Below are 49284 nucleotides of genomic sequence, written 5' to 3' on the forward strand. Positions count from 1 at the left end.
GGCACCGAGAACTCGACCGCGACCGCGCGAGTCAGCGCCGCCAGCAGCGCGGCCTCGCCCGCTTCGGCGCGCTGGTCCTCGGGGCGGAACCAGTTCCAGCAGCCCTGCGCGTTATGGGCGCGGGATTGGTGGGGATAGACCACGATCAGCCCGTGGCGTTCCGCGTGGCTGTTCATGTCGGTGCCCGAGGCGAAGTCGTCCGGGTTCTGGGTGCAGCCATGCAGCATCAGCACCAGCCCCTTCGGCCCCTCGGGACGGCTGGAGGGAACGAAGAGGCGATAGTCGCGCGCGCCATGCGCCGAGGTGAAGCTGCGCGTCTCGTAGCGCGCGCCCTCGGGCACATGGGGCCGCGCGTTCATGCCGCGCAGCCCCTGCCCGAGAACGGCCAGATCGGGCAGACCCTGCGGGGCCATGCAGCCCGGATTGCCCAGCATCCGCTGCAGATCGGCCGGATCGAACCGGGGTCCGGCCTGACTGCCCGGCATCGCCTCTTGCGCCGCGAACGGGAACCCGGAGCGGCGGGGCGGATGCACCTCGACCACCTCTGCATCCGCGATCTCGGCTGAGGGACGGCGCAGGAACGCCGAAGGTGGCCCATCCAATGCCGCCGTATGGTCCGGCTGGACCGTATCGCCCGCCAGCACGGCCTGGATGAGCCGGGTGGCCTCACCGGGTTTGCCGGCACGCGTCTGTTCCAGCGCCCGGCTCATCGCCGCCGCCAAGTGGCTGTTCATGTCCGTCTCTCCGAGGCCGCAGCCCCTATGTGATGCGGTCCTTCAGGGCCGCCTTGATCGCCGCCGGTGCCTGCAACGCGCCGAGGACCGTCAGCGAGCCGATCGCCGCCCGCGCCAGATCCGGGCTGATGTCGGACGCGATCCGTGCCAGCCCCACCACCTTGATATGCAGCGTCTCGCCCTTGGCGACCGCCGCTTCCAGTTCGCTGCGGGTCACGTCGCGCAAGCCCATCTCCAGCGTGTGCCGCTCGATCGAGCGGCTGACGGCATCCGCCTCGGCCGTCAGCTGGTTGCGGATCGCGGTGCGGATGAAGTCGCTTCGGTTGCCATAGAAGCCTTCCTGCACCAGCAGGTCGATCCGCCCGAGATCGACGTGACCCAGGTTGATGGTGATCTTCTCGTTGTCGGGTTGCTTTGCGGGTTTCATGCGGGCTCACTGACCATCCATACAGATGGTATATGGATGTCGGTCGCGCTTGGCAAGACACATACAGCGCACCCAGCCCTTCGGCGCGGCCCTGTAATCAACCGATGGGTGACACAGGTCTGATGGTCGGTCAGTCGGGAGCGGCGGATCGAACGGTCATGTCAGGGTCACGACGATAGCGCGGCAGCTACCGGTGCCGTCTCGCTGGTAGCTGTGAGGAGCATCCGAGTTGAAGGCGATCGCATCGCCCTCACCCAGGGTCGTTTGCTCGCCATCAACGTCGACGCGCAGCGTGCCGCTGAGGACATAGACAAACTCCTGTGTGCCGTGCTGATGCGGCGCCGACGCGACGGCGTCGCGCGGGAAGTCTGCCAGAAAAGCCTCCATCCGCCGTTCAGCCAGGGGATAGTCGAGGCTCTCCAGGAAATAGGGGGGCGACGCATCGCCGGCCGGGATCGGCAGACGCACGCGCTCACCCTTGCGGGTCACCGCGACGCGCGGCCCTTCCCTGTTGAAGAAGTGCCCCAGCTCCACGCCAAACACGAGGGCGATCCTCACCAGGGTCGGGAGCGTCGGGAACAGCTGCCCGCGCTCGATCTTGGAGAGCATGGCCGGTGAGAGTCCGGTGTGCTCACTGAGCTGCGCCAGTCCGAGCTTCTTCTGCTTCCGCAGCGCCCTGATTCGAGGTCCGATCCGATAGCTCTCCAGTTCCATCGTCAGCGTATCCGAGAGCACGACCCACCTCCTTTTTCACTGCAGGACATTGTTGAAGCAAGTATTCAACTGTCAATAGAAACTTGTTTATCCACGCGATATTTTCTTGGCAGGAAAAATACCTTGAGCTACATGAAATCTCATCCGGTCAAGATGACGCCGGCACGCTTCATCAAGGAGATTCCACCATGAGACTGACGCACGCTTTCGCCGCCGCCCTGATCGGCCTCGCCGCTGCCCTTCCGGCGCAGGCTGCAGACAAGGATATCGTCGACACCGCGGTCGGCGCGGGTGACTTCACCACCCTTGCCGCCGCGCTCGAGGCGGCCGACCTCGTGACCACGCTGAAGGGCGAGGGCCCGTTCACGGTATTCGCCCCCACCGACGCCGCTTTTGCCGGACTGCCTGCCGGCACCGTCGACGAGCTGCTGAAGCCCGAGAACAAGCAGCAGCTGATCGACATCCTCACCTACCATGTGGTGCCGGGCACGGTTAACGCCGCTGACGTGATCGGCCTTGACGAGGCGCCCACCGTCAACGGCAAGATGATCGACGTTCAGGTCGATGGCAGCGCGGTTAAGGTGAACGAGGCCAATGTGACCGCGACCGACGTGGCGGCCAGCAACGGCGTGATCCATGTCATCGACCAGGTGCTGCTGCCGCCGGAGGGCTGAAGATCAAGGTAGCTGGCGCCGGCAACGGCGCCGGCTACTCCGAAAGGTTCGGATCTGGGAAGGCGAAGTGCGGCACGCCTGCCGTGCATCGTCCATATGCGTTCATCGTCCGAAGCCATGAGCTTTCGGGGAGTAACGCTTGCCATGCTCCGCCAGCCCACAGGAGACTGCATGAACAACCAGGTCCGACGGTTTGCCGTCCTGTTGCTGTCGATTGCCTTTGCCTTGTCGCCGGTGCTAGCGAGCGGCTTTGGCGGGTTCTACCCGGAGAGCTTTCCAGTGCAGGTGGAGAGATGGCCGTTGCAGCCGGTCGGCTGGGCATTCTCGATCTGGGGCATGATCTACCTGAGCCTGATCCTCGCCTCAACCTGGGCCTTAGCGCGACCCGCTGACATGCCCGGATGGCACCGCGCCGCCTGGCCGCTGGGGATCAGCCTGGCAGTCGGGATTCCGTGGATCGAGGTGGCAACATCCGCGCCCGTCGTCTCCACCGTGATGATCCTTGTAATGGCCGTAGGCGCGGTTCTGGCGATGCAGAGAGCCGGACTGGGCTGGCGCGAGGGAGTGCCCTTGGGTCTTTACGCAGGCTGGCTGACGGCCGCTTCGGGCGTGGCAGTCTCGATCGTGCTGACCGGCTACGGGGTGCTGGACGCGCAGTCGGCCGCAGTGCTGATGATCGTCGCGGTTCTCGCGGTCGCGCTGACTATATCGGCGAGAGGACCCGTCAACTGGGCATACCGGGCCGCCGTGAGCTGGGCGCTTTTCGGGATCATCGTGGTCAACGCCTCCGCCCGGGACTGGCTGATGATCTTGATTTGCACGGCCGGGATCGCAGCGCTCGGCGCGCTAAGCTGGCTGCGGCCGACCACCCCGGCCAGCTTGCCCTGAACGCCGAGCGGCCCGGCAGTGGGCCCCGGTCCAGCGCCGTAGAGACAAGCGACGGATGGCGTGCTCCAGAGGCCCCTGGGTAGCGCCCCGACCCGCGACTTGCCGTCAAGCATGACGGACATCAGGCCAATGCCGCGGTCGAGCTTGCCGCGGATGCAAGGTCCGATTTCCGCCCATCGAGCTCATCCGGTGCCGAGGATGCTGCGCCGGGGCTGAATGACCGGTTCCCCTCGTTGCTGCAGCTGCCATGCCGCACAGCCGTTAGACTGCTTTCCGCCCACTGCTGACCTTCGAAGAATCGTTCTGACACCAGCCGGTGCATCACCGTCGGGCCGAACCTACCGCACAACCTCCCTCAGGAGACCCTCGGGCAATGGACGTTGCAGCCGCTTCGCCTCGCCCCAGTCGGCGGTGAGCCAGGTCTCGGCCTCGTCCTGCGTGGTCAGGATGACCGGCATTGCCTTGGGGTGGATCGGCCGAACCACCCCGTTCGGCTCGGTCGTCAGAAACGCGAACAGCTCATGCCTCCCCTCGCGCGGGGTGCGGTTCGATCCGCGCGTCCCATGCCACGCTGTCCATATCCCGGCAAAGAAGAACAGCGGCTGGCTCTTGTCCAGCGCGAACCAGTGGAGCGGCTTGCGCCTGGTAACGGGATCAGGGAGCTGGCCATATTCCGAGAAGGCGGTGGCGGGCACGACGCAGCGGCTCTCGACCCCGAGCCATCGACGCCAGTGGGGGCTTGAGGTGTTGCGGATGTTGGTGACGCCGGTGTCGGGCGCACCCGGCGCCTTCAGGAACTGCGGCGGCGTGGGCATGCCCCAGGTCAGCCTTGCGAGCTCGGGCCCAGCCGCGGTGTTGCGGATGACTGGCGCGGGCCGATCCGGGTAGACGTCGAGGCTCGGCTCGAGATTGCCGATGCTGTCGCGGGTGATCCGGACAAGGTCCCGGATCGCCTGCTGGTTCGTGGTGAGATTATACAGATTACAGATGTGGACGGCCCCATGCACTTCAGGATGGTAGCCGCGTTCTGACCAGATCGCTTGCCACCAGGTATCTCGTCTGCCTGCGCGAGCGGCACTCAGTCTCCAGATGCAACATACGTCTCTCGAGACCGACTGCAACGGGGCCCTACCAGGGCGCGGGGCTCGCGGCGCCGAACCTGCGATTGACTCTCCTCGCGCGCAAGAACAAACAGGGAACTACATCCGCACCGAAGTCGAGCCCACCACCTTATGCCCTCCGAGGCCAACCGTTCCGCCATCGCTGCGCTGCGCGCACACATCGCCCGGATCGAGGGCGAGGGCGGCCCGGCGGGCGGGGCGCTGCCCTTCGGCATCCCGCAACTTGACCGCAGGCTGGCCGGTGGAGGCCTGGCGCTGGGCTGCCTGCATGAGGTTGCGGGTGGCGGCAACGGGGCGATCGACGGGGCGGCGGCAGCCTGTTTCGCGGCCGGGATCGCCGCGCGGCTCTCCGGCCCGGTGCTCTGGTGCGTGGTGCATCAGGACCTATTCGCGCCGGGGCTGGAGCAGGCGGGACTGCCGCCCGACCGGGTGATCCATGTCGAGGCGGGCGACGACAAGGCGGTGCTCGCCTGCATGGAAGAAGGGCTGCGCCATGGCGGCCTTGGTGCCGTCGTCGGCGAGGTGCCGAAGCTGCCGATGACCGCCTCGCGGCGGCTGCATCTAGCCGCGCGGGAAGGCGGCACGATAGGCCTCGCGCTCCGCCGGTGGCGGCGGCAGGCGGAGGCCAGCGACTTCGGTCAGCCGACTGCGGCGATGACCCGGTGGCGGGTCTCGGTCCTGCCGTCGTCCCCTTTGCCGGTGCCCGGCCTCGGGCGTGAGCGCTGGCTCGTCGAGCTGATCCGGGCGCGGGCGGGGGAGAGTCTCGATATCGAACTGGAGGCATGCGATGGCACGGGTCATCTCGGTCTACCTGCCGACCTGGCCGACGGACCGGCTGCGGCGGCAGGCGGACGACGCAGCGCCGCCGGCTGAGCTACCGCTGGTCCTGGCCGGCCGGGTCGGCAACCGGCGGGTGCTGACCGCCGTGGATGAGGCGGCGCAGGCGCTGGGGCTGCGCGCGGGCATGCCGGTCAGCACGGCGCAGGCGCTGGTGCCGGGGCTGGCCATCGAAGCTTCCGATCCGGCGGCCGATGCCGCGAGCCTGGAGCGGCTCGCCCTGTGGCTGCTGCAGCGGTTCAGCCCGGTCGTGGCGGTGGACCCGCCCGACGGCATCGTCATCGACTCGACCGGCGCCGATCATCTGCATGCTGGCGAGGCGGCGATGCTGGAGGCGCTGGTCGGTCGGCTGGCCATGTCCGGCGTTCAGGCGAGGGCGGCGATCGCGGATACCTGGGGCGCGGCGCACGGACTGGCCCGCTATACGGCAAACCCGACCTTCCTTGCCGCACCCGGCGCGACCGAGGCGGTGCTGGCGCCCTTGCCGCTGGAGGCCCTGCGGCTCTCGCCCGTCCTCTCCGCCGGCCTGCGCGATCTCGGTTTTGCCCGCATCGGTGACCTGATCGGCCAACCCCGCGCGCCGCTGACCCGCCGCTTCGGGCCGGAGCTCTGCCGACGGCTGGATCAGGCCCTGGGCGACCTCGCCGAACCCATCGACCCGGTGCGGCCCGCCGGGCTGGTCGAGGTCCGCCGCAGCTTCGCCGAGCCGATCGCCGCCGCCGAGACCATCGCCCGCTATATCGGCAAGCTGGTCGTGGCGCTTTGCGAGAGGCTGGAGGCATCCGGCCTCGGCGCCCACCGGCTGGACCTCATCTGCCACCGGATCGACAACGACAGGCAGATCGTCCGCATCGGACTGGCAAGGCCGGCCCGCGATCCGCGGCACCTCACGCGCCTGCTCTGCGAGAAGATCGAGACCATCGCCCCCGGCCTCGGCATCGAGATCATGACGCTGTCGGCCATCCTCACCGAACCGCTGGTGCCGAAGCAGGCGCCGAGCAGCCTGCTGGAGGAGCCTGCGCCCGATCTCGCAGGCCTCATCGACAGGCTCGCCAACCGCGTCGGCGCCCGCGCGATCTACCGCTTCGCCCCCGTGGCCAGCGATGTGCCCGAGCGCTCCGTCCGCCGCATCCCGGCACTCGCCGAGGAGACCGGCGCCGGCTGGCCTGGTCAATGGCCGCGTCCCGCGCGGCTGCTGCCCCGTCCCGAGCCGATCGAGACCATGGCGCTGCTGCCCGACCATCCCCCGTCCTGGTTCGCCTGGCGCGGCGTGCGCCGCCGGGTGCGCCGCGCCGACGGGCCGGAGCGGATCTTCGGTGAGTGGTGGAAGCGCGATGCCGAGATGATCGCCGTGCGCGACTACTTCCGGGTCGAGGACGATGCCGGCGAGCGCTACTGGATCTTCCGGGCCGGCGACGGCGAGGACGCGGCCACCGGTTCGCACCGCTGGTTCCTGCATGGGGTGTTCGGATGACCGGCACGCGTTACGCCGAGCTGCAGGTGACCTCGCAGTTCTCGTTCCTGCGCGGGGCGTCCTCGGCACAGGAGCTGTTTGCCACCGCCGCCCTGATGGGGATCGAGGCGGTTGCGGTCACCGACCGCAACTCGCTGGCGGGGATCGTGCGCGCCCACGAGGCGGCACGGGAGACCGGGGTGCGGCTGATCGTCGGCTGCCGGCTCGATCTTGGCTGCGGCATGGGGGTGCTGGTCTATCCGACGGATCGGGCCGCCTACGCCCGGCTCTGCCGTCTGCTGACGCTCGGCAAGGGCCGCGCCGGCAAGGGCAAGTGCCATCTCACCTGGGAGGACCTGGTCGCCTATGGCGAAGGGCTGATCGCGGTGCTGGTGCCGGATCTCGCGTGCGACAGCTGCGCCCTGCAACTGCGCCGTCTGCGGGACGGGTTCGGGGACCGTGCCTATCTCGCGCTGACGTTGCGCCGGCGCCCCAACGACCAGCTGCGGCTGCACGAGCTTTCGGCCCTCGCGGCGCGGCTGGGCGTCGCCACCGTGGTCACCAACGACGTGCTCTATCACGAGCCCGGCCGCCGCATCCTGCAGGACGTGATCACCGCCATTCGCCACAACAGCACCGTCGAGGAGCTCGGCTTCCGCCGCGAGCGCCATGCCGACCGCTACCTCAAGCCCCCCGCCGAGATGGCGCGGCTGTTCGCGCGCTACCCCGAGGCGCTCGCCCGCACGCTGGAGGTCGCAGACCGCTGCCGCTTCTCGCTGGATGAGCTGGCCTACCAGTATCCCGAGGAATGCGACGATCCGGCGCTGACCCCCCAGCAGACGCTGGAGCAGTTGACCTGGGCCGGCGCCCGCGAGCGCTATCCCGAGGGTGTCCCCGACGACGTCACCGCCACGCTGAACCACGAGCTGACGCTGATCGGCCGGCTCGCCTACGCGCCCTACTTCCTGACTGTCCACAGCATCGTCCGCTTCGCCCGCTCTCGCGGCATCCTCTGCCAGGGGCGCGGCTCGGCCGCCAACTCGGCGGTCTGCTACGTCCTCGGCATCACCTCGATCGATCCCGGCCGCAACGACCTGCTGTTCGAGCGCTTCGTCAGCGAGGAGCGCCACGAGCCGCCCGACATCGACGTCGACTTCGAACACGAGCGCCGCGAGGAAGTCATCCAGTGGGTCTACGACCATTACGGCCGCGACCGCGCCGCCCTCTGCGCGACGGTGATCCGCTACCGCGCGAAAGGCGCGCTGCGCGATGTCGGCAAGGCGATGGGCCTGCCCGAGGACCTGATCCAGGCCCTCGCCTCGCAGCTCTGGGCGTGGTCCGAGGAGGGCGTCACCGACGCCCAGATCGCCGAGCTGAACCTTGATCCCGGCGACCGCCGCATCCGCCTGACGATGGAACTGGCGGCCCAGCTGCGCGGCGCGCCCCGGCATCTCAGCCAGCACCCGGGCGGGTTCGTCCTGACCCATGACCGGCTCGACGATCTCGTGCCGATCGAGCCCGCCGCGATGGAAGATCGGCAGATCATCGAATGGGACAAGGACGACATCGACGCGCTGCGGTTCATGAAGGTCGATGTGCTGGCGCTCGGCATGCTCAGCTGCATGCGGCGCGGGCTGGACCTGCTGGCGGATCACAAGGGGATCAACCTCGATCTCGCCACGATCCCCGCCGAGGATCCCCGCACCTACGCGATGATCCGCAAGGCGGACACGCTCGGCACCTTCCAGATCGAGAGCCGGGCGCAGATGTCGATGCTGCCGCGTCTCAAGCCGCGCACCTATTACGACCTGGTCGTGCAGGTCGCCATCGTCCGTCCCGGTCCGATCCAGGGCGACATGGTCCATCCGTATCTGCGCCGGCGGGCCGGGCTCGAGCCGGTCGAGTATCCCACGGCGGAGCTGGAGACGGTGCTGGGCAAGACGCTCGGCGTGCCGCTGTTCCAGGAGCAGGCGATGCGGGTCGCGATCGAATGCGCGGGCTTCACCCCCGGTGAGGCCGACCTGCTGAGGAAGTCGATGGCGACCTTCAAGTTCACCGGCGGGGTCTCGGCCTTCAAGGACAAGCTGGTCAGCGGCATGGTGGCCCGCGGCTACGATCCCGACTTTGCCGAGCGCACCTTCCGGCAACTGGAGGGCTTCGGCAGCTACGGCTTCCCCGAGAGCCACGCGGCGAGCTTCGCGCTGATCGCCTATGCTTCCGCCTGGCTCAAATGCTGGCACCCTGACGTGTTCTGTGCGGCGCTGTTGAACAGCCAGCCGATGGGCTTCTACGCCCCCGCGCAGATTGTGCGCGACGCCCGCGACCACGGCATCGAGGTGCGCCCGGTCTGCGTCAATGCCAGCCGCTGGGACTGCACCCTGGAACCCACCGGGGACGACAGCCGCTTCGCCGTCCGCCTCGGCCTGCGCATGGTGAAGGGGCTGGCCAATACCCACGCCGCCGCCATCGTGACGGCCCGCGGAGATCACCCCTTCGCCTCGGCCGACGACCTCTGGCGCCGCGCAGGTGTGCCGGTCGCGGCCCTCACCCGGATCGCCGAGGCAGATGGCTTCCGCCCGAGCCTCCGCCTTGCCCGGCGCGAGGCGCTCTGGGCCATCAAGGGCCTGCGTGACGGGGAACTGCCGCTGTTCGCCGCCGCCTCGCAGCGCGAGGGTGCGTCAGTTCCCGAGGCCGACGAGCCCGCCATCGCGCTGCGTCCCATGGCGATCGGGCGCGAGGTGGTGGAGGATTACAGCCGCAGCGGCCTCAGCCTGCGCGAGCATCCGGTCGCCTTCCTGCGCGAGGACCTGCGCCGCCGGCGCATCGTCACCTGCAGGGAGGCCATGGACACGCGTGACGGTCGCTGGCTGGAAGCGGCGGGGCTTGTCCTCGTCCGCCAGCGCCCCGGTTCTGCCAAGGGCGTGATGTTCATCACCCTCGAGGACGAAACCGGCATCGCCAACCTGGTGGTCTGGCCGAAGGTGTTCGAGCAGCACCGCCGCATCGTCCTCTCCGCCGGCATGATCGCGGTGAAGGGCCGCATCCAGCGCGAGGGCGAAGTCGTCCACCTGGTCGCCCACCGGATCACCGACCTGTCGCGGGAGCTGGCCGGCGTGGGAGACCGGCAGGCGGCCTTCTCGCTCCCGCACGGGAGGGGTGACGAGATCCGTCATGGTGCTGCCCCCGCCGATCAGCGCACTCAGCCCTCCAAGGGGCTGCGCACCCGCGACATCTTCATCCCGGACCTGCATATCGACGCGATAAGGGTGAAGACGCGGGACTTCCGGTGACGCAACATCGGATCCGCTTTTTGCAGGTCAAATTCGCCGGTCCGGGTTTTCCGGGTTTCCGGGACTGCCTTCTAGCATATGTGTGAGCAGATAGTCTGTTCTGTCTTTAACTCCAGGATCGTAGAAAACAAACCCGGAAACCCGGAAAACCCCGGCAGATCGTTGCCGGCACTTGTCACGCCACAACATTCGCAATCGACGCGATCAGGTCAGCGCAGATGCCGATCCAGTCTGCCAGCTGGGGACCCTCGCTCCAGATCAGCCGCGCGGCAGGCGCGAGCAATTCCAGAGCGCCCGGAAGGGAACCCACGGCGGCAAGAATCTGAACGGCGGCGGTGGACAGTTTCATCCGCTGTATCTCCATGCGCGATGCCGCCCCATGCAGGGCAGCGCAAATTCGATTCAGATCGAGAGAGAGCACTCGACCAGATTCTAAATTCTTAAATCCCGCTGAAGATCTCGATGACGTCCTGGATACTGCCTACATACTTTCACCACCCGCCAGGCTGGTTTTAGAGTCTAAAGATATGCAACATCCGGTTCATCATGGGGACGATGCTAATGCTTCGCCCAATCCGATGCAACAGGGATTTGACAACGCACAGATAGTCAGGAGAAGCGACGCGCCCCTCCCGGGGCGCATCTTGTTATTACTCCGCTTGGTCGATGTGAATGCGGTATTCGAGGCAGTTGCTGTTTCCCCGCCTTGCGACCAAGCGCATCCCGCTCACCGGCCGGTCCAGGCATTTCTTCAGAACGCGTCCCATGCTACGGGCCGAAATCAGGGCCCGCTCTCCGCCGAGATCTTCGATCGCCGCTTCCATGTCAGCGGAGTCGATGTTTCCGAGAACATCTTTGGCGCTGAACGCCGTATCAGCGAAGCTTGCACGCAGTCCCTCGAGCAGTGCCGACAGAGATGCGGTATCCTGGTCGTCGGCATATGATACGCGGATCAGGTCCAGCGGGTCCCCGTAACTGCCAGGCTCCAGAACACGGCCTGCCCAGATGACCGTCTGCCGCACCAGGTTGTCCCACTCCTCGAATGCCGCGAGGCGTCCCGGTCCGAGCGGATCCGGCTGGAGCACCATCCGCGCGCGGATCAACGTGCAAGCGGCCGCGAGCAACGTGTCTCTCTCCTTCAGACAGGTGACCAGGGGGTCGCTGTCGAACGTCCGGGCAAAGGGCTCTGCCGTTCCCGCGTCGATACGGCAGACGATGACGCGGCGCATCAGGTCACCCGCGATGACCAGGTTGTTGCCGGTCATGGTGACGAACAACCTGTTCGGTATCCTTTGCGCTTCGGACTTCCCGAGCACCCGGTCCGTGAAACCTGAGCCAGTCAGCAGCGCGGCGATCGCCGGGCTGTCGAAATCTCCAACGATATTATCCCAGATGAACGCTCGCGCGCCGGACAGCAGAGCAGCCATGATGCGCTTCCTGCGTTCCTCTTCGCTCTTGGCATGGGGCCAAACGTCGGGCCGCGTCCCTTCCACCAACGCCGAAGCACTACAAGCGAGAAGGGTTTTTCCACTACCTGCAGTGGGAGCATCATAGCCGAAAGCGGGCGCCGTGTGCAGCACTGGCCGGACGGCGGCGGTCAGCAGCGCGGCAAGATGCGCTCCCCGGGCCAGGTTGTCGACAAAGGGAAACTGGGAAAATGGCGCCATCAGCATCTCGAGTGCTCTCTTAGCGTCGGGCAAGCTGGGCTTCTCGGGTATAGCGCAGCGCTCGTCGGGCAGGTCGAGATACAGCCGGGTGGCGGGGTCATATCCCGGCTTGTCCAGGACGCTCCCATCGGGACGGATCGTCGGTCCGGTGAGCACACCCTCTAGCGCCTTCAGGCCGCGGCGACCCCGGATTGCAAGAATCTGGCGCGCGACCGCAGGAGGTAGCTCGCATTCGACTGACCTGCCTCTCGCTTCTTTGAGGAACCTGAACTCCAAGCCGAGCTGATACCGCAGGCTGTCTTCAGTCAGCACGTGGAGGCCACCATCATCGACCAGCGCGAGATGCTCTCCATAATCGAAGTAGTTCGAATTCGCTTTCAGGCGCTCGACGATGTCAAAGACTAGCTGCGAGGTCCCGCCAGGCCCAAACTCGATCGGGATCCGGTCGCCCATCAGGCGGTAGATCGCCGGACCCCGGGCAAAGCTATGAATGACGGGCCACCTGCCCTTCGCGAAAATTTTTCCTACAAGGCGGCCCCCGTCATAATCCGGCTCCAGCGGATCTCGGCACAAGCGACCGTGATACAAGGCGCGGTCCGCCAGGATGTCGCTCACGGCCAGAGGGACGACGCCGTTCTCCATTTCTACATGGATGATATAGCTTGCCTGCAACTCCTTCGACCTGAGCGCCTGCTCCAGCACCTCTTCGAGAAAAGTGTCGCTCAGCTCGCCGCCCGCACCTTTCTCAAGAGCCTTCCGCATTTCGCCTTTGCGGCGCCTTACCCACTCCGCCCTGCGAGCACTCGCCTCACTCTTCTTGTCTGCCCGCGCAGCTTCCTTGAGCGCCTCAACACGCCTCTGTTCGTCTACGGAAAGATCGGCAAGTGCCAGCTTCGTATCAACGATCTCCCGGGCGCCTTCGATCAGTTCCGGGTGCCCCCGCCTCTGGTCCAAGGGTGCCGCGCATTCTGCACCTCCTGCAAAGTCCAGCCGGTTCGGCTGCCAGACTGCCGTGTCGACCAGCGTGCGCTCCAACATGCTGCCATTCGAGGACACCCGAATGTTGCCGTATCCGGCCAGCCAGAAGCGAGCGGCGAGGACGCCACCGGCTCGCGGGATATCGGATGCATCTGCAACGGCGAGCCAGATCCGCTGCCCCCTCACCCCATGGAGCTCACGCTCGTCATGATAGATCGCAGACGATGCGGACAGCCAACTCAGCATCCGGTGGTCGGCGAGGCTAGGTGCGACCCGCCGGATCGCCTCAATCAACTCCTCACGCGACAGAGTTTCCTTCCCCGGTTCCGGATCATAGTCGAGCATCATTACGCCCGGTCCTTCCGGCCAGCCAAACGCGTCGTTCGTCCGCGTAGTCGTGCCGTCCGGTGCCTCCGCGATCAGGTTCTTCGTCGTGATCTGCCTCGCACCGGGGTCACGAGGAACTCCGTAAATGAGTGCCTGTGCCGAGTTCAGGGTCGGCAACAAGCGCGCAAGCCCGGCCAAGCCGTCGACCTCACGCACCTGGATCCTGCCTTCGGCCAGCTTCCCACCGCCGTCCAGCTTCTCGAGTTCGCCGGCTCCATTCAGGGCATAGCGCTTCGACAGGATCGTCGGCCGCGTCGCGGTCACGATAGTCACAGGCACAGCAACCGACTGGGTCACGGCCGTGCTCGACGCCACCGACGGCGGCGCAGAAAAATCATTCATATTTTATTTCCCTCTTTACCCTCAAATGGGGCTGACATCGCTTTGAGACGGTGCTAGCGAAGGAACAGGAGCAGCGTCGAAACTCTCCCGATCCTCACCGCGCCGAGCACCCACTCGACGCGGTGATCCGCATGACATCGTCACGGCATATCTTAGTCAGCAGCCCAACCTTGGGGCAAGCTGCAAGAGCATCGGGTTTGGCGATGAATGTGGATAACCTCCTGAACGCCAGGCGTAACAGGCCGGATCAAAGGCCGTTACGGCATTTTTGTTCACTTGCAGTGTTGTAACCGCGTAACGCTTGTAACGCTGAGCGTCTGTATCGGCGCCGGCCCATGCACGGGTTGAACTGGCCCCCGTTTCGGCCGGACACCTGGGCATAGCCATGGAGGCTTAGGCATATGCCTGAGCACGTGCTCATGTCTGAGATCGAGATCATCACTGACGGCGGTCGTCGTCGCTGGAGCGCGGCCGAGAAGCTGCGCATCGTCGAGGAGACGCTGGACGAGGGCCAGCATTTCGTTGGTTGCCCGCCGTAATGGCGTTGCGCCGAACCTGCTCTATCGTTGGCGTCGTCTGATGCTGGATGGGGGAGCCGTGGCCGTGTCCGAAGATGACGATGTGACCAGCAATCGGACCGTCCGACAGATGGAGGACCGGATCCGGGAACTCGAGCGCCACCTGGGTCGCAAGACGCTGGAGGCCGAGATCCTGCGCGAGGCCCTGGACAAGGCACGCTCAAAAAAACCCACCTTGCTCGCGCGGTCGCCGCTGAGGGGCGATTTCCAGTGAAGGTCGTGGCCGACACCCTGGGCGTGGCCCGTTCCAACCTGATCGACCGGCTGCAAGGCAGGACAAAGCCGCGTCGGCGCTATCACAAGGCGCAGGACGCGGCGGTGGTGCCAATGATCATGGTGCTGCTGGCGGCACGACCCACCTACGGCTACCGGCGGATTACTGCGATCCTGAACCGGCAACTTCGTTCGGAGAACCTGTCGCCAGTCAATCACATGGCGTAATTGGAGGAGGTCACCGTCTGCTACTCTGCGTCGTCGCTGAAGAGGAGGATGGTCAATGACGCACTATGCAGGACTGGATGTTTCCGTAAAGGAAACCGCGATCTGCGTGATTGATGCTGCCGGCGCAGTCGTCTGGCAGGGCAAGGTGCCCACGCGGATCGAGACGATCGCAGATGCGCTTGCTCGACATGCGCCCGAGCTCGAACGGGCGGGCATGGAGACCGGCCCCGTTGCAGTCTGGCTCTGGCACGGTTTGCGCAACGTGAAGGTTCCGCTGGATTGTATCCATGCACGCCGGCGGCAGCAGCCCTCAAGCTTCAGGTCAACAAGACCGACAGGAACGATGCCCGCGGCCTGGCGCAGCTGGTGCGATCGGGTTGGTATGAGCCCGTTCCCATGAAATCGATGGCGACCCACCGGGTGCGCGCCATCCTCGTGGCCCGGCAACAGGTCGTCGGGATGTGCACGGCGCTCATCAACAAGATCCGAGGCTTGGCGAAGACGTTCGGGATCATTGTCCCGCCCGGCAAGGGAGCTGCCTTCGATCGCGCGGTTCGGGCGGGACTGACCGACGATCCGCTGGTGAGGAACCTTCTGGAGAGCTTACTTGCGACATTGGCCGTCCTGCGAGATCAGCGCCGCGTCTTCGACCGGCAACTCGCCCGGATCGCTCGAGAGAACGAGACCTGTCGGCGCCTGACCGGTGCGCCTGGCGTTGGTCCTCTGACCGCGATCGCGTTTGCCGCAGCGATCGAGGATCCCTCCCGCTTCCGCCGCGCCAGGGATGTGGGCGCTTATCTGGGATTGACGCCGAAACGGTATCAGTCCGGCGAGGTTGGCATTGGTGGTCGCATCTCGAAGTGCGGCGACCGCCTCACACGCAGCCTTCTTTTTGAAGCAGCCTCCGTGATCCTCTACCGGACACGTGGCGACCTTGGATTGCGCGATTGGGCGCTGCAGCTCGCTAAGCGGTCGGGATTCTGGAAGGCACGGGTGGCGCTCGCCAGAAAGCTGGCTGTCATCCTGTTCAGGATGATGCGCGACGGCACGAGCTTCGAGCCGCGGCCATATGATGCAGGTCGGACATCAACATGAAGGAGGCGAGTGAACAAAGCTGACAGGCCGACAGAACGCCAAGCTCCCAGAGCATGGCCCCGGCGATCTCGCGACCCGCTTTGCAGCCGTTCCTTGGATCGGAACCGCGAGAATCACATCGAGACGCCGTTCGATCGAGCGCCACTCATGCGGCGGGCATCCGACCTGACCGCGAAGACGACAACGATCCGCCGGCGGAGAATCGATCAAGAGCTCTGGAAGTTGGCTTGCACAATTAGACGACAATTAGACGACAAGCGGGTCTACAGGATCATGAAGGCCCACAATCTGCTGCTGGCACGGAAGTATTCCATCCGCCCCGAACATGTTCACGACGGCAAGGTCATCGTGATGCGCTCGAACCTGCGCTGGTGCAGCGACGGGTTCGAGTTCACCTGCTGGAACGGCGACATCGTCCGGGGCGCATTCATCATCGACGCCCATGACCGCGAGATCATTGCCTGGCGGGCTGTGGTCAATGCGGGGATCAGCGGGTCCGAGATCCGCGACATCATACTCGAGGCCGTCGAGCGCCGGTTCGGCACATACCGTGCGCCTGGGGTCATCGAGATGCTGTCCGACAACGCTCGCCTTACATCGCCAGGGACACGCAGATCTTCGCCCGCCAGATTGGTCTAAAACCCTGCTTCACGCCGGTGCAGAGCCCCCAGAGCAACGGCATCTCGGAGGCTTTCGTGAAGACGCTGAAACGCGATTACGTCCAGGTCACGCCGCTGCCCGATGCCCGGACCGTCCTCGGATTGATCGGAGGCTGGATCGAGGATTACAACAACAACCACCCGCACTCAGGGCTGAAGATGCGCTCGCCGCGCGAGTTCATCGCAGCTCAAACCGCAACCGCCTGAGTGTCCGGCGAAACGGGGGCAAGACCACGGGTGGATTTGTGCATTCGTGCAGACGCTGTTGACCTTGGATTCTCGCTGATCCATAATGAAGTGAACCGTGGCAGAAAGCAGGATCCTTGACCATTCTCTGATAGAGACGAGTGCAAGGAGGTCCCGTGCCCACTATTTCCCACCTTATGAGCGTTTCATCCCCAGCGATACCGGACCGGCAGCTGCAGTCTGCGCGCCACGCCGTGCAGGTCATAAGATGAAACGCATTCCGGTCATACAAGCACGGTTTTTCAATCCTGACGAAACCCGCGTTTCCTTGGAGATGCGGTTTTCCGATTTTCTGCTTCGGCGCCGGCGACGGAATCCGGATCTCCCAGTAGCCAACGAAAAATCCGACGACGGTCTGGACGCTGACCATTCCAGAAGGTCAGAACTCCGCCGCAGCGACGTGACGCGTATCCAGCGCCGCGCTCAGTTCATTATCGACCGGAGGCAAGCCGCGTCCGGTCTGTCGCACCTCAAGAAAGAGGATCGAGAGAGGCTGGAAAGCCTACGAGGAGGCGCTACTCTCATCAGCATCAACAGCGAGCATGAAGCCGATGAACTGGCAGCCAAACTCCACGAGGAGATGCCTTGGATGGCGCCTGCAACGGAACTCGCGTGGCGTGCGATGCGCCGGTCTGTGCGTGAAGGGGCTTCTGGCCTGACCATTCCGCCGATGCTGCTGGATGGGCCAGCCGGCATCGGGAAGAGCCACTGGGCGCGGCGCTTGGGGGAGCTAATCGGAACACCGTCTCCCGTAATTGAGGCCACAACCGAAAATGCCTCTTTTGGCATGGTGGGCTCTCAGCGGGGATGGAGCGGCGCATACCCTGGTCGGCTGGTCGAAACGATCATTCGGGCAAGGGTCGCCAATCCGGTGGTCATCATCGATGAAGTCGAAAAGGCTGGACAGCCGACGTCGCGAAATGGCCAGTCATTCGGGTTGGCGGAGGCGCTGCTTCCGCTACTTGAGCCCCTTAGTGCCAAGAACTGGAGTTGCCCCTACTACCAAGTTCGCTTTGACGTGGGTTGGGTGACGTGGGTTCTGACATCGAACGACTCCAGTCGGCTGCCTGCCCCTCTTTTGAGCAGATGCCCACCTCTCAAATTGCGCAACCTCTCCCAGGCCGAGCTGATAAATTTTGTTCGCCGTCAGGGCGGCGAACGAAACCTGTCTGACGCCTCAATCGACGCTATCGTCGAAGCCCTCGACCGCGTTTCTCACCACGAATCTGCTCTAAGCCTTCGCGTCGCGCAGCGGCTGCTCTTGCTAGCGGATGACCTGGAAAGCGGCCCAGTTCGTCATTGAGCAGGCTTCGCCGGGATGAAGTCAAAATGGCCTGCTGCCGGTTTCGTGGACACGAAGATAAGATCGTGACCAACGGACAGGGACAACTTCCTGAAGCGGTTGCCGCACGTTAGCGAGAAGATCGGAACAGCGGCGCAGTCGTTTTGCATGCAGGATAGCCTGAGCATCGGACGGCTGGCTCCACTCGGACGACCTCGGCGTGATCCATCCCGATGGCTATATCCAGTTGAAGGACCGCTCGAAGGACATCATCATCTCGGGCGGCGAGAACGTCTCGTCGATCAAGGTCGAGAACACGCTCTACGCGCATCCGGCGGTTCTGGCCTGCGCCGTCGTGGCGCATCCGCACGAGAAATGGGGCGAGACCCCGGTCGCCTATGTCGAGCTGAAGGAGGGCGCAAGCGCCGACAAGGCCGAGCTGATCGCCTGGTCGCGCCAGCACCTCGCGCCTTTCAAATGCCCTACGGATGTCGTCTTCACGACGATCCCGCGGACCTCGACCGGAAAGATCCAGAAGTTCCGGCTGCGCCAAGCCAGGCGGGCTGAATGGCGGCACTCGTCGGCGGGTGTCTGCCTGCGGGTGCCGCGCGCCGACAGGAAAGCCGTCGGAAAGTGCGGCGCTGCTCGCCCCGCTGAAGGAATCGGCGAATGTCATCGGGTGCATCAGGCCCGCCTGATGCACCGCGGCCAGTTCTCGCGGGTGCTGTGATCGACAACCGGCGAGATCGGCAGCGCGCTCGCTGGCATCGGCACCTCTGGCATGACGGCGATGGCGATCGGTTCTGCTGTGGTCGGAGGGTCAAAGTGGCGCGTCGCCGTCGGAACCATCGCCAGCCTCACGGGCAGCATCGTCGAGGCCGGCAGGTGCGCGTCTCGAACGTCCGGATTACGCTGTAAGCGATCGCGCACCCAAGCGGCTCGGGGGCTGAAGGCGCCCTTTACCCAGGCCAACCCATCGCGGCCACGATGACCCACATGGCCAGACCTGCGGCAGGAGACAGTCGCAGCAGCCAACCCCAATCCCTTTCAGCCTGAATCCTTGCCGGTTGCGTTCCTCGACGCTTCCGGTCCCGGCGGCGCCTGAAATACAGGAGGACGTGGATGATCGTCAGGCCGGCGAACAGCCACCAGCCGTCGCGATGAAATGCGGCGACCACCGGGTTGGACGCAAAGCTGTCGGGAATGCCGGGCACGCGCGGCGGCAGCGGCCACAGGATCGGGGCGAAGCCCCAGGAGGGTCCGTTGGAATGTAACAGCGAGCCGGTGACCGGCTGCAGGAGCATTCCGAAGAACAGCCCCCAATAGGTGATCCGCCAGAGGGCGGCCGGCCATCCGACCCGCCCCCCTACTTTGCGCGGCGCCGGGCTCAGGAAAAGCCAGACCGCGAAGGGCAGCGCGACCGCGAGGGCAGCGATGCCAAGCGTCTTGTGTAAGGCATAGACGAAGGTCGAGCGGGCAGAGGCCGCCCCCGCGCTGTAGGGCATCATGTCCCCGTAGAGCCCGACACCGATCGTGACGATGATCAGGACGGCCACCACCCAGTGCAGGACGCGGGCGATCAGGATGTAACGGACAAGGCTCATGCCGGCACTGCGGCCTGCAGCATGGCGTGCCGCGGCATTCGACGGCGCCTCGGAGGCGCGTGGACATATCGCCGGCACCTCCTTGGACGCCGGGTTCACGGCGTCGCCTCCCGCGACAGCTTTTCCGTCGATGAGCCGTTGACGTCAGACACGCGGTTTTCTCCTCTCAAGCAATACTGTGCCGGATGCCGGTCAGCACCGTTGACGGAATCGGGACCGGGGGGGATGCTTCCTCTGGGTAGGGAGGAGTTTGGGGTGGAAGGCTCGTGGATCGTTTCCAAGCCGCTGTTCGCGCTCGGCAACGACCTGTCGCCCGAACGGCCCACGTCCGGGCCCGACCCGACCATGCGCTTGTCCGATTTCGTCGTCAGGCTGGAGGCGATTGCGGCCAGTTCGACCAACCCCCTCGCGATCTGGCGCGCAGGCGAGGTGATGCCGCTGCCCGATCTGGGCCCGCTTGGCGGCCCTGTGGCGCTCGCGCCGACCCTCGGCGCGGCAGTGCGCGCTTACCAGCGAGGCTTCGGCGCCCTGCAGTCGACCTCGGCCGTCGCGTTCGAGGTCACGGATGACACGGCCAGCTTCCACTACCGTATCCTCGACAACGACATCTGGCCGCGCCGTGCGGATGCCGAGCTGACGCTCGGCGTGGTCGCGGGCATGGTCCGCCGCTTCGCGCCCGAGGCCAGTCACTCTTGCAACGTGGCGTTCGAGCATGAGCCGCAGGCCGCCGGTGCGGCGCTCGCCTCGCATATGGGCGCCGTCGCCCGCGTGTCCGAGACCAACGCGATCAGCTTCCCGGCTCGGCTGCTCGACCGCCCGGCGACGGCCGCCATGCCCGACACCACCGCGGCGTTCCGCCAGGCGATGCACGGGCTTCAGGTGCAGATCCACGCCGATTGGATGCGGCAGCCCGCGAGCCACCGCGTCCTGCATACGCTGCTGGAGCGCATCGGCCAGGAGGCGACGGACCAGGACGCCATCGCCCGCCATCTGGGCGTCTCGCGGCGCACCCTGCGGCGGCAGCTGGATACGGAGGGGACGTCCTTTCAGGAGCTTATGGAAGTTTGCCGCCGCAACGTCGGCCTTGCCCTGCTGGTGCGCAGCGACCTGCCGATGATCGAGATCGCGATGCGGCTGGGATATTCCGATCATACCGCGTTCTCCCGCGCGTTCTCGCGCTGGTTCGGCGCATCCCCGCGCGCGTTGCGGAAGGCAGGATCGACGGTCAGCGTCACCACCTGATCGAAACCCAGATCCCGCGCCGGGCCGGCATGGGCGATGACGACAAGCGTGCGCTCGGGGTGGCGGCGCATGATGGCGGACAGGATCTCGGCGGCGGCGGCGGCGTCGACCTCGGACAGGCTCTCGTCCAGCACCAGCACGCGGAACGGCAGCAGCAGGGCACGGGCCAGCGCGATACGCTGACGCTCGCCCCCCGAAAGGTTGCGGCTTGCCTCGGCGATCGGCGTGTCGAGGCCCTGTTCGCGCTGCCGCAGCGGGCCGGCAAGGCCGGCGTCGCCCAGTGCCCGCCACAGCGCGGCATCATCCGCGGCCGGGTCGGCCAGGCGCAGGTTGTCGGCCAGCGTGCCGCGGAACAGGGCGGCAGATTGCGGCACGATGGCGACGGCGCGGCGCAGCGCAACCGGGTCGAGGCCCGCCACATCCTCGCCGTCGAGGAACACCCGGGCGCCGGGTGCGGGCGCGGCCAGCCTTGCGGCAAGCGCCGCCAGCGTCGATTTGCCGATGCCGGAGGGGCCGTCCAGCAACACGCGCTGCCCGGCGCGAATCGTCAGCTCCACCGGCAGGTGCCGCCCAGCCTGCGCGCGCGCCGCAACGAAGCGTAGGGCGCCCGGTCCCGGCGCTGGGCTGCGGCCGCCGGTTTCGGCAGCCTCGGTCGCTGCCAGGGCTGACAGCCGCGCCAGGGCGACCTTGGCTTGTGCCTGCGCGTGATAGAGGCCGAGCAGGTTCTGCAGCGGCCCGGTCATCATGCCGATATAGGCGAGGAAGGCGATCAGCGACCCCAGCGGCCAGGTGCCCGCGATCACCATCAGGCCCCCGGCCACCAGCACCGCCGAGCGCACCACGGCATTGACCAAATGCGGCACGGCGCCAGTCAGCTCCAACCAGCGGCGCTGGCGGATCAGCAGCACGATCTGCGTTGCCTGCAGCGGCGCAAAACCCTCGGCCCGCGTGGCCTCGGCCCCGATACTGCGCAGGCTGGGCAGGCCCGCCACCGTCTCGACCAGCCAGGATGACAGCGCGCCGCGGCTGTCGCGCACGGCCTCGGCCCGCGCCTGCGTGCGCGGCCGTGCCCAGGACAGGAAGATCAGGTTCAGCGGCGCTGCGGCAACCGCCAGCAACGCCAGCCGCCATTCCAGCACGAACAGCATCGCCGCGCCGCCCGCCAGCCGGAACACGGACCCCGCAGCGGCCAGCAGGCCGTCAAAGGCGAAACGCTGGATCTCGGCCGTGTCGCCATCGAGGCGCGCCATCAGCTCGCCGACCTGCTGTGCAGGGCGGGCGGCGGTCTGCCCCAGCACCGCAGCCAGCATCCGTCCGCGCAGGTCGGCCAGCATCGCGGCCGAGTAGCGCAGATGCAGCAGGCTGTTCACCATGCCGGATCCCAGCGCGACCAGCCCCACCGCGAACAGCGCCGCGGCGTAGAGCCAAAGCGCCCCCGCATCGCCGGCAAGCAGCCCCTTGTCGATGAGCTGCTTGGTCAACCATGGCGGCGCCAGCCCCAGCGTCGCGGCCGCAAGCGAAGTCGCGAGCACGACACCGATCCCGGGCAGCGCCGTCGCGATCACCGGGGCGAGCCACCCGGCCTCGGGGCCGAAGACGCGCCGCGCCGCCAGCCGGGCAAGGACGTCGCGCAGGCTCATGCCGGGACCGCGTTGCGCCGCTCCGCCCCGATATGCACCGCGCGGGCGGCAAGCCAGCCGGCGGCATCGCCGCGCGCGTCCTGCCAGTGGGCGGCCAGATGGCCGGCAATGCGGGCGGCGCCGAGGCTCGCCCCGCCCATCCCCGTGCCGCCGTGCTCGGGCGAGGCGCACCATGCGCCGATCCGGTCGCCCGGCAGCAGCGACAGCTCATCCCAGCTGCACCGGGCATCGCCCGTGGCCGCTATGACGCTCGGATAGGCCGCGGGCCAGCACGGGCCGCCGCGCGCCGGGGTGGCGGCGACCAGGACCGCGCCGGCGCGGCGCGCCTCGGCGCAGGCTTGCGCCAGCACCATGCGATCGGCCGCCAGCCCGAGGCTCAGCAGGATCAGGTCGCTCTGCGGGATCAGCCAACGGATCGCGCGCGCGACGCGGTCGGCGCTCGTGACCGGACGATCGCCGAACACCTGCGCGTGCAGCAGCGGCGCGGCAGGTGTGGCGCGCGCGATCAGCGCGGCGCAGGCGGTGCCATGACCCAGCCGGTCCGGCACCGCCGCGGCCTCGCCGTGGCTGAGGAAGGCGCGCGCGCCGCGCATCGCGTCTGCGGGCCCGCCGCTGTCCACGATGCCGATGCGCGGGGCGCCCATGGTCTACTCGTCGCGCGTGAACAGACGCACCGAGGACAGCGCCGGCGAGGAGCCATCCGGGAGTTTCAGTTCGGCCTTCCGCTCCAACGTCTCGGCGTCATAGGCCGCGACATCGTTCAGCGCGCCGCTGATATAGATGGTCTTGCCATCCGTCGCGACGTTCACCGAATAGTAGCTGTGCGGCAGCGTCACCCGCTTGATCGCCTTGCCCTCGTCCAGATCGAAGCTCGACAGGAAGTTGTAGACGGCATAGCCGCGTGTCTTGTCCGGGCCGACGACGCCCGAGAAATAGAAGATGTCCGCGACCTCGATCTCCTGCATCTCCATCTCGCCGGTCTCCAGGTCCTGCGTCAGCATGCCGGTCCGGAAGGCGGTGGGGTCGTCAGCGGGCAGGTCGAGCCGTGGGGTGTAAAAGAGCGAGGCCATGACATCCGCGACCTCGAACTGCGACCACGCGGCCAGCACATCGGGCTGGCCGTATGTCTCGGCCTTCCATTCATCGATGTTCTTTTCCTCGATCTGCGCCCCGGTGGCATCGAAGACGTGCATGTTGCGCCCGAGGCCGTAGATCTTGCTGCCGTCCGTCGACCAGGCCAGCAGCGTGATCTGGCGCGGAGCCTCGGCGGTGGATTTCAGCGCGCCCGTTTCGGCGTCGTAGAAGGCGATGCGCGTCGGCTGGACCTGGAACTCGTCCGGCAGCATCTTCACCGGACTCTGATACACGGCCAGGGTCTTGCCGTCCGGCGACAGGTCCACGCCGAACAGGGCCTTCACCCGTTCGTCGGCCGTGCTCATGTCGATGCTGTTCAGCGTCTCGCCGGTCAGGAGATCGACGATGCCGATGCTTTCATGCATGTTCATCACCACATAGGCGCGGGTGCCATCGCTGTTGACGACCGGCACGCCCGGATGCGGGCCGGCGTTCTGCACCTGGATGACCTTGTCGATCTCCATGGCCTCGGTATCGACGACGACCAGCTTGTCGGGGCGGGTGGGCACCAGCAGATAGTCCTTCGCCATCGCGGGCGCGGCGCTCAGCAGGGCGGCGAGGGCGGTTGCGGTAACGCGGTTGAGCATGGCCGTCACACCTTGCTCTTGGGGAAGACCGACTGCAGCTGGCGCCAGTCGCTCTCGATGTCGGTCGCCTTGTCGGACCAGTTCGGATAGGTGGTCATGGTGTCGGGCACCTGCGCGGGCCACCAGCAGGGATCGGCGCAGCCGTAGAGGTCGGCCTCCATCGGCTGGCACAGGTTGGCGATGCCGCCGAAGGCGTCGATCTCCCAGCCCGGATCGAACGAGGTGGTGCAGCCCACCAACGTGTTCATCGCCACCACCTCGTCCTCGCGCCCCTCGGCCGCGGCTTCGGTGAACTGTATGGCCTTGGCGTTGGCCGGTGTCAGATGCTTCATTGCCTGGCTCTCCTCGGCTCGAGGTGGCGACGGAAATACGACGGGTTGGCCTGCATGATGCGGGTGTAGCTTTCGATGCCGAAATCCACCCAATCCCGCAACAGGTCGCAATAGTGATAGACCGGCGCGAAGGGGTCGCCCTGGCGCGCATAGCTTTCGTGATAGCAGCCGCCCGCGCAGATCGAGCGGATACGGCAGGTCTTGCAGCCGAACTCCGACCGGTCCTGCGCCCCCTCGATGAAGGCGGACAGCTTCGGCACGTCGACGCCGTCGTCCACGTTGCCGTAGGTCGGCTGGTTCGAGCCGACGAAGCGGTGGCACAAATGCAGGTCGCCGTCCTTGTCCACGGCCAGCAGCCCCAGCCCGGCGCCGCAGGGCACGGCTTTCTTCATGCCCTGCGCGATATCGGTCAGCAGCTGGTGCATGTTGGAAAAGCCGATGTTCTCGCCGCGGATGGCGGCGTCGACATAGTGGCGGCCCAGCACCTTCATGTCCTCGAACACCCGCTTCAGCAGCGTGTCATCGAGGTTGAAGACCGAGATCGGCCCCGAGGTCGCCGGGCCGAAGCCCACCTCGGCAAAGCCGAGATCGTTCTTGAGATGGTCGTGGATCGCCAGCACATCCGTGACCCCGCGGGTCAGGGTGACGCGGGCGCCGACTGGTCGCGCGTCATAGCGCGTCAGCAGCATCCGCACCTTGGCGGCCACCACGTCATAGGTGCCGCGCCCGCCGACCGTCTTGCGGTTCTTGTCGTGCAGCGCCCGTGGGCCGTCCATGCTGACCGTGATGGCGATACGATGGGCGTTGAGCCAGTCGACGATCGCCTCGGTCAGCAGGGTGCCATTGGTGGTCAGCGAGAACTCCACCGCCTTGCCCAGCTCGGCCACGCGGGTTTCGGCATAATCGACCACCTGCCGGATCAGCGGCATGTTCGACAGCGGCTCGCCGCCGAAGAACACCACGTTGATGCTGTCGCGCGACGCCGCCTGCTGCAGCAGCAACTCGATGGATTTGCGTGCGGTCTCGAAGTCCATCCGCTCGCCCTTGGCGGGCGTCGTCAGGTCCTCCTTGTAGCAGTAGGTGCAGGCGAGGTTGCAGCCGGTGTTCACGTTCAGCACGATCGTGGACAGGGCGATGTCCTCGACCTTCTGGATCGTCATCGGCTTTCCCGGGTCCGCGGCATCGCGCAGGATGTCGAGGCTGACGAAGCTCTGCACGCATTCGGCGAGGTCCTGGGGGCTGAAGAGGTGTCCCAGTTCCAGTTCCAGCAGGGCGGCATCGGCCACGCCGACCCGCCGGAACAGCTCGTAGACGCCGCGGCTGACGTCATCCATCTCGAACAGACTGGTGGTCGGCACGTGCATCAGCATGGCGTGGCCGTCCACGTCCAGCCGATGCGCGTTGTGCCGGATCAGGGTGAGGGCGTTCATGGTCATCCTATCAGTTGATCGGCATGTCGATGAAGCGCTGCACGGTCGCATAAAGATGCGCCTTCGCCTCGTGAGTCTGATCGCCGTCCGTGACGGTGGCGATGACGTTCAGGTTCCCGACATTGTTGGCCATCATCGGCCGCTCGAGGTTCGGACCGGCACCGCCGGGTTCAAACAGGCCGTTGGCCTGAATGACGCCCGCATACTCGGTGTCCTGCATCCGCTCGGCTTCCTCGTCGAAGTTCTCGGTCCGCCATTCGGCCTCCATGACGCCGACGCGGATGTCGTCCTCCGTCTCCGGCGTGCCGTCGGGGCCGTTCATCCAGCCGATCGCCTCGAACTGCGCCGGCTGCTTGGGGATCGGGCCGTCATTGCCGCCGATCCGCGAAAAGGTCCGCGGCGGTTCGACGCTGATGCGGTCGAGCGCGGGATAGACGGTCAGGCCCTCGGGCATCGTCACCTCGCCCAGCCTGACCTCGCCCGCACCGGGGACGGCATCGGCGGCGGCGGTGGCCTTCAGCACGACTGTGTTCGCGTCCTGCGAGACGACCTCGGCGTTGACCCCCGCCGGCAGCACCGGCGCCCCCGCCAGGCCGATGCCGGTGACGGTGATCTCGGCGCTTTCGCCCGCCTTCAGATGGCCGGGGCTGACCGACAGGATCTGCGGCGCGGCGTCCGCCTTCGCGGCCTTGATCCGGCCGCCGATGCTGTCCTGATCGATGTGGAACCAACGGCCGTCCATGGTGCCGTCTGCTCGCAGCGCGAAGACCTGGCGCAGCTCGGTCTCGCCCGACATCAGGCTGCCGCGCCATTCGCCCGCACCGTAGAGGATTGCCCTGCCGGTCTGTGTCTCGCTGCCGTCAGCAAAACTGAGATTGGCCTGCACGTCATAGTCCTCGCCGTCGGCGGTGACGGTCATCACGCCGGTATAGTCGCCGCGGCCCGGCTGATGCCCGGCGACACGCCATTCGCCGGTCAGGTCGGCGGTCGCCTTCGCCGGCGCCTCGCCACCGACATAGCGCTCGGTCAACACGTCCAGCACCTCGTTGTTGGCGATCGCCCACAAGTCGCGGTCGCGCGCCAACGCCTGGTATTCCAGCGTCGGGAACTGGCCGACGTGGAAGTGGATCAGCTTCTCCCAATCCTCCGCCGTGCGCCGCTGCAACGCGACCCGCGCGTAGGAGTGGCAGCGGGCGCAGGTCTCGGTCATCAGCTGGTTGGGGCCGGCGTCGTCCGCGCGAAGCTCCTTCTCGAGGATGTAGCGGTAGCCTTCGGTCTCCTCGATCGACAGCCCGCGCGTATCGGCCAGATGGCGCACCACCGCCGAGCGGTCCTCGTCGCTGAGGCTGAGGCCGTAGTTGCGGATCATCCGCACCACGTTCATGTCCCAGCCCTCGGGCGTGCGGCGGCTGTCGTCGATGCGGGAATACCCACCGGCGGCGTCCTTCACGTGGCAGGCGGCGCAGACGTTATCGAGCACCTCCTCGCCGGTGGCGGCAAGCGACGGTGCGGCGAGCGCCAGGGTCGCACAGGTGGAAAGCATGGCAATGGTCAGGCGGGTCATCAGCGCGATAGTCCTCTGGCTTGGCGGGCAGGCAGCCCACGTGAAGCTGGATGGAACCAGTCTTGCCCAAGACGCGACGTCAAACTTGACATTTCCGGACAGAAGCGCGGCGTCATGCCGCATGCGCGGGGGTTGGCCGGAGATGTCACCTCCCCGCGGAACCGTTCGCCACTGTGGTCTGCAAGGGGATTCACGATGACCATGCAGGCGGATCTTGTCGTCATGGGGGGCGGCCCGGCCGGGACGATCTCTGCCTGGCTGGCGGCGCAGGACGGCCGGCGGGTGATCCTGATCGATCCCGATCGGGCGCCTTCTCGCATCGAAGGGCTGAGTCCTCGCCTGCAGAACTGGCTGCACAGGGCGGGGCTCCTTCCCCACGCAAGCGTCCCGCTAGTCCGTGTCCCGCGGCGCAGTCTCTGGGCCGGGACCGCCTATGAGGGTAACCACGAGCTGCTGGTCAGCCGCCCCGACCTCGACCGGCATCTCCGGGACTGCGCCCGCGAGGCGGGGGCAACGGTCGTTCTCGACACGGCCACGCCGGCCCCCGGCGGCGCCCGGATGGGATCGGGGGGCTGCGTCGAGGCGCCGCTGGTCCTCGATGCGCGGGGGCGGCGCGCTGCGGGGCGCGATGGCACCCGGCGCGGCCCGCCCACCGTTGCCATGGGCGTCTGGCTCGACGGTCCTGCGGAGACGCCGCCGCAGACCCTCATCGTGCCGCTGGACGACGGCTGGGTCTGGTTCGCCTGCATGGGCAGCGGCAGGGCCTGGGCGCAGGTGACACTGAACGCCGCCGACCCGGACAAGGCCCCTCCGCCTAAGCGCGTTGCTCGTGCCCTCGCCGATTGCACAGAGCAACTTCCGGGCTTCCGGCCGAGCGGTGATGCCACGGTCGCGCGGGAATGCTCGCCGGTGCTTTCCCCGGTTCCGGACGACTTGTCGGTCCTGCCGGTCGGCGACGCCGCGGCCGCGATGGACCCGCTGTCGGGTCACGGCATGTTCTGGGCCGTGTCCAGCGCGATCGCCGCCGCTGCCGTCCGGCGCACCCTGACCGCCGATACGGACGGCAGCGGCAGGTCACTGGCCGGGCGCTTCCTGGGGCAGAGGACCGAAGACGTCTTCCTGAGGCAGGCGCGGATCGGCCGGGACTTCATCCGGGCCGAGACCGCCCGCGCCTCGCTGCCGTTCTGGAAGGCGCGGGCGGCGTTTCCCGACGACGAACCCGCCCACCCCACGGTCCCGGCCATCACGACGCGGCGGCAGGTCGTGGTGAAGGACGGGAGGCTCACGGAACTGGAGGTGCTGATCTCCCCACGCTCCCCCGGCGGGGTCGGGTGGTTTCATGACCTTCCCGCAGCCGACCTCTGGCGGGCGCATGCCAAAGGAGAGGATGCGGTCCGGCTGGCGCAGCGGTTCGGCCCTGCCGCCGCGCGGTTTCCCACCTGGCTGGCGGAAGAGGCGACACCGGGCTGAGGAGCGTGGAGCCGCCGGGCTGGTCAAACGAGAAACGCACCGCTCGCGCGGCATCGAAGGCGTCCTGTCGCAAAAAAAGGCGCGCGGACACGCCGCGCGCCTTCGGGAAGTCAGGCTGCGGCGGGGCCGCACCCGGCAGGTCTCAGAAGAAGCCGAGGGCGTCGTCGCTGTAGCTGACCAGCATGCATTTGGTCTGCCGGTAGTGGTCGAGCATCAACAGACGGTTCTCGCACCCGATCCCCGACTGCTTGTAGCCACCGAAAGCCGCATGGGCCTGATAGGCGTGGTAGCAGTTGGTCCACACCCGCCCAGCCTGGATGCCGCGCGCCATGCGGAAGGCGCGGCTGCCGTCGCGGGTCCAGACCCCGGCGCCGAGACCGTAGCTGGTGTCATTGGCGATCTTCAGCGCCTCGGCCTCGTCCTTGAAGGTGGCGGCGGCCAGCACCGGGCCGAAGATTTCCTCCTGGAAGATGCGCATGGCGTTGTCGCCGTGGAACACCGTCGGCTGGATGTAGTTGCCGTTCTCGATTCCCTCGACCGAGCCGCGATCGCCGCCGGTCAGGACCTTCGCGCCCTCGTCGCGTCCGATCTGCAGATAGGACGTGATCTTGTCCATCTGCTCGGTCGAGGCCTGGGCGCCGATCATGGTGGTGGGGTCCAGCGGGTTGCCAGCCTTGGTGTTCTTCACGCGCTCGACCGCGCGCCCCATGAAGCGATCGTAGATCGATTCCTGAACGAGTGCCCGCGAGGGCGCGGTGCAGACCTCGCCCGAGTTCAGTGAGAACATGGCGAAGCCTTCGAGGCACTTGTCGAAGAGGCCACGCACCCTCTAGCTGGATACGAATGTTGTTGAGCAGCTATTCTTCAGGGCCGATGCGGTTTAGAGGGCTTGTTCTTCCACGCTTTGACCATTGCCGCGTAGGCGGCTCCTGCCTGAGCCACGAGATCCATCTCTCGATGGCGGATCTCCTTGTCCCAGTAGACGCGGCCGGGAACAGCTGGCTTGTCCGCTCGGGGAGCGCCGGCGCGCAGTTCCAGCTTGCGCATCTTCATGGCGACAAAGGCGGGCCGGGCCCGCCGATAAGGGACGGCCTTCGTCAGCAACTGCCAGCTCAGGCCTGCGATCTTGCGCGCGGTGGCGCTGCGACGTTGGGCCTTTCCGGTCCTTGATCCCCAAAAAGAAGTCCCACAGCTGTCCAGAGACCGATGCAGCCGACCAGCCGCCTCGATCAGCATGGTTCTGGCGACCACATCCCTTTGCCTGGAAATCCGAAACCTCATGACGCACCCGGTTCGCGTGACCGGGCGAGATCGGGGTTTTCGTTTTCGGCGACCTGGATCACGCCGGAGCAGGGTTATCAGGTTCGCGGTTCGTATCCGCTTTGTCCTGATAACTTTTTAGGGCTAGTTGGTTGTTTTAACGAGTTTTCAGCGGGGCTTTGCAATCCGCTGCGTAACCTCTCCGCCAACCCGCCGGAGCCGTTGTGTCAATAGATTTCGCCACTGCCAGCGTCAAGCATTATCCGACCGAAGCGACGGCTTGCATCCTTGCGGGCGAGCCGCCGCCGGCAGGGTGCAACCGCGCCGATTGCCAGCGGAAACACCACGCGCGCGCCCAACCGCGCCGTTGCCTGGGAGCGGTTTTCGTGCCAAGACCAACCCGACGACATAACAACAACCAGAGTTTCGCCGCATGCCAGATTTCGCCCAGCGCCGAACCACGATGGTCGACACGCAGGTTCGGCCCAACGAGGTCAACGGCTATCCCGTCATTGCCGCCATGCTGCATGTCCCGCGCGAGGCGTTCGTGCCCGATGCCCGCCGCGAGGTCGCCTATAGTGGCGAGAATCTCGACGTAGGGCACGGCCGGGTGATGCTGGACCCGCGCACATTCGCCAAGCTGATCGACGTCATGCAGCTGGAGAACGGCGACCTCGTGCTCGATCTGGGCTGCGGCTACGGCTATTCCTCGGCCGTCATGGCGCGGATCGCGCAGGCGGTCGTCGCGGTCGAGGAACACCCCGCCCTCGTCGCCGAGGCGGAGCGCCGGCTGGCCGAGCAGGGCGTCGATAACGTCGCGGTGGTCAGGGCCGCGCTGACGGAAGGCGCGCCGGATCAGGGCCCCTACGACGCGATCCTGATCAACGGCGCGATCGAAGTGCTGCCGGACGCCATCGCCGGCCAGCTTGCCGAGGGCGGCCGCATCGCCGCCCTGTGGCATGAGGACGGGCCGGGCACCGGCCTGGGGGTCGCCCGACTTGGCTACAAGCTCGATGGACGCATCAACTGGCGCTATGCGTTCAACGCGCATGCGCCCGTTCTGCCCGGTTTGACGATCAACGAAGGATTCATCCTGTGAAACGCATGCTGCAGCGCCTTGCACTGACCCTGACCGCCGCGCTTGTTCCGGTGCTGCCCGCGTCGGCGGAATCGCTCGCCGACGTGATGGTCGCCGCCTATCGCCACTCGGCCCTGCTGGAGCAGAACCGGGCGGTGCTGCGCGCCGCGGACGAGGATGTGGCGCAGGCGATGTCGGCGCTGCGACCGGTGGTGGAATGGGCCGCCTCGCACAGCTTCCAGCAAACCGACGGGGTCGAAACGGTCTCGACGACGCTGCAACTCGTCGCGTCGATGACGCTGTTCGACTGGGGCCGAAACCAGCTCGCCATTGATATCGCCAAGGAAAACGTGCTCGCGACGCGCGAGGCGCTGGTGGCCATCGAACAGGACGTGCTGCTGAACGCGACCCGCGCCTATCTGGACGTGCATACCGCGCTGCAGCAGATCAGCCTGCAGGAAAACTCGGTCAACCTGCTGTCGCAGGAACTCCAGGCGGCGCAGGACCGCTTCGAGGTGGGTGAGATCACCACCACCGACGTCTCGCTGGCCGAGGCGCAGCTTGCCGGCTCGCGCGCGAGCCTCGCAACCGCGCAGGGCAGCTACCAGATCGCGATCGAGGCGTTCGTGGAGGCCGTGGGCCGCCGGCCCGTCGATCTGGACCCGCCGCCCGCCTTGCCGACGCGCCCCGCATCGATCGAGGCCGCGCAGGCCGTCGCCCGCCGCACCCATCCGGCGGTGCTTCAGGCGCAGCGCGCCACGGCCGCAGCCGAGCTTCAGGTCGCCGCCGCCGCCGCCGAACGCAGCCCCATCATCACCGGCAGCGCCGGGCTGTCGGGCAACCGCCAGCCGCGGCCGGCGTTCGACGGCAGCCGCGATCAGGACAATTCCGGCACCCTCAGCGCGTCGATCCAGCTGAACCAGACGCTGTATTCCGGCGGGCGGCTTTCGGCGGTGCATCGCCGGGCGATGGCCGGACGTGACAGCGCCCGCGCGGCGCTGTTGAACTCGGCCCGGCAGGTCGATCTGGCGGTGGGGACCGCCTGGGCCAACATCGATGTCGCCCGCGCGCAGATCGTGGCCATCGACGAGCAGATTTCGGCCGCGCAACAGGCCTACGAGGGTGTGCGCGAAGAGGCGACGCTGGGCGCCCGCACCACGCTGGACGTGCTGGACGCCGAACAGGATCTGCTGGAGGCGAGGTCCGACCGCATCCAGGCGAACGCCAATCTGCAATTAGCACATTATCAACTTCTGGCTGGTATGGGTGTCTTGACGGTAGAAGACCTCAAGCTGGGAATCCCCACCTATGACCCATCGGCCTATTACAGCGCGGTGCGCGATGCGCCGTATACCAGCACCCAGGGCCAGAATCTGGACCGGGTGCTGCGCGCGATCGGAAAGTGACCGCCGCGTCCTGATCGCGGGGGCAGGACGATGACCGACCTGTCGTCGAGCCCCCGCCAGATCGCCCGCCCGCCCACGGGTGCAGATCCTTCCGAAACCATGGGCGACGTGCTGGCTTCCATCCGCCGCCTGATCGCACAGGGCGACGTCGGCCCCGCGCGCCGCGAGCCCGACCCGACCCGCCGTCCAGCCCCGGCTGAACAGCCGCCGCGCCCGGTGAGTGCGGGTATCGCCCCGGCCTTCGTCCGCTCGCCCCGCCTCGAATCGGGAGAGCCCGCACCGCTGCGCCTGCACCGCGATGCGCTGATCCCGCCGGCGGAGGTGCCCGCGGTGCCTCTCGGCGGGCAGGACGACGCGCCACCGCCGCGCCCGGCACGGCTGCGCCTGGCAACGCCCACCGATGCCTCGGCTGACGAAGCGCCTGCCATCGCCACCGGCGGCAACCGCATGGCCCGCATCCTGCGCGCCGCCTCATTCCCGGACGACGCGCAAGCCGAACCGCGCGGCATCGTTCCGGAAAGCGACAACCTCACGCTGGCACCGCCGGCGGTTCCCGTTACCTTCCACGAAGGCGAGGTGGAGACGCCCCAAGCCGAGGCGTCAACAGCGCCCGATCCGGCGCTCGCTTCAGCTACGCCGACCGTCGCGCCTGCGGCAATCCCCGACCCGCAACCCCCAGTATCCGGCAATTCCATCAACGCCGCCCCGCCCGAAAGGACCGCGGCACGAAACGCCCCGCGCCCGGTCGAAGACGCGGGCGACACGACCGCGCTGCATCTCTTCGCGCCCGCCGACGAGGACATTCCCAACGGCTCGATCCTGCGCAGCCTGCTGCGCGAGGCGATCCGGCAGGAACTTCAGGGCGAGATGGGCGGCCGTTTCAGCCGCAACCTGCGCCGGGTCATCCGTCAAGAAGTGGCCTACGCGATTGCCGAAGCCACCCGGAGCAGGCAGCAGGGCTGACCGGCGCCGGCCGAAATCCCGCAGCCCGGCAAGGAAGCGGCCCAGCGGCCCTCGCGCTGAATCCACGCGGGGGGCGTGCCCGAAAGCAGCGCCTCCCCGTTCCGGGGCCTTACAGATATTTCTCGGGGTCCACGCTGTCGAAGCCCTGCCGGACCTCGAAATGAACGCTGCCGCTGGAGCGGGCCTTGCCGATCGACTGGCCCGCGCTGACCGCCTGACCCTTTTCGACTGACAGGTCGTCGAGTCCGGCATAAACGGTGAGCAGGTCGCCGTCATGCCGGACGACGACGATCGGCACGCCGTCGGTGTCGCGGGTGATCGCCGCGACAGTGCCGCTGCCGGCCGCCTTCACCGGGGTTCCGGCGGGGGCGGCGATGTCGATCCCCTCGTTCCGGCCCTTGCTGTAGGCCCGGATGATCGCGCCGTTCACCGGCATGGACAGCCGGCCGCTGCCCGACGCGGCGGTGCGCGTCGCGCCGAGATCGGGCACGCCGGTGCGGGGGGCGGGACGCGAGGCGGGCTCGGTCCGTTCGTTCGGAAGGGGCGCCGCCGCCGAGGGGGGCATCGGGGTCGGGCTGCCGACGCCCGGCGCCGTGACGGCGACACGCGCGCCGCCCGCTCCGGCCGCCGCCGGAATCCTGAGGGTCTGGCCCAGCCGCACGGTCATGTTTTCCGGCAGGCCGTTCGCCGCCGCCAGATCCTGCACCGACACGCCGTATCTGCGCGAGATCGACCATGCCGTCTCTCCCGCCGCGACGGTATGGGTGCGCGCGGCCGTTGCCGGGGCGGCCGGGGCTGTGGTTGCGGCTGGCGCGGCCTGACCCGCGGTGGCGGTCCTCGCCGGCTCGACCGCCGCTTGCCGGACGCCCTGCCCCGCGAAGGGGTCGCGGATCTGCGCCTGACCGGCCGCCGCGCCTGCGGCGGGGGGGCCGAAGACCGGCCAGCGGAGCTGGGGCATCTGGATCTGCGGCACCCGCATCCCCGCGGCCGGCGCCGGCCCCGCCGCGCCCGGACCACCGGCACCCGCTCCGCCGCCGCCGGCGGCGCCCATCGGCTGGCCCGCGGGCACACAGCCGGCGACCAGCGCCAGCGCGGCCACGGTCAGCCCCGTTCTCAAGGAAATCCTCATCTGCCCGTCCTCAATCCCATTGCGGGGGTCATGTCTGTCCCAACCCCTCGACCAGCGGCACGAACCGCACCTGCCGCAACTCGTCATAGCGGAACCCCTCGGCCGTCCGCGTCACCCGGATCAGCGTCTGGACCGCATCGGACTGCCCGACAGGAAGCACCATGATACCGCCGATCTTGAGCTGCGACAACAGCGGCCCCGGCGGGTCCTCGGCCGCCGCCGTCACCATGATGCGATCGAAGGGAGCCTGCTCCGGCAGCCCGCGCGAGCCGTCCGCGACCCGCGCCGTGATGTTGGTCAGGCCAAGCTGGCGGAACAGCGCCTCGGCCTCGTTCACCAGCCGGCGGTGGCGGTCCACGGTCAGCACCCTGCGGCAGAGCAGCGACAGGACCGCCGCCTGATAGCCCGAGCCGGTGCCGACTTCCAGCACGGTGTCGCGCGGCCCGACCTCCAGCGCCTGGGTCATCAGCCCCACGACCGAAGGCTGGCTGATCGTCTGGCCGCAGCCGATCGGCAGGGGCGTATCCTCGTAGGAGCGGTCCTCGAAATGGCCGCGCACGAAGGCGCCCCGGTCGATCCGCTCCATCGCGTCGAGCACCCGCTGATCGGTGACGCCGCGCGAGCGCAGGGTGTAAAGAAAGCGCATCTTGTGTTCGTCCGCATGCGGATCGCCAGGCGTCCTGCCCGCACGGCCGTTGTCCTGATCGCTCATGGCGGTCATTCCTCGTCGAGCGCCTCCTGCAGGGATCGCAGCGAGGCGTGGCAGGTCAGGTCGGCCCGCATCGGCGTGACCGCGACGAACCCGTCCATCAGCAGCTCGACATCGCTGCCCGCCCCCGCGCGGGCCTGCTGCGAGCCGCCGGTGATCCACAGGAACCGCCGCCCGCTGGGCGAGACATGCGGCGCGACGCCGAAGCGCACGCCCTCGCGCTTGCCCTGCGGCCCGACGCGCATCCCGCGCACCCGATCGGCGGCGAGCGGCGGGAAGTTCACGTTGTAGAACAGCCGGAAATCCGGGCCGGAGGTCCAGTCGCCGTTATCGAGCAGCCGCCGGATCGCGCGGGGGCCGTGGACACGCGCGGCCTCGAACGGGTCGTCCAGCCCCTGCGTTCCGGGGCCGAGATACTGCGACAGCGCGATCGCGGGCAGACCCTGCAGCGCCGCCTCCATCGCGCCGCCGACGGTGCCGGAATACATCACGTTCTCGCCGGCGTTGTTGCCCCGGTTGACACCCGACAGCACCAGATCGGGCGGCGCGTCGCGCATGATGTCCGACAACCCGGCCAGGACGCAGTCGGCGGGGCTGCCCTCGGCCGCCCAGCGGCGGGGGGCGAGTTCGGCGATCATCGTCGGGTGGGTGTAGCTGATGCAGTGGGCGACGCCCGACTGCTCGAACGCGGGGGCGACCACCCACACCTCGCCCTCGGGGCCGGCGACCTCGGCCGCGATGTCGGCCATGGCCTCCAGACCGGGGGCGTTGATGCCATCGTCGTTGGTGATCAGAATCCGCATTCGCCTGCCCGCCTGCCCCCCATTCTTGCCGGTGCCCTCGCCGCCGCCCCGGACGCCCGATCTGCTTAGCAACCGGCGCACGATCCGCGCAACCGCCCGTGAGGCCGCAGATCGAGGTTTGACGCGGCGAGCGCGGGCTTGCAAGATGCCCCCGGCTTGAGCCGGGCGCCCCATGCAGATCTTTCTTCCCATAGCCGATATTTCGGTCAACGCTTTCGTCCTCATCGGCCTTGGGGGCATCGTCGGTCTGATGAGCGGGCTGTTCGGCGTGGGCGGGGGCTTTCTCATCACGCCGCTGCTGTTCTTCATCGGCATCCCGCCCCCGATCGCGGTCGCGACGGGCGCGAACCAGGTGGTGGCCTCGTCCGCCTCGGCGCTGTTCTCGCATTTCAAGCGCGGGACGGTGGACATGCGGATGGGCTGGGTGCTGCTGATCGGCGGCATCGCCGGGTCGTTCCTGGGGGTCAACCTGTTCAACGTGCTGCAACGGCTGGGGCAGGTCGATCTGGTCGTGCAGCTTTGCTACGTCGTGTTCCTGGGCTTCATCGGCCTGACCATGCTGCGCGAGAGCATCGCGGCGCTGCGCGCCCTGCGCAATCCGGCCCGCAAGCCGCGGCGGCGCCAGCGGACATGGATCGAGGGGCTGCCGCTGCGGATGAAGTTCCGCAAGTCGGGCCTTTATATCAGCGTCATCCCGCCGCTGCTGGTGGGGTTGGCGGTGGGCGTGCTGGCGGCGATCATGGGGGTCGGCGGCGGGTTCATCATGGTGCCCGCGATGATCTACCTGCTGGGGATGCCGACCAAGATCGTGATCGGCACCTCGCTGTTCCAGATCGCCGCCGTCAGCGCCTTCACCACGCTGATGCACGCCGTCAACTTCAACACCGTGGACATCATGCTGGCGGTGCTGCTGATCGTCGGTGGCGTGGTCGGGGCGCAGATCGGCGCGCAGATGGGCGCCAAGCTGCGGGCCGAGCAGCTTCGCATCCTGCTGGCGTTGCTGGTGCTGGGCGTCTGCATCCGGCTGGCGCTGGGGCTGGTGCTGCCGCCGGACGATCTCTATTCGCTTGCGCCGGTCTATGCGGCATGACGGCGCGGCTGCTCATCGCGCTGGCGCTGGCGGCGCTGCTGGGGGTCGCCGCCGTGTCTGCGCAGTCGCCCGCGGGTCCAGAGGCCGAGGGCCCAGAAGCCGAGAGCGTCGAGGCCGCACCGCCGCCCGAGCAGGTCGTCGCCGGCCTGTCGCAGGATGCGGTGGCGATCACCACCAACTTCACCGGCTCCGAAATCATCATCTACGGCGCGGTCAAGCGCACCGCGCCGCCCCCGTCGGGCGATCCGCTGGGGGTGATCGTCACCCTGCAAGGCCCCCCTCAGGCCGTGCGGGTGCGCGAGAAGGAGCGGCGCTTCGGCATCTGGGTGAACACCTCGTCCCTCGTCATCGCCGCCGCGCCCGATTTCTATGTCGTGGCGACCAACGCCCCGCTGGACCGGATGCTGCTGCCGACCGAGGACGTGGTGCACCGCATCACCATCCCGCTGGCGGTGCGGGCTTTCGCCGGGCCGGTCGAGGTCGCGGACACCACCGACTTCACCGAGGCGCTGCTGCGCATCCGCGAGGATCAGGGCCGCTACCGGCTGGACGAGGGCAGCGTCACCCTGCTGGACGAGACGCTGTTCCGCGCCGACATCGCCATGCCCGCGAATCTCAGCGAGGGGCAGTACAAGGCCAGCATCTTCTTTGTCCGCGAGGGGCGCGTGGTCAGCGCCTACAGCGCCCCGATCCTCGTGCAGAAGGTCGGGCTGGAACGCTGGCTCTACCGTCTCTCGCTGGAGCAGCCGTTCTGGTATGGCCTCATGTCGCTGGCCTTTGCGGTGGCGGCGGGCTGGGGCGCGTCGGCGGCGTTCCGGGCGATCCAGCGGAAGTGATCGCGGCGGGGGACCGACCTGCGGCTTCCCGCGTTGAGTCCTGAGATCGCAAGCAGGAGCCGCCGCCATGACCCGACCGACCACCGCCATTCTGGGAGGCACCCTCTGGGCCGGTGCCGTCGCGCTGTCCGCGCTGATGGCGCATGGCCAGGGCGGGACCGAAACCCCCGGAACGCAGCTGCCGGAAGCGCCCGGTCAGCCCGCTGCGGCGCAGGCGCAGCAGGGCGCGGCGGTTGTCGATCCGGTCGTGGATCCGGCCGGCATCTCGGAGGCGACGGCGGCCTACACCGCGGCGATGGAGCAGATGCACGGCGACATGATGATCGACTACACCGGCGATGCCGATGTCGATTTCGCGCGGGGCATGATCCCCCACCACGAGGGCGCCATCGCGATGGCGCGGGTCGAACTGGACCACGGCACCGACCCCGAACTCCGCGCGCTGGCGCAGGAGATCATCGACGCGCAGGAGATGGAGATCGCCTTCCTGAACCAGTGGCTGCGCCGCAACGTGCCCGAACATGACGGCGCCACGCCCGGCGCGGTCCTGTCGCCGACGCCGCCGCAGGCTGGCACCGCGCCGCCTGCCGCGAACTAGGCTGCGTTTGGCGGCGGGTGAACCGCTGCCCGCGCACCGGCCTCGCTCAGAGGCGCTGATGTGCAGGCCCGCGCCACCCGCTCGGCAACAGCCGCGCGGACAGGCGACCGGCCGCCCGGTAACCTCAGGCCAGCCGCCCGATCTGCTCGGCCGCGGCGTCCAGCCCGCCGGGGCCGAAAGGGATCGACAGCGCCGTCATGCCCGCCTGCATCACCCCCAGCGCACCAAGGATCATGTGCGCGCTCGCATGGCCCATATGGGCGATCCGCAGCGCGTTTTCCGGCTCGGCCGCGCCGAGGCCGACGCCCAGCGTCAGCCCCGCATGGGCGGCGGTCCAGCCGCGCAGACGCTCGGCGCCGGGAATATGCACGGACGTGACCGAGCGCGCGCGCTGCGCCGGCTCCGCCACGTTCAGGCGGATGCCGGTGCCGCCCGCGCCCCACGCATCCACCGCTGCCCAGACGGCGCGGGCCAGCCCCTCGTGGCGCTTCCACGCGGCCTCCAGCCCTTCCTCTTCCAGCAGCATCGTCAGGGCCTCGGCCATGCCGTAGATATGCTGAACCGGCGGGGTGCCGCCCCAGTATTCATAGCCCTGCACAGCCTCGGCCCGCTGCTTCCAGTCCCAATAAGGCGACCTCGCGCCCTTGCCGGCGGCCGCCGCGCGGTCCGAGAACCAGACGAAGGCCAGACCCGGCGGGACCATCAGCCCCTTCTGGCTGGCCGAGACCAGCACATCGACCCCCCATTCGTCCATCATCAGCTTCTCGCAGCCGAGGCTGGCGATGGCGTCCACCGCGAACAGCGCCGGGTGGTCCCCGATCGCCGCCCGCAGCGCCGGGATGTCGGCGCGAACGCCGGTCGCCGTGTCCACCTGGCAGACCAGCACCGCGCGGATCTCGCCCGCCCTGTCCTGCGCCAGCCGGTCGGCCACGCGCTGCGGATCGGGCGCGTCGGCATTGCCGAAATCCATCATCTCGACCTCGACGCCGGCGGTCGTCGCCATCTGCGCCCACCCCCGCGCAAAGCGGCCCGAGGCAAGCACCAGCGCCTTGTCGCCGGGCGCCAGCATGTTGGTGTTCGCCGCCTCCCACCCCGCATGGCCGTTGCCGATATAGGGCGCCAGGTGATGGCTGGTGTGCGCCAGTCGCTTGAGATCGGCCATGACCTTGTAGTTCAGATCGATCAGCTCGCCCGCGTAGATGTCGGGCGAGGGGCGGTGCATCGCCCGCAGCACCCGGTCGGGAACCGGCGAGGGGCCGGGAATGGCAAGGACGGGGCGGCCGGCGGCGAAGCTCATGGATTACCTCGGGAATGGAACCGGGCCAGTGGTAGGGAGGCGCGTTCGTGCCGTCAACTGCCGTGGACGGACTCGCGACGGGCACCCCGCAGGGCGGATCAGGGGCCGTCCGCCCTTGCCGCCCCCTGCCCGCCCGCGCTATCCCCAAGACCGACCGAAGGAGAGGCCGGGAATGACGCGACGCGCCGACCCGCCGCGGGGCCTGATCGGCCGGCTGTGGCGCGACTATCTGCGCCCCCATACCGGGCGCATGGGCGTCGCCATGGTGCTGATGGTGATCGAGGGATCGACCCTCGCCATCCTGTCATGGATGCTCAAGCCCCTGTTCGACCGCGTGTTCGTGGGCGGCGACGGCAGCGCGATCTGGTGGGTCGGCGGCGTCATCTTCAGCCTGTTCCTGATCCGCGCGACGACGCTTGTGATCACACGCTCGCTGCTGACCTCGGTGCAGCAGGGGGTGGCGGTGTCCATGCAGACGGACCTGCTGCGCCACATCCTCACGCTCGACGGCAGCTTCTACCAGACCAACCCGCCCGGCGCGCTGATCGAGCGCATCCAGGGCGACACCCTCGCCATTCAGGGGGTGTGGACCACCTTCATCAGCGGCGCGGGGCGCGACGCCGTGGCGCTGATCAGCCTGTTCGGCGTCGCCATCGCCATCGACCCGTGGTGGACGCTGGCCGCGCTGATCGGCGCGCCGCTGCTGATCCTGCCGACCTTCCTCGTCCAGCGCTACATCCGCCGCCGCACGCGGCAGGTGCGGATGGAGGCCTCGCGCCGCGCGACCCGGCTCGACGAGGTGCTGCACGGCATCACCGCCATCCGCCTGAACGGGATGGAAGCCTACCAGACCGCCCGCTTTTCCCGCATCGTCGAGGCCCTGCGCCAGCGCGAGACCAAGATGGCCGCGATGAAGGCGCTGATCCCGGCGCTGATCGACATCGTGACCGGCCTCGGCTTCATCGGCGTGCTGGCCCTGGGCGGCGCGCAGGTGATGAGCGGCGAGCGCAGCGTGGGCGACTTCATGTCGTTCTTCACCGCGCTGTCGCTGGCCTTCCAGCCGCTGCGGCGGCTGGGCGGGCTGGCCGGGGGCTGGCAGGCCGCGATGACCTCGCTGGAGCGGATCTACGAGATCGTCGACACCCGGCCCTCCATCGGCTCCGGCCCGCGCACCGATCCGCCCGCGGACACGACGATCCGCTTCGAGGACGTCTGGCTTTCCTACGGCGAGCAGCCGGTGCTGCACGGGCTGACCTTCACCGCCGAGGCGGGCAAGACCACCGCGCTGGTCGGCCCGTCCGGGGCGGGGAAGTCCACCGTGTTCAACCTGCTGGCGCGGATGGTGGACCCGAACCGGGGCGAGGTGTCGTTGGGCGGCGTGCCGGTGGCCGAGTTCGACCTGGCCACCCTGCGCGACCAGTTCTCGGTGGTGACGCAGGATTCGGCGCTGTTCGACGAGACGCTGCGCGAGAACATCGACCCCGGCGGCATGGCCGACGGGGACGGGCTGCGCCGGGCCGTGGTCGCGGCGCATGTGGCCGAGTTCACCGACGACCTGCCGCTGGCGCTGGACACGCCGGCGGGGCCGCGCGGCTCGGCGCTGTCGGGCGGGCAGCGCCAGCGGATCGGCATCGCCCGCGCGATCCTGCGCGACCGCCCCGTGCTGCTGCTGGACGAGGCGACCAGCGCGCTTGACGCCGCCTCGGAGCGGCTGGTGCAGGAGGCGCTGGAGGAGCTGTCGGCGGGCCGCACCACGCTCATCATCGCGCACCGGCTGTCCACCATCCGCGCCGCCGACCTGATCGTGGTGATGGAGGCCGGGCGGGTTGTGGAACAGGGCAGCCATGACCAGTTGATGGAGCTGGGCGGCGCCTATGCGGCGCTCGTCCGGCTGCAATTCGAGGGCAAGTGATGCGAAACATGCTGCGCGTGACCGGCGAGCACCGGGTGGATTTCCTGCAGGGGCTGGTGACGAACGACGTGCGCCGCGCCCCGGTCTGGGCGGCGCTGCTGACGGCGCAGGGGAAGTATCTGGCGGATTTCTTCGTGATCCCGCAGGGCGAGGCGCTGCTGATCGACGTGGACGAACGGCTGGCGGGCGACCTGCTGCGGCGGCTGTCGATGTACAAGCTGCGAGCGGCGGTGGCGGTTGAGGAGGCTGACCTGCGGGTGAGCCGCGGAACCGGCCCGCCCCCCGAGGGTGCGATCCCCGACCCGCGCCATCCGGCGATGGGCTGGCGGCTTTATGGCGAGGACGGCGCGGATGACGGCACCGACTGGGATGCGATCCGCGTCGAGCACACGATCCCCGAGACGCTGGCCGAGCTGATCCCCAACGAGACGTTCATCCTGGAAGCCGGGTTCGAGCGGCTGCATGGCGTCGATTTCCGCAAGGGCTGCTATGTCGGGCAGGAAGTGACCGCGCGGATGAAGCACAAGACCGAACTGCGCAAGGGGCTGGTGACAGTGGCCGTCGAGGGCGCGGCCCCGGTCGGCACGCCGGTCCTGATGGCGGACGGGCGCGAGGCCGGGACGCTGTTCACCCAGGCGGGCGGCCGGGGGATCGCCCATATGCGCTTCGACCGAATGGAGGGGCCGCTGACCGCAGGCGACGCGCGGATCAGCGCCATCGGGTGATCTCGTGTCTCCTACGCGGTCGCGCGGAAGGAAACGCGGCTCAACCGCGTTTCCGTGCGGCCCGGTGACGAAAGCACCCCGGAGGGACGCGCCCGCCTGTGGGCGGGCGGGCGCGTCCCGGTCCGCTTTGGGCGGACCGGGGGGATATCGCATGACTGCCAGGAAAGACCGTCGGCCACCCGCACGTCGCCGCCTCGTCTGGACAGCCCGCCGGGAGCGGCCGAAGATCGCGCGAACAGCCCCTAGCGCGTGATCCCGCGCGCCCCCCCCGGCACCACGCCTATGACCGACCCCGATCCCGCCACCACCCGCCGCATCGTCCATATCGACATGGACGCCTTTTTCGCCAGCGTCGAGCAGCGCGACGACCCCAACCTGCGCGGCAGGCCCGTGGCGGTCGGCGGCGCGTCGATGCGGGGCGTCGTCGCCGCCGCCAGCTACGAGGCGCGGCCCTTCGGGGTGCGCTCGGCGATGCCCTCCGTGCGGGCGGCGCGGCTCTGCCCCGACCTCATCTTCGTCAAGCCGCGATTCGAGGTCTACAAGGCCGCCTCCGCCCAGATCCGCGAAATCTTCGCCCGCTTCACCCCGCTGATCGAACCGCTGTCGCTGGACGAGGCGTTTCTGGACCTGACCGACCATCTGGACGGCCGCACCGCCACCCGCATCGCGCAGGAGATCCGGGCGCTGATCCGGGCCGAGACGGGGCTGACCGCCTCGGCCGGGGTCAGCTACAACAAGTTCCTCGCCAAGCTCGCCTCGGACCAGCGCAAGCCCGACGGGCTGTTCGTCATCCCGCCCGAGGCCGGGCCGGACTTCGTGCTGACCCTGCCCATCGGCCGCTTCCACGGCATCGGCCCCGCCACCGCCGCGAAGATGGAGCGGCACGGCATCCGCACCGGCGCCGACCTGCACCGCCAGAGCCTCGATTTCCTGACCGCCACCTTCGGCAAGTCAGGCCGCTATTATTTCGACATCTCGCGCGGCATCGACCACCGCGAGGTGCGGCCCAACCGCGAGCGCAAGTCGATCGGATCGGAAACCACCTTCTTCACCGACATCCACGAAATCGCCGCCGCCGCCGAGGCGCTGGCGCCGCTCGCGGACAAGGTCTGGCGGCACGCGCAGGCGCGGGGGATCAGCGGGCGCACGGTGACGCTCAAGGCGAAATACGGCGACTTCCGCATCGTCACCCGCGCGAGGTCGCTGCCGCATCCGGTCGGCTCGCAGGATCAGCTGCTGGCGCAGGCGACGGCGCTGCTGCCGCAGGTGCTGCCTGACCCCCGCAGCCCGCCGCAAGGGGTGCGGCTGCTGGGGATCACGCTGTCGGCGCTCTGCCCCGCAGGCGGCGCGGATGACGACACGCAACTGCCGCTGTTCGGCTGACTTGCGCCCGCCGCGCGCCCGGCCCAAGTTGCGCGCGAAAGGGTGGGGCCAGATGGATCGACGCGACCGCCTGCTGGCGTTGACGGTGGTGGTGCTGTGGGGGCTGAACTTCCCGGCGACCGTCTATGCGCTGGACCATTACCCGCCGCTTCTGGCCGCCGCTCTGCGGTTCGTGCTGCTGTCCATCCCGGCGATGCTGTTCGTCCCGCTCCCGCAGGTCCGCCTGGTCTGGCTGGTCGGCGCCGCGCTCGGCGTGGGCGTGATGCAGTTCGGATTCCTGTATGCGGGGATGGCGGCGGGAATGCCGCCGGGGCTCGCCTCGCTGGTGCTCCAGGCGCAGGCGCCGTTCACGATGCTTCTGGCCGCAATGCTGCTGGGCGAGCGGCTGACGGCGCGGCGCGCGCTCGGCGTCGGCGTGGCGCTGGCGGGGCTGGCCATCATCGGCACCCACCGCGCGCAGAGCGCAAGCTGGCTGCCGGTCGCGATGCTGCTGATGGCGGCGCTCGGCTGGGCGATCGGCAATATCTGCTCGCGGCTGGCGCGGCCGCCGAAGCCGCTGCACTTCACGATGTGGATGTCGCTGGTCCCGCCGATCCCCCTGTTCCTGCTGTCGCTGGCGATGGAGCGGCCGCTGATCCTGCCCGCGCTGTCCACGGCGCTGAGCCCCGAGGCGCTGATCGCCAATCTGGGGCTGATCTACATCGTCGTGTTCTCGTCGATGGTCGGCTACGGGATCTGGAACACGCTGATCGCCCGTCACCCGGCCAGCGCCGTCGCGCCGTGGTCGCTGCTGGTGCCGGTCGTGGGCGTGCTGTCGTCCTGGGCCGCGTTCGGAGAGATGCCGACGATCGTCGAACTGCTCGCCGGGCTGCTGGTGGTCGGAGGGGTGCTGATCGCCACGCGAGCGCCGCGGCGCGTGCCCATGGTGCAGCCGGTCGCCGCCTGAACGGCTCGGCTTGCGCCGGCCGGGCTGCCGCCCCGATCCCGGTTACGGAATGACCTTGCAGAAAGGGTTGGAAAGCGGCGGCCGGCATCCTTGACCGGGCACCGCGCGGGCCTATATCGGAATGCGTTATTCATGGCAACCAAAGCCGGGGTTCCGCGTTGTCAAGCTGCCCACGGGCCTTGATGATACAAAAGGATCTCTTCCACCGTTGGTTATTACCGCCTAATTCCTGCCCTGCGCAGGACGCATGGCGGGGTTGCCGGCAGGGTGATAACGAATCAGGGCGGGACAGGGTATCCCCTTGCCAGCCACCTCATGGACGGTCGAACCCGGCTGATCGCTTTCCCGTCATGGGGTGCGGACAGTATGAACAGGATGTTTTCAGATGCGCGATTTCGTGGACGGTTCCGCTTTCAATTTCGAACAAGGTCAGCGGGCCCGCAAGCTTTTTGCCGCCGTGGTGCTTGCCGCGCTGGATGATGCCATTTCCGACGACAAGAAATACGGCAACGGCGCCGAGCAGATCGCCCGCTGGGCCCGCTCGCGCGACGGCCGCGAAGTGCTGAGCTGCGCCGGCATCGACCCCAACGAGCGGGTCGTGAAGGGGCTGGTGGAATTCGTCAGCAAGGGCGTGCGGACCTCGGTCGCGCTGTCGCGCGAGGAAAGCGAGCGCCGTCTGGCCGCCGAGGAAGCCGAAGCGGCCTGAGTCCGTCTCATTTCCCTGCTTTCGGGCCGTCCTTCGGGGCGGCCTTTTTCCTTGGTGGGCTCTCTGCCCATCTGGTGGATCGGGTGCCTTCCGCTACCAGATGTTGACTTTTCTGGCTCCGCCGGGCGAAACTTCCGGTTGACCGCCTCACCGCCAAAGGCTTCCGTGTGCGCTTCGACCGGCTTCGCCTGAACGGCTTCAAGAGCTTCGTGGACCCGACCGAACTGGTCATCCGCGAGGGGCTGACCGGCGTCGTCGGCCCGAACGGCTGCGGCAAATCCAACCTGCTGGAGGCCCTGCGCTGGGTGATGGGCGAAAGCCGCCCCACCGCCATGCGCGGCGACGGGATGGAGGACGTGATCTTCGCCGGCACCACCCGCCGCCCCGCCCGCGGCCATGCCGAGGTCGCGCTGACCGTGGACAACCGCGCCCGGCTCGCCCCGGTCGGCTTCAACGAGACCGACACGCTGGACATCTCGCGCCGGATCACCCGCGACGCGGGGTCGGCCTATCGCATCAACGGGCGCGAGGTGCGGGCGCGGGACGTGCAGATGCTGTTCGCAGACGCCTCGACCGGGGCGCAGAGCCCGGCGCTGGTGCGGCAGGGGCAGATCAGCGAACTCATCAACGCCCGCCCCAAGGCGCGGCGGCGCATCCTGGAGGAAGCGGCGGGGATCAGCGGCCTCTATCAGCGCCGACACGAGGCCGAGCTGAAGCTGAACGGGGCCGAGGCGAATCTTTCCCGCGTGGACGACACGCTGGAGCAACTGGCGACGCAGGCGGCCGCGCTGGCCCGGCAGGCGAAAGCCGCCGCCCGCTACCGCGAGATCGGGGCGGAACTGCGCGCGGCCGAAGGCGCGCTGCTCTGGCGCCGCTGGGCCGAGGCCGACGCGGCGCGGCTGGCCGCCGTGGCCGCGCTGGACGCAGCCCGCCGCCTTGCGGCCGAGGCCGAGGGTGCGGCCCGCAAGGCAAGCGCCACCCGCGAGCAGGCTGAGGCCGCCCTGCCCCCGCTGCGCGAGGAGGAAACCGTCGCCGCCGCGATCCTCGCCCGCGCGCAGGCCGACGTTGGCGCGCTGACCGAGGCCGAAACCCGCGCGCGCCAGACCATTGCCGCACTGACCGCCCGCATCGCCCAGCTTGACCGCGACCTCGACCGCGAGGCCGCGCTGAACCGCGACGCAGCCGGCATGGTGGAACGGCTGGGGCAGGAGCGGGCCGGGCTTGAGGCGGCCGGGGCGGGGCACGACGACCGCCTCGCCGCCGCCGAAACGGCCGCTGCGGAAGCCGCCGCCACCCTGCGCGAGACCGAGGCGCGGCTGGCCGAGTTGACCGACGAATCCGCGCGGCTCTCCGCCCGCCACCAGTCGGCGGAGCGGCTGGCGCACGACCTGCGCGCGATGCTGGCCCGCGCCGAAAAATCCGCCGCTGACGCCGAAGCCGCCGCCGCCCGCGCGGCGCAGGCGGGCGCGGCGGCGCAGGCGGCGTTGAGCGAGGCAGAGGCGGCGCAGACCGCCGCCCGCGAACAGGCCGAGGCCGCGGAAGCGGGGCTTACCGCCGCCGAGGCTGATCGGGCCACCGCCGAAGCCACCGAAACCGCCGCCCGCGCCGCGCGGGGAACCGCCGAGGGCGAGGCCAGCGCATTGGAGGCGGAACGATCCGCCCTGTCGCGGCTGGTGGATCGTGCCCGCAGCGGCGGGCCGACCATGCTGGATCTCGTGCGCGTCGCGCCGGGGTTCGAGGCCGCGTTCGGCGCGGCGTTCGGGGACGACCTCCGCGCCCCTCCCGCCGATGGGAAGGGGGGCTGGCGCGACCTGCCCGCCTATGCCGATGCCCCTGCCCTGCCGGGCGGCGCCGAGCCGCTGGCGGGCAAGGTCTCCGCCCCCGCCGCGCTGGCCCGGCGCCTCTCGCAGACGGGCCTTGCCGATGCGGACGCCGCGCCCGCGATGCAGGCGGCGCTGCGGCCCGGCCAGCGACTGGTGACCCCGGCGGGCGATCTTTACCGCTGGGACGGGCTGGTGGTGCCCGCCGGGCAGGCCCCCTCGACAGCGGCGCTGCATCTGCAACAGGTGAACCGCCTGGCGGAGATCTCGGCCCAGGCTCAGGCCGCCCGAACCCGCGCCGTTGGGGCCGCCGCCGCGCATGAAACCGCCCGCGCCGCGCTGGCGCAGGCCGCGCAGGCCGAGGCCGCCGCCCGCGATGCCCGCCGCACGGCGGAACGGGGCCTTTCCGAGCAGTCCCGCGCCGCGACGCGGGCCGAATCCGACCTGTCGCTCGCGACCGGCAAGGTCGAGACGGCGCGGGCCGAGCTTGCCCGCCACGGCGCCGACGCTTCGGACGCGCGGCTGCGGCTGGCGGAGGCGGAGGGCGCCCTCACCGCCCTGCCCGACCGGAGCGCGGCGGCGGAAGCGGTGGAGCAGACCCGCCGCGCGGTCGAGGCGGCGCGCATCGCCACCATGAGCCGCCGCGCCGCGCTGGACGGGCTGCGCCGCGACGGCACCGCCCGCGCGAAGCGGCTGCAGGAGATCGCCAAGGAGGATGCGGGCTGGCGCGTCCGGCTGGACCAGGCGGGCGGGCGGGCCGCCGAACTGAGCGCGCGGCGCGACCAGACCGCAGCGGAACTCGCGGCAGGCGAAGCCGAGCCCGCCCGGCTCGCCGCCGCCCGCGCGGAACTGACGGCGCGGCAGGCCGCCGCGCAGGACCGCGCCACCCGCGCCCGCGCCGCCTTGTCCGCCGCCGATGCCGCCCTGCTGCAGGCGTCGGGCGCCGAGCGCGAGACGGAGCGCGCCGCCTCGGACGCGCGCGAGGCTCGCGCCGCGAACGAAGCCCGCACCGACGCCGCCCGCGAAACCGAAGCCGCCGCCCGCGCCCGCATCGCCGAGGAGGCGGGCTGCGCCCCCCCCGAACTGCTTAGGCGGCTGTCGCTCGATCCGGGCGAGCTGCCGGGCGCCTCGGCGCTGGAGGACCGCATCACCCGCCTGCGCGGCCAGCGCGACGCCATCGGCCCGGTCAACCTGCGCGCCGACGAGGACAAGCGCGCGCTGGAGGAGGAGCGCGCCACCCTCGCCGCCGAACGGGACGACCTGACTGCGGCGATCGGCAAGCTCCGCTCCGGCATCGCCGGGCTGAACCGCGAGGGACGCGAGCGGCTGCTGGCGGCCTTCGACACGGTGAACGCGAATTTCTCCACCCTGTTCACCCATCTCTTCGGCGGCGGCGAGGCGCGGCTGGTCATGGTCGAATCCGACGACCCGCTGGATGCCGGGCTGGAGATCCTGTGCCAGCCGCCCGGCAAGAAGCTGTCCACCCTGTCGCTGCTGTCCGGGGGCGAGCAGACGCTGACGGCGCTGGCGCTGATCTTTGCGGTGTTCCTCGCCAACCCCGCCCCGATCTGCGTGCTGGACGAGGTGGACGCGCCGCTGGACGACGCGAACGTGGGCCGGTTCTGCGACCTGCTGGACGAAATGACCCGGCGGACCGAGACGCGGTTTCTCATCATCACCCACCACGCGGTGACGATGGGGCGGATGGACCGGCTGTTCGGGGTGACGATGGTGGAGCAGGGCGTGAGCCAGCTGGTCAGCGTCGATCTGCGGCGGGCAGAGGCACTGGTGGCGTAGGGGGGGGGGG

The 49284-nt window shown here is 68.5% G+C and carries 37 protein-coding genes and 6 pseudogenes; 24 read left to right on the forward strand and 19 right to left on the reverse strand.

Features of this window, described 5'->3' with window-relative positions:
- The 3 genes from KTN05_RS13065 to KTN05_RS13075 all read right to left on the reverse strand — a co-directional run.
- The coding region (locus tag KTN05_RS13065; RefSeq protein WP_217329856.1) for a PHB depolymerase family esterase at positions 1-734 on the reverse strand (734 nt) is incomplete at its 3' end.
- A gap of 25 nt (positions 735-759) precedes the next feature.
- Positions 760-1161, reverse strand: a complete 402-nt coding sequence (locus KTN05_RS13070; RefSeq protein WP_217329857.1) for a CopG family transcriptional regulator — start codon at positions 1159-1161, stop codon at positions 760-762.
- 156 nt (positions 1162-1317) lie between these two features.
- Entirely contained in the window at positions 1318-1896 is a 579-nt protein-coding gene (locus KTN05_RS13075; protein WP_217329858.1) for an XRE family transcriptional regulator, read from the reverse strand.
- Positions 1897-2063: 167 nt separating this feature from the next.
- Between KTN05_RS13075 and KTN05_RS13080 the strand changes: the two genes are divergently transcribed.
- Both KTN05_RS13080 and KTN05_RS13085 read left to right on the forward strand, forming a co-directional pair.
- The gene (locus KTN05_RS13080) at positions 2064-2549 is read left to right on the forward strand and encodes a fasciclin domain-containing protein (protein WP_217329859.1); all 486 of its coding nucleotides are present in this window, start codon (positions 2064-2066) and stop codon (positions 2547-2549) included.
- A 171-nt stretch (positions 2550-2720) separates the two neighbouring features.
- Positions 2721-3437, forward strand: coding sequence for a hypothetical protein (locus KTN05_RS13085; RefSeq protein WP_217329860.1), 717 nt, complete (start codon positions 2721-2723; stop codon positions 3435-3437).
- Between the two features lie 338 nt (positions 3438-3775).
- Here the strand turns inward: KTN05_RS13085 and KTN05_RS13090 are convergent, their stop codons facing one another.
- A complete protein-coding gene (locus KTN05_RS13090) occupies positions 3776-4444 on the reverse strand; it encodes an SOS response-associated peptidase (RefSeq protein ID WP_371823361.1) in 669 nt (222 codons plus the stop codon).
- 225 nt (positions 4445-4669) lie between these two features.
- Here KTN05_RS13090 and KTN05_RS13095 point away from each other — a divergent pair, with 225 nt between their 5' ends.
- The 3 genes from KTN05_RS13095 to KTN05_RS13105 are packed head-to-tail and all read left to right on the forward strand — an operon-like array spanning position 4670 to position 10138.
- Positions 4670-5431, forward strand: a complete 762-nt coding sequence (locus tag KTN05_RS13095) for an ImuA family protein (protein WP_217329861.1) — start codon at positions 4670-4672, stop codon at positions 5429-5431.
- Positions 5346-6869 (forward strand): DNA polymerase Y family protein, encoded by a 1524-nt coding sequence (locus KTN05_RS13100; RefSeq protein ID WP_217329862.1) that lies wholly within the window; start codon positions 5346-5348, stop codon positions 6867-6869. The genes KTN05_RS13095 and KTN05_RS13100 overlap by 86 nt, the downstream gene beginning before the upstream one ends.
- On the forward strand, positions 6866-10138 hold the full coding sequence (locus tag KTN05_RS13105) for an error-prone DNA polymerase (protein ID WP_217329863.1): 3273 nt from the start codon (positions 6866-6868) through the stop codon (positions 10136-10138). Before KTN05_RS13100 ends, KTN05_RS13105 begins: the two co-directional genes overlap by 4 nt.
- A gap of 175 nt (positions 10139-10313) precedes the next feature.
- Here KTN05_RS13105 and KTN05_RS13110 read toward each other — a convergent pair whose 3' ends face one another.
- Together KTN05_RS13110 and KTN05_RS13115 are read right to left on the reverse strand one after the other, a co-directional pair.
- Positions 10314-10487 carry a hypothetical protein gene (locus KTN05_RS13110; RefSeq protein ID WP_217329864.1) on the reverse strand — a complete coding sequence of 58 codons (174 nt, stop codon included), beginning with the start codon at positions 10485-10487 and terminating at the stop codon, positions 10314-10316.
- A 301-nt stretch (positions 10488-10788) separates the two neighbouring features.
- Positions 10789-13512 carry a hypothetical protein gene (locus KTN05_RS13115; RefSeq protein ID WP_217329865.1) on the reverse strand — a complete coding sequence of 908 codons (2724 nt, stop codon included), beginning with the start codon at positions 13510-13512 and terminating at the stop codon, positions 10789-10791.
- 401 nt (positions 13513-13913) lie between these two features.
- Between KTN05_RS13115 and KTN05_RS13120 the strand changes: the two are divergent.
- From KTN05_RS13120 to KTN05_RS13140, 5 genes and pseudogenes are all read left to right on the forward strand, one after another.
- Positions 13914-14522, forward strand: a pseudogene (locus KTN05_RS13120) (transposase); the annotation flags it as partial.
- Between the two features lie 64 nt (positions 14523-14586).
- Positions 14587-15626, forward strand: a pseudogene (locus tag KTN05_RS13125) (IS110 family transposase).
- Positions 15627-15872: 246 nt separating this feature from the next.
- A pseudogene (locus KTN05_RS13130) lies at positions 15873-16492 on the forward strand (DDE-type integrase/transposase/recombinase); the annotation flags it as partial.
- Positions 16493-16739: 247 nt separating this feature from the next.
- Positions 16740-17834 carry an AAA family ATPase gene (locus KTN05_RS13135; RefSeq protein ID WP_217329866.1) on the forward strand — a complete coding sequence of 365 codons (1095 nt, stop codon included), beginning with the start codon at positions 16740-16742 and terminating at the stop codon, positions 17832-17834.
- A gap of 172 nt (positions 17835-18006) precedes the next feature.
- A pseudogene (locus tag KTN05_RS13140) lies at positions 18007-18375 on the forward strand (acyl-CoA synthetase); the annotation flags it as partial.
- 397 nt (positions 18376-18772) lie between these two features.
- Here KTN05_RS13140 and KTN05_RS13145 read toward each other — a convergent pair.
- Complete coding sequence (locus KTN05_RS13145; RefSeq protein ID WP_217329868.1) at positions 18773-19516, reverse strand: cytochrome b/b6 domain-containing protein; 744 nt, start codon at positions 19514-19516, stop codon at positions 18773-18775.
- A 156-nt stretch (positions 19517-19672) separates the two neighbouring features.
- Between KTN05_RS13145 and KTN05_RS13150 the strand changes: the two genes are divergently transcribed.
- Complete coding sequence (locus KTN05_RS13150) at positions 19673-20659, forward strand: AraC family transcriptional regulator (protein ID WP_217329869.1); 987 nt, start codon at positions 19673-19675, stop codon at positions 20657-20659.
- Here the strand turns inward: KTN05_RS13150 and KTN05_RS13155 are convergent.
- From KTN05_RS13155 to peaA, 6 genes are read right to left on the reverse strand one after another with little or no spacing between them, the layout of a single operon-like run.
- Complete coding sequence (locus KTN05_RS13155; protein WP_217329870.1) at positions 20566-22299, reverse strand: ABC transporter ATP-binding protein; 1734 nt, start codon at positions 22297-22299, stop codon at positions 20566-20568. The genes KTN05_RS13150 and KTN05_RS13155 overlap by 94 nt on opposite strands.
- On the reverse strand, positions 22296-22943 hold the full coding sequence (locus KTN05_RS13160; RefSeq protein WP_217329871.1) for a subtilisin: 648 nt from the start codon (positions 22941-22943) through the stop codon (positions 22296-22298). Before KTN05_RS13160 ends, KTN05_RS13155 begins: the two co-directional genes overlap by 4 nt.
- A gap of 3 nt (positions 22944-22946) precedes the next feature.
- Positions 22947-24020, reverse strand: a complete 1074-nt coding sequence (gene peaD / locus KTN05_RS13165) for a quinohemoprotein amine dehydrogenase subunit beta (protein WP_217329872.1) — start codon at positions 24018-24020, stop codon at positions 22947-22949.
- A gap of 5 nt (positions 24021-24025) precedes the next feature.
- Complete coding sequence (qhpC, locus tag KTN05_RS13170) at positions 24026-24352, reverse strand: quinohemoprotein amine dehydrogenase subunit gamma (protein ID WP_217329873.1); 327 nt, start codon at positions 24350-24352, stop codon at positions 24026-24028.
- Positions 24349-25782 carry a quinohemoprotein amine dehydrogenase maturation protein gene (peaB, locus tag KTN05_RS13175; RefSeq protein WP_217329874.1) on the reverse strand — a complete coding sequence of 478 codons (1434 nt, stop codon included), beginning with the start codon at positions 25780-25782 and terminating at the stop codon, positions 24349-24351. Before peaB ends, qhpC begins: the two co-directional genes overlap by 4 nt.
- A gap of 10 nt (positions 25783-25792) precedes the next feature.
- Complete coding sequence (gene peaA / locus KTN05_RS13180) at positions 25793-27346, reverse strand: quinohemoprotein amine dehydrogenase subunit alpha (RefSeq protein ID WP_217329875.1); 1554 nt, start codon at positions 27344-27346, stop codon at positions 25793-25795.
- A gap of 195 nt (positions 27347-27541) precedes the next feature.
- Between peaA and KTN05_RS13185 the strand changes: the two genes are divergently transcribed.
- Entirely contained in the window at positions 27542-28816 is a 1275-nt protein-coding gene (locus KTN05_RS13185) for an NAD(P)/FAD-dependent oxidoreductase (RefSeq protein ID WP_217329876.1), read from the forward strand.
- 142 nt (positions 28817-28958) lie between these two features.
- Here KTN05_RS13185 and KTN05_RS13190 read toward each other — a convergent pair.
- Together KTN05_RS13190 and KTN05_RS13195 are read right to left on the reverse strand one after the other, a co-directional pair.
- A pseudogene (locus tag KTN05_RS13190) lies at positions 28959-29627 on the reverse strand (aldehyde dehydrogenase family protein); the annotation flags it as partial.
- Between the two features lie 53 nt (positions 29628-29680).
- Positions 29681-30133, reverse strand: a pseudogene (locus tag KTN05_RS13195) (IS110 family transposase); the annotation flags it as partial.
- A gap of 376 nt (positions 30134-30509) precedes the next feature.
- On the opposite strand from KTN05_RS13195, the gene KTN05_RS13200 reads away from it, so the two are divergent.
- Genes KTN05_RS13200 through KTN05_RS13210 form a run of 3 tightly spaced genes read left to right on the forward strand, consistent with a single transcriptional unit; the run spans position 30510 to position 33523 of the window.
- Positions 30510-31175 carry a protein-L-isoaspartate O-methyltransferase gene (locus KTN05_RS13200; RefSeq protein ID WP_217329878.1) on the forward strand — a complete coding sequence of 222 codons (666 nt, stop codon included), beginning with the start codon at positions 30510-30512 and terminating at the stop codon, positions 31173-31175.
- A gap of 5 nt (positions 31176-31180) precedes the next feature.
- Positions 31181-32560 (forward strand): TolC family outer membrane protein, encoded by a 1380-nt coding sequence (locus KTN05_RS13205; protein ID WP_217329893.1) that lies wholly within the window; start codon positions 31181-31183, stop codon positions 32558-32560.
- Positions 32561-32590: 30 nt separating this feature from the next.
- Positions 32591-33523, forward strand: a complete 933-nt coding sequence (locus KTN05_RS13210) for a hypothetical protein (RefSeq protein WP_217329879.1) — start codon at positions 32591-32593, stop codon at positions 33521-33523.
- Positions 33524-33632: 109 nt separating this feature from the next.
- Here KTN05_RS13210 and KTN05_RS13215 read toward each other — a convergent pair whose 3' ends face one another.
- From KTN05_RS13215 to surE, 3 genes are read right to left on the reverse strand one after another with little or no spacing between them, the layout of a single operon-like run.
- On the reverse strand, positions 33633-34652 hold the full coding sequence (locus KTN05_RS13215) for a M23 family metallopeptidase (RefSeq protein WP_254368198.1): 1020 nt from the start codon (positions 34650-34652) through the stop codon (positions 33633-33635).
- Positions 34653-34680: 28 nt separating this feature from the next.
- Positions 34681-35364, reverse strand: a complete 684-nt coding sequence (locus KTN05_RS13220) for a protein-L-isoaspartate(D-aspartate) O-methyltransferase (RefSeq protein WP_217329881.1) — start codon at positions 35362-35364, stop codon at positions 34681-34683.
- A 5-nt stretch (positions 35365-35369) separates the two neighbouring features.
- Positions 35370-36164 carry a 5'/3'-nucleotidase SurE gene (gene surE / locus KTN05_RS13225; RefSeq protein WP_217329882.1) on the reverse strand — a complete coding sequence of 265 codons (795 nt, stop codon included), beginning with the start codon at positions 36162-36164 and terminating at the stop codon, positions 35370-35372.
- 172 nt (positions 36165-36336) lie between these two features.
- Here surE and KTN05_RS13230 point away from each other — a divergent pair, with 172 nt between their 5' ends.
- The 3 genes from KTN05_RS13230 (at position 36337) to KTN05_RS18680 (ending at position 38688) form a co-directional block, all read left to right on the forward strand.
- The gene (locus KTN05_RS13230) at positions 36337-37254 is read left to right on the forward strand and encodes a sulfite exporter TauE/SafE family protein (protein WP_217329883.1); all 918 of its coding nucleotides are present in this window, start codon (positions 36337-36339) and stop codon (positions 37252-37254) included.
- On the forward strand, positions 37251-38090 hold the full coding sequence (locus tag KTN05_RS13235; protein ID WP_217329884.1) for a TIGR02186 family protein: 840 nt from the start codon (positions 37251-37253) through the stop codon (positions 38088-38090). The genes KTN05_RS13230 and KTN05_RS13235 overlap by 4 nt, the downstream gene beginning before the upstream one ends.
- Positions 38091-38157: 67 nt before the next feature.
- Positions 38158-38688 carry a DUF305 domain-containing protein gene (locus tag KTN05_RS18680; protein ID WP_371823362.1) on the forward strand — a complete coding sequence of 177 codons (531 nt, stop codon included), beginning with the start codon at positions 38158-38160 and terminating at the stop codon, positions 38686-38688.
- A gap of 124 nt (positions 38689-38812) precedes the next feature.
- Here KTN05_RS18680 and KTN05_RS13245 read toward each other — a convergent pair whose 3' ends face one another.
- Positions 38813-39985 (reverse strand): alanine--glyoxylate aminotransferase family protein, encoded by a 1173-nt coding sequence (locus KTN05_RS13245; protein WP_217329885.1) that lies wholly within the window; start codon positions 39983-39985, stop codon positions 38813-38815.
- Between the two features lie 172 nt (positions 39986-40157).
- Between KTN05_RS13245 and KTN05_RS13250 the strand changes: the two genes are divergently transcribed.
- From KTN05_RS13250 to smc, 6 genes are all read left to right on the forward strand, one after another.
- A complete protein-coding gene (locus tag KTN05_RS13250) occupies positions 40158-41897 on the forward strand; it encodes an ABC transporter ATP-binding protein (RefSeq protein ID WP_217329886.1) in 1740 nt (579 codons plus the stop codon).
- On the forward strand, positions 41897-42622 hold the full coding sequence (locus KTN05_RS13255) for a folate-binding protein YgfZ (RefSeq protein WP_217329887.1): 726 nt from the start codon (positions 41897-41899) through the stop codon (positions 42620-42622). Before KTN05_RS13250 ends, KTN05_RS13255 begins: the two co-directional genes overlap by 1 nt.
- 282 nt (positions 42623-42904) lie before the next feature.
- Complete coding sequence (gene dinB, locus KTN05_RS13260) at positions 42905-44005, forward strand: DNA polymerase IV (protein WP_217329888.1); 1101 nt, start codon at positions 42905-42907, stop codon at positions 44003-44005.
- Positions 44006-44057: 52 nt separating this feature from the next.
- Positions 44058-44951 carry an EamA family transporter gene (locus tag KTN05_RS13265; RefSeq protein WP_217329889.1) on the forward strand — a complete coding sequence of 298 codons (894 nt, stop codon included), beginning with the start codon at positions 44058-44060 and terminating at the stop codon, positions 44949-44951.
- 385 nt (positions 44952-45336) lie between these two features.
- The gene (locus tag KTN05_RS13270) at positions 45337-45657 is read left to right on the forward strand and encodes a DUF6280 family protein (RefSeq protein WP_217329890.1); all 321 of its coding nucleotides are present in this window, start codon (positions 45337-45339) and stop codon (positions 45655-45657) included.
- A gap of 167 nt (positions 45658-45824) precedes the next feature.
- A complete protein-coding gene (gene smc / locus KTN05_RS13275; RefSeq protein WP_217329891.1) occupies positions 45825-49274 on the forward strand; it encodes a chromosome segregation protein SMC in 3450 nt (1149 codons plus the stop codon).
- Positions 49275-49284 lie beyond the last annotated feature (10 nt).

The sequence above is a fragment of the Paracoccus sp. Z118 genome (assembly GCF_019061185.1).
Classification (GTDB): domain Bacteria; phylum Pseudomonadota; class Alphaproteobacteria; order Rhodobacterales; family Rhodobacteraceae; genus Paracoccus.

What these genes read in the sequence shown, in the direction of transcription:
- KTN05_RS13070 (WP_217329857.1), bottom strand. Translation starts at nt 1,161, where the DNA reads ATGAAACCCGCAAAGCAACCCGACAACGAGAAGATCACCATCAACCTG.
- KTN05_RS13080 (WP_217329859.1), top strand. Translation starts at nt 2,064, where the DNA reads ATGAGACTGACGCACGCTTTCGCCGCCGCCCTGATCGGCCTCGCCGCT.
- KTN05_RS13085 (WP_217329860.1), top strand. Translation starts at nt 2,721, where the DNA reads ATGAACAACCAGGTCCGACGGTTTGCCGTCCTGTTGCTGTCGATTGCC.
- KTN05_RS13095 (WP_217329861.1), top strand. Translation starts at nt 4,670, where the DNA reads ATGCCCTCCGAGGCCAACCGTTCCGCCATCGCTGCGCTGCGCGCACAC.
- KTN05_RS13100 (WP_217329862.1), top strand. Translation starts at nt 5,346, where the DNA reads ATGGCACGGGTCATCTCGGTCTACCTGCCGACCTGGCCGACGGACCGG.
- KTN05_RS13105 (WP_217329863.1), top strand. Translation starts at nt 6,866, where the DNA reads ATGACCGGCACGCGTTACGCCGAGCTGCAGGTGACCTCGCAGTTCTCG.
- KTN05_RS13110 (WP_217329864.1), bottom strand. Translation starts at nt 10,487, where the DNA reads ATGAAACTGTCCACCGCCGCCGTTCAGATTCTTGCCGCCGTGGGTTCC.
- KTN05_RS13115 (WP_217329865.1), bottom strand. Translation starts at nt 13,512, where the DNA reads ATGAATGATTTTTCTGCGCCGCCGTCGGTGGCGTCGAGCACGGCCGTG.
- KTN05_RS13135 (WP_217329866.1), top strand. Translation starts at nt 16,740, where the DNA reads ATGAAACGCATTCCGGTCATACAAGCACGGTTTTTCAATCCTGACGAA.
- KTN05_RS13155 (WP_217329870.1), bottom strand. Translation starts at nt 22,299, where the DNA reads ATGAGCCTGCGCGACGTCCTTGCCCGGCTGGCGGCGCGGCGCGTCTTC.
- KTN05_RS13160 (WP_217329871.1), bottom strand. Translation starts at nt 22,943, where the DNA reads ATGGGCGCCCCGCGCATCGGCATCGTGGACAGCGGCGGGCCCGCAGAC.
- peaD (WP_217329872.1), bottom strand. Translation starts at nt 24,020, where the DNA reads ATGCTCAACCGCGTTACCGCAACCGCCCTCGCCGCCCTGCTGAGCGCC.
- qhpC (WP_217329873.1), bottom strand. Translation starts at nt 24,352, where the DNA reads ATGAAGCATCTGACACCGGCCAACGCCAAGGCCATACAGTTCACCGAA.
- peaB (WP_217329874.1), bottom strand. Translation starts at nt 25,782, where the DNA reads ATGAACGCCCTCACCCTGATCCGGCACAACGCGCATCGGCTGGACGTG.
- peaA (WP_217329875.1), bottom strand. Translation starts at nt 27,346, where the DNA reads ATGACCCGCCTGACCATTGCCATGCTTTCCACCTGTGCGACCCTGGCG.
- KTN05_RS13185 (WP_217329876.1), top strand. Translation starts at nt 27,542, where the DNA reads ATGACCATGCAGGCGGATCTTGTCGTCATGGGGGGCGGCCCGGCCGGG.
- KTN05_RS13200 (WP_217329878.1), top strand. Translation starts at nt 30,510, where the DNA reads ATGCCAGATTTCGCCCAGCGCCGAACCACGATGGTCGACACGCAGGTT.
- KTN05_RS13205 (WP_217329893.1), top strand. Translation starts at nt 31,181, where the DNA reads ATGCTGCAGCGCCTTGCACTGACCCTGACCGCCGCGCTTGTTCCGGTG.
- KTN05_RS13210 (WP_217329879.1), top strand. Translation starts at nt 32,591, where the DNA reads ATGACCGACCTGTCGTCGAGCCCCCGCCAGATCGCCCGCCCGCCCACG.
- KTN05_RS13215 (WP_254368198.1), bottom strand. Translation starts at nt 34,652, where the DNA reads ATGAGGATTTCCTTGAGAACGGGGCTGACCGTGGCCGCGCTGGCGCTG.
- KTN05_RS13220 (WP_217329881.1), bottom strand. Translation starts at nt 35,364, where the DNA reads ATGAGCGATCAGGACAACGGCCGTGCGGGCAGGACGCCTGGCGATCCG.
- surE (WP_217329882.1), bottom strand. Translation starts at nt 36,164, where the DNA reads ATGCGGATTCTGATCACCAACGACGATGGCATCAACGCCCCCGGTCTG.
- KTN05_RS13230 (WP_217329883.1), top strand. Translation starts at nt 36,337, where the DNA reads ATGCAGATCTTTCTTCCCATAGCCGATATTTCGGTCAACGCTTTCGTC.
- KTN05_RS13235 (WP_217329884.1), top strand. Translation starts at nt 37,251, where the DNA reads ATGACGGCGCGGCTGCTCATCGCGCTGGCGCTGGCGGCGCTGCTGGGG.
- KTN05_RS18680 (WP_371823362.1), top strand. Translation starts at nt 38,158, where the DNA reads ATGACCCGACCGACCACCGCCATTCTGGGAGGCACCCTCTGGGCCGGT.
- KTN05_RS13245 (WP_217329885.1), bottom strand. Translation starts at nt 39,985, where the DNA reads ATGAGCTTCGCCGCCGGCCGCCCCGTCCTTGCCATTCCCGGCCCCTCG.
- KTN05_RS13250 (WP_217329886.1), top strand. Translation starts at nt 40,158, where the DNA reads ATGACGCGACGCGCCGACCCGCCGCGGGGCCTGATCGGCCGGCTGTGG.
- KTN05_RS13255 (WP_217329887.1), top strand. Translation starts at nt 41,897, where the DNA reads ATGCGAAACATGCTGCGCGTGACCGGCGAGCACCGGGTGGATTTCCTG.
- dinB (WP_217329888.1), top strand. Translation starts at nt 42,905, where the DNA reads ATGACCGACCCCGATCCCGCCACCACCCGCCGCATCGTCCATATCGAC.
- KTN05_RS13265 (WP_217329889.1), top strand. Translation starts at nt 44,058, where the DNA reads ATGGATCGACGCGACCGCCTGCTGGCGTTGACGGTGGTGGTGCTGTGG.
- KTN05_RS13270 (WP_217329890.1), top strand. Translation starts at nt 45,337, where the DNA reads ATGCGCGATTTCGTGGACGGTTCCGCTTTCAATTTCGAACAAGGTCAG.